Source organism: Haloarcula sediminis (genome assembly GCF_035656455.1).
Lineage (GTDB): Archaea > Halobacteriota > Halobacteria > Halobacteriales > Haloarculaceae > Haloarcula > Haloarcula sediminis.
In genome coordinates this window covers 1-57,671 of the sequence record NZ_JAYMGA010000010.1, presented here as the reverse complement: position 1 = coordinate 57,671, position 57,671 = coordinate 1, and the positions used below count along the sequence as shown (strand labels likewise).

At 55.7% G+C, this 57,671-nt stretch carries 47 protein-coding genes and 6 pseudogenes; 27 read left to right on the top strand and 26 right to left on the bottom strand.

Features of this window, described 5'->3' with window-relative positions; translation table 11 throughout:
- Positions 1 to 161 precede the first annotated feature (161 nt).
- Both VJ162_RS16010 and VJ162_RS16005 read left to right on the top strand, forming a co-directional pair.
- Positions 162 to 995 carry a hypothetical protein gene (locus VJ162_RS16010; RefSeq protein ID WP_324665733.1) on the top strand — a complete coding sequence of 278 codons (834 nt, stop codon included), beginning with the start codon at positions 162 to 164 and terminating at the stop codon, positions 993 to 995.
- Between the two features lie 2 nt (positions 996 to 997).
- Positions 998 to 2,062 (top strand): DsbA family oxidoreductase, encoded by a 1,065-nt coding sequence (locus VJ162_RS16005; protein WP_324665732.1) that lies wholly within the window; start codon positions 998 to 1,000, stop codon positions 2,060 to 2,062.
- A 72-nt stretch (positions 2,063 to 2,134) separates the two neighbouring features.
- On the opposite strand, the gene VJ162_RS16000 is transcribed toward VJ162_RS16005, so the two are convergent.
- Both VJ162_RS16000 and VJ162_RS15995 read right to left on the bottom strand, forming a co-directional pair.
- A complete protein-coding gene (locus VJ162_RS16000; RefSeq protein ID WP_324665731.1) occupies positions 2,135 to 3,745 on the bottom strand; it encodes an AAA family ATPase in 1,611 nt (536 codons plus the stop codon).
- A 64-nt stretch (positions 3,746 to 3,809) separates the two neighbouring features.
- The gene (locus tag VJ162_RS15995) at positions 3,810 to 5,306 is read right to left on the bottom strand and encodes a hypothetical protein (protein WP_324665730.1); all 1,497 of its coding nucleotides are present in this window, start codon (positions 5,304 to 5,306) and stop codon (positions 3,810 to 3,812) included.
- A gap of 582 nt (positions 5,307 to 5,888) precedes the next feature.
- Between VJ162_RS15995 and VJ162_RS15990 the strand changes: the two genes are divergently transcribed.
- The 3 genes from VJ162_RS15990 to VJ162_RS15980 all read left to right on the top strand — a co-directional run bounded on the left by VJ162_RS15990 (position 5,889) and on the right by VJ162_RS15980 (position 7,751).
- On the top strand, positions 5,889 to 7,112 hold the full coding sequence (locus VJ162_RS15990) for an IS701 family transposase (protein ID WP_324665729.1): 1,224 nt from the start codon (positions 5,889 to 5,891) through the stop codon (positions 7,110 to 7,112).
- 126 nt (positions 7,113 to 7,238) lie between these two features.
- Positions 7,239 to 7,499, top strand: coding sequence for a type II toxin-antitoxin system HicB family antitoxin (locus VJ162_RS15985; protein WP_121513016.1), 261 nt, complete (start codon positions 7,239 to 7,241; stop codon positions 7,497 to 7,499).
- Positions 7,500 to 7,751 (top strand): type II toxin-antitoxin system HicA family toxin, encoded by a 252-nt coding sequence (locus VJ162_RS15980; RefSeq protein ID WP_324665728.1) that lies wholly within the window; start codon positions 7,500 to 7,502, stop codon positions 7,749 to 7,751.
- Positions 7,752 to 7,853: 102 nt separating this feature from the next.
- On the opposite strand, the gene VJ162_RS15975 is transcribed toward VJ162_RS15980, so the two are convergent.
- From VJ162_RS15975 to VJ162_RS15955, 5 genes are all read right to left on the bottom strand, one after another.
- Entirely contained in the window at positions 7,854 to 8,672 is an 819-nt protein-coding gene (locus tag VJ162_RS15975; protein ID WP_324665727.1) for a DUF6166 domain-containing protein, read from the bottom strand.
- Positions 8,673 to 8,699: 27 nt separating this feature from the next.
- Entirely contained in the window at positions 8,700 to 9,806 is a 1,107-nt protein-coding gene (locus VJ162_RS15970) for a DNA polymerase sliding clamp (protein WP_324665725.1), read from the bottom strand.
- 205 nt (positions 9,807 to 10,011) lie between these two features.
- Positions 10,012 to 10,962, bottom strand: coding sequence for a MarR family transcriptional regulator (locus tag VJ162_RS15965; RefSeq protein WP_324665724.1), 951 nt, complete (start codon positions 10,960 to 10,962; stop codon positions 10,012 to 10,014).
- Positions 10,963 to 11,298: 336 nt separating this feature from the next.
- Complete coding sequence (locus tag VJ162_RS15960) at positions 11,299 to 12,291, bottom strand: transcription initiation factor IIB (RefSeq protein WP_324665723.1); 993 nt, start codon at positions 12,289 to 12,291, stop codon at positions 11,299 to 11,301.
- Positions 12,292 to 12,322: 31 nt separating this feature from the next.
- Positions 12,323 to 12,850: a hypothetical protein gene (locus VJ162_RS15955; protein ID WP_324665721.1), complete on the bottom strand. Its 528-nt coding sequence runs from the start codon at positions 12,848 to 12,850 to the stop codon at positions 12,323 to 12,325.
- Positions 12,851 to 12,874: 24 nt separating this feature from the next.
- Between VJ162_RS15955 and VJ162_RS15950 the strand changes: the two genes are divergently transcribed.
- Positions 12,875 to 13,156: a hypothetical protein gene (locus VJ162_RS15950; protein WP_324665719.1), complete on the top strand. Its 282-nt coding sequence runs from the start codon at positions 12,875 to 12,877 to the stop codon at positions 13,154 to 13,156.
- A gap of 516 nt (positions 13,157 to 13,672) precedes the next feature.
- Complete coding sequence (locus VJ162_RS15945; protein ID WP_324665718.1) at positions 13,673 to 13,825, top strand: DUF7837 family putative zinc-binding protein; 153 nt, start codon at positions 13,673 to 13,675, stop codon at positions 13,823 to 13,825.
- A gap of 105 nt (positions 13,826 to 13,930) precedes the next feature.
- Here VJ162_RS15945 and VJ162_RS15940 read toward each other — a convergent pair whose 3' ends face one another.
- The 3 genes from VJ162_RS15940 to VJ162_RS15930 are packed head-to-tail and all read right to left on the bottom strand — an operon-like array spanning position 13,931 to position 15,217.
- Positions 13,931 to 14,398 (bottom strand): HVO_A0114 family putative DNA-binding protein, encoded by a 468-nt coding sequence (locus tag VJ162_RS15940; RefSeq protein WP_324665717.1) that lies wholly within the window; start codon positions 14,396 to 14,398, stop codon positions 13,931 to 13,933.
- A gap of 4 nt (positions 14,399 to 14,402) precedes the next feature.
- Positions 14,403 to 14,867, bottom strand: coding sequence for a type II toxin-antitoxin system VapC family toxin (locus VJ162_RS15935; protein ID WP_324665716.1), 465 nt, complete (start codon positions 14,865 to 14,867; stop codon positions 14,403 to 14,405).
- A gap of 38 nt (positions 14,868 to 14,905) precedes the next feature.
- A complete protein-coding gene (locus tag VJ162_RS15930) occupies positions 14,906 to 15,217 on the bottom strand; it encodes a hypothetical protein (protein WP_324665714.1) in 312 nt (103 codons plus the stop codon).
- Positions 15,218 to 16,160: 943 nt separating this feature from the next.
- Between VJ162_RS15930 and VJ162_RS15925 the strand changes: the two genes are divergently transcribed.
- Positions 16,161 to 17,801, top strand: coding sequence for a single stranded DNA-binding domain-containing protein (locus tag VJ162_RS15925; RefSeq protein WP_324665713.1), 1,641 nt, complete (start codon positions 16,161 to 16,163; stop codon positions 17,799 to 17,801).
- An 834-nt stretch (positions 17,802 to 18,635) separates the two neighbouring features.
- Here the strand turns inward: VJ162_RS15925 and VJ162_RS18530 are convergent.
- The 6 genes and pseudogenes from VJ162_RS18530 to VJ162_RS15900 all read right to left on the bottom strand — a co-directional run.
- Positions 18,636 to 19,634 (bottom strand): annotated as a pseudogene (locus VJ162_RS18530) (hypothetical protein); the annotation flags it as partial.
- Between the two features lie 199 nt (positions 19,635 to 19,833).
- Positions 19,834 to 20,244: a hypothetical protein gene (locus VJ162_RS15915; protein ID WP_324665710.1), complete on the bottom strand. Its 411-nt coding sequence runs from the start codon at positions 20,242 to 20,244 to the stop codon at positions 19,834 to 19,836.
- A 223-nt stretch (positions 20,245 to 20,467) separates the two neighbouring features.
- Entirely contained in the window at positions 20,468 to 21,277 is an 810-nt protein-coding gene (locus VJ162_RS18615) for a phage NrS-1 polymerase family protein (RefSeq protein ID WP_455429322.1), read from the bottom strand.
- 258 nt (positions 21,278 to 21,535) lie between these two features.
- A pseudogene (locus VJ162_RS18610) lies at positions 21,536 to 22,156 on the bottom strand (hypothetical protein); the annotation flags it as partial.
- Positions 22,157 to 22,404: 248 nt separating this feature from the next.
- Entirely contained in the window at positions 22,405 to 26,484 is a 4,080-nt protein-coding gene (locus VJ162_RS15905; protein WP_324665707.1) for a hypothetical protein, read from the bottom strand.
- Between the two features lie 283 nt (positions 26,485 to 26,767).
- Positions 26,768 to 27,169 carry a hypothetical protein gene (locus VJ162_RS15900; RefSeq protein ID WP_324665705.1) on the bottom strand — a complete coding sequence of 134 codons (402 nt, stop codon included), beginning with the start codon at positions 27,167 to 27,169 and terminating at the stop codon, positions 26,768 to 26,770.
- Positions 27,170 to 27,447: 278 nt separating this feature from the next.
- Between VJ162_RS15900 and VJ162_RS15895 the strand changes: the two genes are divergently transcribed.
- From VJ162_RS15895 to VJ162_RS15885, 3 genes are all read left to right on the top strand, one after another.
- Complete coding sequence (locus tag VJ162_RS15895; RefSeq protein WP_147439941.1) at positions 27,448 to 27,633, top strand: hypothetical protein; 186 nt, start codon at positions 27,448 to 27,450, stop codon at positions 27,631 to 27,633.
- Positions 27,634 to 28,369: 736 nt separating this feature from the next.
- Positions 28,370 to 28,870, top strand: a complete 501-nt coding sequence (locus VJ162_RS15890; protein WP_324665703.1) for a hypothetical protein — start codon at positions 28,370 to 28,372, stop codon at positions 28,868 to 28,870.
- 276 nt (positions 28,871 to 29,146) lie between these two features.
- Positions 29,147 to 29,587 carry a hypothetical protein gene (locus tag VJ162_RS15885; RefSeq protein WP_324665702.1) on the top strand — a complete coding sequence of 147 codons (441 nt, stop codon included), beginning with the start codon at positions 29,147 to 29,149 and terminating at the stop codon, positions 29,585 to 29,587.
- A 196-nt stretch (positions 29,588 to 29,783) separates the two neighbouring features.
- Here the strand turns inward: VJ162_RS15885 and VJ162_RS15880 are convergent, their stop codons facing one another.
- The gene (locus VJ162_RS15880; RefSeq protein WP_324665701.1) at positions 29,784 to 32,057 is read right to left on the bottom strand and encodes an Ig-like domain-containing protein; all 2,274 of its coding nucleotides are present in this window, start codon (positions 32,055 to 32,057) and stop codon (positions 29,784 to 29,786) included.
- A 52-nt stretch (positions 32,058 to 32,109) separates the two neighbouring features.
- Positions 32,110 to 32,538: a hypothetical protein gene (locus VJ162_RS15875; protein ID WP_324665700.1), complete on the bottom strand. Its 429-nt coding sequence runs from the start codon at positions 32,536 to 32,538 to the stop codon at positions 32,110 to 32,112.
- 686 nt (positions 32,539 to 33,224) lie between these two features.
- Between VJ162_RS15875 and VJ162_RS15870 the strand changes: the two genes are divergently transcribed.
- The 6 genes from VJ162_RS15870 to VJ162_RS15845 all read left to right on the top strand — a co-directional run bounded on the left by VJ162_RS15870 (position 33,225) and on the right by VJ162_RS15845 (position 41,572).
- The gene (locus VJ162_RS15870; protein WP_310901724.1) at positions 33,225 to 33,401 is read left to right on the top strand and encodes a hypothetical protein; all 177 of its coding nucleotides are present in this window, start codon (positions 33,225 to 33,227) and stop codon (positions 33,399 to 33,401) included.
- Positions 33,402 to 33,863, top strand: a complete 462-nt coding sequence (locus VJ162_RS15865) for a hypothetical protein (RefSeq protein ID WP_324665699.1) — start codon at positions 33,402 to 33,404, stop codon at positions 33,861 to 33,863.
- Between the two features lie 104 nt (positions 33,864 to 33,967).
- Positions 33,968 to 35,386 carry a DUF7139 domain-containing protein gene (locus tag VJ162_RS15860; RefSeq protein WP_324665697.1) on the top strand — a complete coding sequence of 473 codons (1,419 nt, stop codon included), beginning with the start codon at positions 33,968 to 33,970 and terminating at the stop codon, positions 35,384 to 35,386.
- A 60-nt stretch (positions 35,387 to 35,446) separates the two neighbouring features.
- Entirely contained in the window at positions 35,447 to 37,825 is a 2,379-nt protein-coding gene (locus VJ162_RS15855) for a VirB4 family type IV secretion system protein (protein WP_324665696.1), read from the top strand.
- A 75-nt stretch (positions 37,826 to 37,900) separates the two neighbouring features.
- On the top strand, positions 37,901 to 39,856 hold the full coding sequence (locus VJ162_RS15850; RefSeq protein ID WP_324665695.1) for a hypothetical protein: 1,956 nt from the start codon (positions 37,901 to 37,903) through the stop codon (positions 39,854 to 39,856).
- A gap of 153 nt (positions 39,857 to 40,009) precedes the next feature.
- The gene (locus VJ162_RS15845) at positions 40,010 to 41,572 is read left to right on the top strand and encodes an AAA family ATPase (RefSeq protein WP_324665693.1); all 1,563 of its coding nucleotides are present in this window, start codon (positions 40,010 to 40,012) and stop codon (positions 41,570 to 41,572) included.
- A gap of 653 nt (positions 41,573 to 42,225) precedes the next feature.
- On the opposite strand, the gene VJ162_RS15840 is transcribed toward VJ162_RS15845, so the two are convergent.
- Complete coding sequence (locus tag VJ162_RS15840) at positions 42,226 to 43,590, bottom strand: Cdc6/Cdc18 family protein (RefSeq protein ID WP_324665692.1); 1,365 nt, start codon at positions 43,588 to 43,590, stop codon at positions 42,226 to 42,228.
- 572 nt (positions 43,591 to 44,162) lie between these two features.
- Here VJ162_RS15840 and VJ162_RS15835 point away from each other — a divergent pair.
- Positions 44,163 to 44,537, top strand: a complete 375-nt coding sequence (locus tag VJ162_RS15835) for a hypothetical protein (RefSeq protein WP_324665690.1) — start codon at positions 44,163 to 44,165, stop codon at positions 44,535 to 44,537.
- A gap of 283 nt (positions 44,538 to 44,820) precedes the next feature.
- A complete protein-coding gene (locus VJ162_RS15830) occupies positions 44,821 to 45,246 on the top strand; it encodes a TRAM domain-containing protein (RefSeq protein WP_324665687.1) in 426 nt (141 codons plus the stop codon).
- A gap of 376 nt (positions 45,247 to 45,622) precedes the next feature.
- On the opposite strand, the pseudogene VJ162_RS18525 reads toward VJ162_RS15830, so the two are convergent.
- Positions 45,623 to 45,916: pseudogene (locus VJ162_RS18525) on the bottom strand (AAA family ATPase); the annotation flags it as partial.
- Here VJ162_RS18525 and VJ162_RS15820 point away from each other — a divergent pair.
- A complete protein-coding gene (locus VJ162_RS15820) occupies positions 45,816 to 47,276 on the top strand; it encodes a DUF6498-containing protein (RefSeq protein ID WP_407066868.1) in 1,461 nt (486 codons plus the stop codon). The pseudogene VJ162_RS18525 and the gene VJ162_RS15820 sit on opposite strands and share 101 nt — an antisense overlap.
- A 218-nt stretch (positions 47,277 to 47,494) precedes the next feature.
- On the opposite strand, the pseudogene VJ162_RS15815 reads toward VJ162_RS15820, so the two are convergent.
- Positions 47,495 to 47,938 (bottom strand): annotated as a pseudogene (locus VJ162_RS15815) (hypothetical protein); the annotation flags it as partial.
- An 11-nt stretch (positions 47,939 to 47,949) separates the two neighbouring features.
- Here VJ162_RS15815 and VJ162_RS18520 point away from each other — a divergent pair.
- From VJ162_RS18520 to VJ162_RS15805, 3 genes and pseudogenes are all read left to right on the top strand, one after another.
- Positions 47,950 to 48,131 (top strand): annotated as a pseudogene (locus VJ162_RS18520) (helix-turn-helix domain-containing protein); the annotation flags it as partial.
- Positions 48,132 to 48,260: 129 nt separating this feature from the next.
- Positions 48,261 to 48,716 carry a hypothetical protein gene (locus VJ162_RS15810; protein ID WP_324665681.1) on the top strand — a complete coding sequence of 152 codons (456 nt, stop codon included), beginning with the start codon at positions 48,261 to 48,263 and terminating at the stop codon, positions 48,714 to 48,716.
- A 656-nt stretch (positions 48,717 to 49,372) separates the two neighbouring features.
- A complete protein-coding gene (locus VJ162_RS15805) occupies positions 49,373 to 49,924 on the top strand; it encodes a hypothetical protein (protein ID WP_324665679.1) in 552 nt (183 codons plus the stop codon).
- Positions 49,925 to 51,031: 1,107 nt separating this feature from the next.
- Here VJ162_RS15805 and VJ162_RS15800 read toward each other — a convergent pair.
- The 3 genes from VJ162_RS15800 to VJ162_RS15790 all read right to left on the bottom strand — a co-directional run bounded on the left by VJ162_RS15800 (position 51,032) and on the right by VJ162_RS15790 (position 53,984).
- Positions 51,032 to 51,370 (bottom strand): hypothetical protein, encoded by a 339-nt coding sequence (locus VJ162_RS15800; RefSeq protein ID WP_324665677.1) that lies wholly within the window; start codon positions 51,368 to 51,370, stop codon positions 51,032 to 51,034.
- Positions 51,371 to 51,516: 146 nt separating this feature from the next.
- Positions 51,517 to 51,870: a hypothetical protein gene (locus VJ162_RS15795; RefSeq protein WP_324665675.1), complete on the bottom strand. Its 354-nt coding sequence runs from the start codon at positions 51,868 to 51,870 to the stop codon at positions 51,517 to 51,519.
- Positions 51,871 to 53,633: 1,763 nt separating this feature from the next.
- Complete coding sequence (locus tag VJ162_RS15790; protein WP_324665673.1) at positions 53,634 to 53,984, bottom strand: hypothetical protein; 351 nt, start codon at positions 53,982 to 53,984, stop codon at positions 53,634 to 53,636.
- Between the two features lie 123 nt (positions 53,985 to 54,107).
- Here VJ162_RS15790 and VJ162_RS15785 point away from each other — a divergent pair, with 123 nt between their 5' ends.
- The 4 genes from VJ162_RS15785 to VJ162_RS15770 all read left to right on the top strand — a co-directional run bounded on the left by VJ162_RS15785 (position 54,108) and on the right by VJ162_RS15770 (position 56,751).
- Positions 54,108 to 54,245: a hypothetical protein gene (locus tag VJ162_RS15785; RefSeq protein ID WP_324665671.1), complete on the top strand. Its 138-nt coding sequence runs from the start codon at positions 54,108 to 54,110 to the stop codon at positions 54,243 to 54,245.
- Positions 54,246 to 54,338: 93 nt separating this feature from the next.
- Positions 54,339 to 55,007 carry a DUF3267 domain-containing protein gene (locus VJ162_RS15780; RefSeq protein ID WP_324665670.1) on the top strand — a complete coding sequence of 223 codons (669 nt, stop codon included), beginning with the start codon at positions 54,339 to 54,341 and terminating at the stop codon, positions 55,005 to 55,007.
- Between the two features lie 779 nt (positions 55,008 to 55,786).
- A complete protein-coding gene (locus tag VJ162_RS15775; protein ID WP_324665668.1) occupies positions 55,787 to 56,464 on the top strand; it encodes a hypothetical protein in 678 nt (225 codons plus the stop codon).
- Positions 56,465 to 56,592: 128 nt separating this feature from the next.
- Positions 56,593 to 56,751, top strand: a complete 159-nt coding sequence (locus tag VJ162_RS15770) for a hypothetical protein (RefSeq protein ID WP_324665666.1) — start codon at positions 56,593 to 56,595, stop codon at positions 56,749 to 56,751.
- Between the two features lie 582 nt (positions 56,752 to 57,333).
- On the opposite strand, the gene VJ162_RS15765 is transcribed toward VJ162_RS15770, so the two are convergent.
- Complete coding sequence (locus VJ162_RS15765) at positions 57,334 to 57,519, bottom strand: hypothetical protein (protein ID WP_324665664.1); 186 nt, start codon at positions 57,517 to 57,519, stop codon at positions 57,334 to 57,336.
- A 65-nt stretch (positions 57,520 to 57,584) separates the two neighbouring features.
- Positions 57,585 to 57,671, bottom strand: a pseudogene (locus VJ162_RS15760) (IS5/IS1182 family transposase); the annotation flags it as partial.

Genomic DNA, 57,671 nt, shown 5'->3' with positions numbered 1-57,671 from the left:
GAGTTCCTTTCGATTCTACTCCGTCTGGTCCCCGAATTTGATGGTTTTGGTGCCCCTAGAGCACCGAATTCAAACATCTCCCCGCCACTTTTATCCGAGTGGACACTCTATAATTACTCGTTCCCCGACAGAAAACGAACCGGGAACCATGAGGTGAATCAATGAGTTCGTACTCGACGTCCCCGAGCACCAGTAGAGGCCAGCAAACACGACACGATGTCGCTGCTTCTCACCTAATCCGTCAGTTCCCTGCCGGTATCATCCTCCGCTACGAGGCTGACAACGACCAGCTGGAGGAGTTTATTCTTGGGAACACACTCATCACCTACGTAATGTTCAACTTCTGTGACGCGATGGAATTTATCAATGAGCACGGGTCTCTGCACGCTTACCTATCGGACTGGCAGGTTCCGATTGTTACCGCGACCGAGAAAGACAAGATCCTCAAGAACAGGACGCGGGACGATATCCGACATCTGCTGGAGCGAATCCAACCTGCAATCTACGTCCCTGACGCCGGAAAGGTCTATGGCAACAATTTGGAGGACCAGCAGCGTGGCGGCCTACGGGAATACCGAATCCGAGTCGACTGGGTGGTCAACGAGATTGAACGGCAGGGGTGGGAAATCGAAGTCCTCCCCCTTGCCAAGGCAATGGAGCAGTGGCAGTTCAAGGAGATGCTCCCATGGTATCGGGAGCACGGATTCCAGAACTTCGCTTTCTACGCACGACAGTACTACACTCACGGGAATCGGTTCAACGCCATGAGAGAGCACACGAACAATCTCGTGGACTTGGTTGATCCCGAGAACGTATTCATGATTGCTCTCCACGGCAAAACCCACCTGCGGAAGCTCCCATCTCGGGTCAACGGCGCGAGTGGTCTCAAGCAATTCATCGACAACTGCGACTACGACAACGAACAGTTCGAGCAGTGGCGGGCTGACCTCGAAGCGAACTCTCTGAACACACGAGACGACCTCCTAGAGTACTAATAATGGGTAAGAGTCCTACTGGAACGAGCGAGAGCACTGACGATGAATCGGAAGAGGAAGAACCCGGGATCCACCCGGACCAGACGGAATTCGACGGACATGATGCTCCCAAGAACGACGATCCCAACCAAGAGGAAACCTCCACGCCGCCCGCTGGAGGCGGCGGTGGTGGTAGTGCAGGTGGTGGAGGAGGGTCTAGTGCCCCTCCTGTTACCCCCGGCGGTGAGGAGGCTCCTGAAGCAGAGGAACCCGATGATGAACCAGAAGAGGAGTCGCCCGAAGCGGACGAACCGCCAGAGCCACCCGAGGAGCGGGATCAGTCCGAGGAGACGGATGACACCGAAGACGAAGAAGAGGACGAGGAGCCAGAGGAAAACGAGGCAGAGGTAACCGTCTACACCGACCCCTGGGACGTTACAGGCTGGGGCAACGAGCCAGACCTCCGTCGCTTACAGGAGACGTTCGGAGACAAACTCACGGTCGAGTACGATGTCCTCTCGGCTCGTACGATTGAGGGGTTGGAGGGCGACACAGAGATGCCCACCGCCGGCTACCCGGACCTTCCCGAGTCCACGGCGGATTCATACCAGGCGCTCACCGCTGCTCAAGAGCAAGATCTCGCCCGCGAGTACCTCCGACGCCTCCGGATCGCAACGTTATCTGAGGGCCGTGACATCGAGAGCGAGGACATCCTTGTCGAGCTCGCCGCAGAGGTCGGACTCAACGCCGACCAACTCCGAGAGGATATGACGAACGTCAATGTCGAGGTTCCAGAACCTGTCGAGGAAACGCCCCATATGGAGGTCACGATATCCGACATCCCGCACTTCTGGACTGAGAACATCGAATTCGGTCGGGTCTTCGGACGCATGGTTGGTGAGGGTGTTCAGCCCGAGCCGACGGGAAGGACGATCCCTCAGTTCGTCGCCGAGTACGAACCGGTCACTACCGCTGAGGTGGCGGAGACCTTTGAGCTAAACCAAGACCAAGCAGTCGAGGACCTCCGGCAGCGGGATAACGTCGTGCCCCGCGACTTCGGAACCGGCACATTCTGGTTCACCGTCTAACTGCCCTCACATCCAGAGTTCGTCTGCGGTTATTTCAAAAATGTTGAGATTCGATCGTGAATTGTATCTCCGTTACAAAAAGTCGTTTAGTGTTTCGTAGGCGTCCTCCGGATACTGATTCGGCTCGGCGACCGCCCACACCTCGTTCTTGACCGCCGCCTTCGGTGAAGCACCGTCTTCAATGTGCTCACAGAGAATCGTCAGATTCCGAGTCGAGAGAGTTGGCCAGTTCTCGTTTTGCCGGGTCTGATGAGCGAACTGAACAATTTTCCTGAGCGTCCCACGGTCCACGACTTCGCGACTGGCATTCACCTGCGCGTCCAGCGTCGCGACCTCCTCGTCGACGTCTTGGATGTAGGGTTGTTCCAGCGCTCGGAACCGGCCACGAGTGGCCGAGTTCATCGGCTCGGAATCTCGGTACTCCCGGGTCGGTGGGTTCATCGTGATCACGATTCGCGCCGACGGATGAGGTTCGACCAACTCTCCGTGGGCCTTCACGAGGAGTTTACCCTCGTTGAGCAGACGATGCAACGACATCGCCGCCCCGGCTCGCATCACAGGGAACTCGTTGAGCACCAGCACCGATCCGTTCAGCAGCGCTTGCTTTGCGGGACCGTTACGAGGTACTATCAGTCCGTTCTCAGTGGGAGTGAGCGGTCCGAAGAGGTCCTCCGTATGGGTTGCTTCGTCACAGTCTACCGAGACGTAGCCACGATTCGTCCGGTGACACAGGTACTTGATCAGGTAGTTCTTCCCAGAACCTCGCGGGCCAGCAATCCGAACTGGAACCAGCCCACGAGCGAGCTTCTTGGCAAGCAGTTCGTCGAGCGGAAGTTGAAGCCGTGGTTCGGTCGGAACTGCTGGCGGGACGACGTCGCCCGCTTCGTCGACGGGTAGTGCGTCATCGCCGGCGTCTGGATGCGTCGCTGCCTTCGGTACGTCAGGGTGGTCAGGGTTATCGAGGATGTGGAGACCCGTTGGAACAGGGTCCTGTGCATTCCGCCCGATATCGGACACGTACTGTGCGTCGACGGCATCAGGGGACAAGCCATCCGTGCGGTAACGTGGTTCCCCAACGGGTTCGTTGGCAGTTGTAATGTCGAGGACTCGAGCGACACCGTGCCTCCCCGTTTCATCGAGTCGTCGGGAGTACCGAGCGTCGGCAGCTCGCGAAAGCCAAACACCAACCGGAACGTGTCGGTGAGCGGCTTGAATAATCGCCTCTGCTCGGCTCTCTGTTAGCGTGCCGGTCAGATTCGCAAGCTCAGCGACTTCGGCGTCGACTAGCTCGGTGAACGTCGTGTAGCCTGCGTCTCTGAGTGCAGTCGCAATACTCTCCGTGACGACATCGAGAACTTCGAAATCGTCACCCTCAGACGTGCCAGCGGGACCACCGAATGCTTCCGTAATCACGGGCGGTTCTGGTCCCTGTGGAGAGACGCCGACAATTGTCGTGCTCCCGCCAGACCCCCGGTCGAGCGTGAACGTTCCATCCGCTGCTCCGGCATCGATGAGGTCAGCGGCTTCCTGCTCGCCAATATCGATGTAATCACAGACACGAAGCGTAACGCGTTCGACCGGGATCGTCCCTCCTTCGCGCTTGAGGAGGCGATGCACCAGGTACGAAAGCACGACGAGCGGTTCTGGCGGGTCGACCGTTGGGTCGGGTTCTGATGAAGACATAGTACGTATGCGAGACCCGTTAGGAGCCCCGTCGCCCGCTTTCGGGCTGATAAATGCCCAGCTCTCAGGACGAGCCTTCGATGTCGTCGAGGCGGTGCTGAACCCGGTCATGGAGTCGCTGGGCGGCCCCGTCAGTGAGATTCGCTTCAGTATCTACCTCGATGCCGGGAATATCGACGACGTCTTCGAGCGCGTCACTGAGTGTCTGCTGACTGGCTGGCAGGACACGTTCCTCGGGTTCGTCGGTTTGCCGATCGTGTTCCTTCATCGCCAGTTGAATCATCATCGCTGGTTTTCGAAGGAGCTCACCAGCGACCTCAAGATACTCCTGGTGAGTATTCGATGCCCAGGAACCCTCGTATTCGTCGAGGAGTGCGATCAACAGAGAGAGCTGGAGGTTGTAAACGGTTGGTCGGGATGATGGAGATGCCAGCGTCGTGGCCCGGTCAGCAGCGGCCTCGGCATATCTGTTGGCGACGCCCCAGTAGCGGTAGCAAGCGGCCGCATCGAACGGAAGCTCGCCGAAGTCGTAGGCGATGGCCCGTGTTCTACGTATCGCCAGATCGACCTTCACCAGGCGATCGGAGATATCGTCGTAGATCGCTTTCCACCACTCGTTGATCGGAACTCTGTCGTTCGCCCGTTCGTGGTCGGCGTCGGTGGCTCGACCGTAGTGACGGCGGGTGTACCGCTTGCCTGTGTCAGGGACGATAGTCCCGGCCTCGGAGAAGTAGAGGATGGGTTTCGCCCACAGCGTCTGTGTCCCCCGGAAATCGTAGCCAGTTTCGAATCCACCGTAGACGACGAGATCTGACTCGTTCGCCCCAGAGACGGTAGTGACACCGTCAGCATCCTCCTCTATTTCGGGGTCTTCACTTGCAGTAACGGTGTGTTCGAGACCGGGACAGACGACGAACATCTTGAGGAGACCGCCCCAGTCCCGGTAGCTTGCCCAGCCGAATGCCTCAGTCTCACCGCGCTGCTGGAGTGCTCCCACGATTGGGAGATACGCCTCTTGTGGATTGATGATGGAGTACCGATCAGAGGCGATCTGCCAGCGGAACTTTACATCGAACCCGAGTGCGCAGAGCGCTTTGCGTCGTTCGTCGACGATATCCTGGTGATCGCGAACACGAACCAACGGGTCTGACGACGCGTCCGTGGCTATTTCTGAGAGTGACTGGCCAGTTGCAGTCTCTAGTGTATCGATATCCAGCCCATCGACGTTGCGGAGAGCTTCGATGTCAATGGTCCCGTCGACACCGACGAACTCGTTTGTGGCCCAGAGTTCACCCGAACTCGCTTGTGGAAGGACGCTGAGAACGTCTTTCAGGGGCTGTGGCTCCGGATCGAGACACCTCGTTTCCGGTGAAACAGCGTCTGGATACACTGCGTCGTCTGCCGGCGTCAACCCTGCAAACGCGTGCGTTGCTTCCTGGTCCAGAAGGTCGAGGATCGACGTGGATGCACCAGTTGATTGGTGGTTATCTTCCCCTGAACGGGACTTCGACGTGGAGTGCTCTCGCTCGCGGTTCGCTTCTGACTGTGTATGTGTGGACATGGCGAATTAGATGGGGAAACAGTCGAGGCTAGCCATAGTGGACACTCGACGAGTCTTCCCCTCAATCCATTGAGGAGGGTAAAATGGGGTGGCGCTGTCTCATACAGCACTACCCCGAAGCGGATGCCAATGAATCTCCTCTCGGGCCTGTTTGCTCTTCATCATCGCTGGCATGGGTGTCATTCATCGTAACTCAGGTTGAGCTGAGATAGCGCAGATTGGCAAGCTGACGAAAGCTATATTCTTGTAGGTCCAAAATTTTGACACAGATAGAACGGTGCTGACAGACATCCCTTCGATTGAGGAACTGGCTGAGATTACTGGCCAGACAGAAGAGCAGCTCCGGAAAGATCGGGAAGCATCTACCCGGATGGCCCGGTCGAGTTCTGAGGACCCTCCGCACCATGCAGACGACTAGGTTCTTTTTTAATGAGCGGCTCTGGGTCTGCAGAGAAAACAAGGCGAATTCGTCGGAACTTGACTCCGAGACGGCTCACAAACACTATCGACCAGCTCTGTTCAAATCCTAACTCAGCTTTGCACGTTGAAGTAGGAGCGTGACGTAGGCGGTAGCAAAGACGGATGATGCCGATCACCGACTTCCTGTCGTGTACGCGCGTGTTCGACGGGTTCGATTCGCTATCACCGGCACAACGCCGTCACGCGAAAACCTACGCCACCGGTCTTGTTGCGGCCAGCAACAAGACCGTGGCGGGCATCGCACGCGAAGTACTTCCAGCCAGCGGAAAACGCGCTCTCAACAAGTTCCTCACCGAGTACGACTGGGACGAGAAGCAATTCAACCACGAACGTCTTGAAGAACTCCAGAAACACGGTGAAACACGCTGGTCGAAGGATGGGTACATCATCCTCGACGACACAATCACCGAGAAAGCCGGGGACGAAGTCCCCGGCGTCGGCCGATTCTACGATCACGCGGAAAATGACACTGTCTGGGGCCAAGACCTCATCTACGCCTTCTACGCTGACGACAAAACAGCCTATCCACTCACTTTCCGCCTCTACGAACAGCAAGATGACGAGGACGATGGCCACGACACAAAATACGATCTGGCCAGAGAGATCGTTACGGAACTCGAAGAAGAGGTAGGTGTGCCTGCGGACACCTACCTCTTCGACTCGTGGTTCGCTCACGACTCCGACCTTCCCAAACAGATCGAATCTTACGGCAAGGACTGGATCGGCCCGCTCCGCAGCAATCGACAAGTGACCTACGCAGGCGAAGAACTCCGCGTCGATGCGCTTGCCGAGCGCATCGACACGGTTGAGCGCAACATCGAGGACGATACCTATCACATCTGGACGAAGAAGCTTCCCGTCTCCCAACTGGGAGACGTGAAGCTGGTCATCGCCGAGAAAGAAACCGACGAAGACGAAGAAAACCCGGTCAAGTACCTCGCCACGAACAAAATCGACGCACCGACCCAACACGTGATCCGCTCCTACGGGATGCGGTGGCGCATCGAGACGTTCTTCGAGGACTCGAAGCAGGATCTCGGCTTAGGAGACTGCGAGATGCAGACCGACGAAGGTGCCAGTCGGCACTGGCACCTTCTCATGGCTGCCTACAGTCTCGTTCGTCTTGATCCTGAGTCGAGAGCCTTGGGGACGGTTCGCTCGAAAGCGTCATCGCTTCGAGCGAACCTCGAACATTCCCTGAAAGAGGCGGTGTACAACCTTCTATCGTGGGTTCGAGACAACGATGACCGTGGCGTCGATGACCTCATGGAAGAAATCGACCACCTCTTCGTTCACTCAACTACCGAGGCTAACGTGCAAAGCTGAGATCCTAAGAGAGGTATAGGATCGAGCAGTATTTTGACCGAACGCAGGCTCTCCCGAAATCACAGTATTCCGGTTCGTAGAGCTCATCAACCGAACGCTTATTCCCTCGCTTTACCTACTCTGAATATGGCAAGTGCAACGAATGATGAGTCTCCCGAAGAAGGCGTGGAGTTTATTCACGAGGACGATGGGCAAATCACCGCTCGTGACCTCGAAACTGGCGTCGCTTCGTTCGGAGAGACCAAAACGGAGGCACTCCGTATGCTTGCGGAGGCCCTTGAGTTGCACGAGGGTGGCGGAGAACCAGTCACTGACGCCGATCTTGAAGAGTGGGGGATTGAAGACGTTGAGCTCGGGGATAAGGAGCTTCCTGAGTTTATGCAGTAGATGGTCCGGACGAACTTCTCCGGCCGTGAAATCGCATCTGTGTTAATTGACCACGGGTTCGTCCGGACAGGCCGAGTTGGCAGTCATCTTAAACTCCGCTACGAATCGCCTGATACAGACGAAGTCCGTATCGTGACGGTACCAATGAAATCAGCAGATAATATCCCAACTGGGACACTCCAGTCAATTGCCGATCAGTGTGGAGCAAACGACTTCCACTCGTGGTGCCGGTGGGTTAATCAGAATCTGTAGCTCTCAGTCCGCAGTTCGACCTAACGACTGTGTCAGAAAGACAGACGTCGAAATGGTAGGATTTCAACAGAGCCATTCATAGAAGATCGCTCCTTCCCTTGTTCAGTGTATATTTCTATTATTATTTCTCACAAGCATTTCCTGATTGTCATCGTAGTATGGGATGTACTCTTCACCACCGAACCAGCGAATGAGAGTTGGCCGAAGACTTCGAATTCTCTCCTCGGTCGATTCACCAACGTGATCGACGGTTCTGAGCGTAGTGGCATAGCAGGCCCACGCCGCGAACTCGCCCATCGTCTCGAACTCCTCAGCGATGGCCCGCTTGGCGGCAGCGGACCTCAGTCGGCCATGTGTCGAAAGCCACTGCTCCGGCAGTGATTCGGCAGCAGGATCATGCTTCCCCAATCGGATTTCCTGAAGTCGATGCAGGTTCCCTCTAGTGTTTCCCTTCTTCCAGAGGACCTCGTCGTATCGTCGGACCAGGGCAAGTTCGTCAGCGTAAGTGATCGAGTCCAGGTCGACCGTTTCGATGTCGACGTCGTCCGGTTGGGGTGCGGTGTTCTCGGGATAGTCCCTGTGAAGATACTGTTCACGGAAGCTCGACTCTCGGAAGTCTTGCAGCCGTATCGACCACTCAGCACCGCTCAGTTCCCGCCTGATGAAGTTCTCTGCGAACAGGTGATAGTCATCAATTGCGACTTCAACCCCGAAAGCGGAAGCAAGCAGGGCAATAGCGAGTTGGCAAGCACGTTCTGGTGACGCGTCCGGCCCCCAATCGAACCCGCCCGGCGACACGGTATGCACCATCAGGTGTTTGTCAAGGAGATCGTCGCCGGCGTAAACGAGACAGCCCCCAAGTGTGCGTTCTCCGCGATACCGCCGCGCTCGGTACTTCGACTGTGAGTAGCTCGTTTTCATTGTACGTGGAAAACCATCTGGGAGCAATTATGTCTCTATACGGGGAGCCAGCATCCGGGTCATCGACCCTGCATCATCGTCAAGTTCGTACGAGAGCATGATCGGGAACCCGCTCCCGAAGTCGACCGTGACGCTAGCCCCCTTCGGAATGGTTCGGACGAGCTTCTTCATGTAGTCGAGGCTGAACAGCGACGACGCATCGGCGAACGTAGCCTGGTCGAGTTCCTCCGCATCAAGCTGGAAGTCGACAGCGTCAGTATCGCCTTCTGCTTCGATTGTGAGGACCTCATCGTCGGCGTCCATCCGGAATCCGACGTGGTCGGCAACGAGGTCAGCGGCTTTGACCCCTTGCTGAAGGACGTCGCGGTCGAGCGTAGCGCTCGCTGGTAGTTTCAGCTCAGGGAGCGTCGGCTCTGCTCTGATGGTCGCTGGATCGAGACAAGCCATTCGGAACTCGATGCCGTCGACGAAAACAACCAGCTTGCGTGTCTCTCTATCGAGACGGAACTGGACCAGATCGTCTTTCTTTGCGAGGTTCACGGGATCAGCGAAGCGGTCCAGGTCAAGACCGAGGACACCTGGAGTAGCATCGTACGACTCGAATGCTGAGGCATTCAGAGTGAGATCGTCCATCGCGACGTTGGCGGGATCGACTGCACGGACGCGAATCCCGGATTCGTCGATCTTGAATCGGGCTTCGTCGACGTTCGCCCGAAGTGCTTTGAGGATAGCCTTTAGAGGACTTGCCTGGATGGTTGCTCGGAACGTCGACGGTGGCTCTGAAGCAATCTCATCCGTTGCTTCCTCCCCATCAGTATCGACATCTGCTTTTGGTTCTGCCTCTGTCTTGGGTTCGAGCTCTCGGGCTTGCTTCAGCCAGTCTACAGCCTGTTCCACGCTGACGTTTGCAAACTCCGCGATTGTCTCGGAGTCAGCGGCTTCGAGAGCCTCGATCGTTTTGATTCCCTGTTCGCGCAGACGGGTCGCTTGTTCCGTGTCGAGACCAGAGATGTCGACGAAATCTGGTAGTTGTTCGGAGGGTTCCGCGACAGTCTCTGGCTGTGCGGACGCATCTGAACGGCTGTTCTCAGTCTGTTCTTCGTCAGAACGATCTGTGGATGTTTCTATACTCATAGGGTTCTATGGCGCGATAGAGCGAAAGCACGAGTCCGACGGGCAATCGTTGAGTCAACTCGCCTTCCTCTCAGTCTCTTGAGAGAAGATAAATCTCGACTCGGGAATGCTAGCCGAGGTATAGCACAGGACGCAGCAAAACCAGCAATCAGGTATTACTGGCTTCAGACAGCAGTCGCGTTGAGCTACAGAATCCGTGGTTCACTTACGAGACACCGTACTGCTCTTTGAGGGCAATAAATTCTGATTCACTCGGGAGAACCACCGGGAGGTCGTCAGCAACCTCGAACTCTCCGTGAAGGGGTCGGTACATCGCGGCCACCGCTGTCTCCAGATCGTACCACGTTACCGTCTCTGTGAGGGCTTCCTGATCGATATCAAGTTTCTCGATCAGCAGCATCGAGTAACTGACGCGTCGCGAGCCGCTATCGAGGACGAGGGTGTGACACACGACCTCCGAGGGCGTGAGGTCTTCATCCGGAGCGTACCAGAATGCGGATTCACCGGCAAGGAAGAACTGCAAGCCGTACTCCTGGAATCGTGCGAGTCCAGTCACCCGCCACTCATCGGCCGACTCTAGTACGGTCGTATCCTCGGACGTCTGGACGCGAACGAGTGCTCGCTTCGGGTCGCACCACTCGACAGTCGCACTCGGAGCGAGTTTTCGAGCCCGCGAGCGATGTTCATGGGTAACGACTTCTCGTGCGAACGTTAGCAGTGGTGAGAGGTCTTCAACCAACGCATATTCGGGCCCAAATGGCGACAGCATCGCTCGGTGCTTGAGCGGTGACAACGCGTTGTAGACGCCCTGCCGAGTGATGTCAAGTCGATCTGCGATCTCAGTCACTCGACGTGGTTCATCCAGAAACCAGCATACCCGCAGCGTAGCTGGCGAAAGGATCTCAGTCCAATCGACGTGGCCGAGCTTCGAACGGAGGTTTCGATACGACTCAACGACTGGATGGTTCGTCACTCGGACGAGACGTCGGTTCTTCGAACCCCGGGTTTCGGTGAGCAAGCCGTCCTCGACCAACTCATCGAGGACGTCGTAGATATGGTCCTGAGAATACTCGGTTTCAGTCGCGAGTTCGTCTGGCGTTGACTCACGGCCAGCGCTAAGCGCGTCTAGCAGCGCAAGGCCGGCCTTCGTCAGCATCTTTATAAATAATATATCCAATTCGTTTAAATATGTTTTTGGATTTTTGTTTATAGACTTCCTGTGTAACGTCTACCCCGCTGCCGACGAGTTCGTGCTACATCGAAACCGGCGGAAGCCAGTCACAGGCCGGACAGAACGCTTCGTATACAGCCAGTGTTTCGTCGAACTCCCAACTTCCGTCGTCATGGAAGAGCACGCCTGCGCGAACGATAGCATGAACCGCTCCATGACCACAGTTGGGGCATTCGTCACCTGGGGCCCATCCCGCCCGCTCGAAATCAATCGTCCACTCCGCGTCAGTGACCGACGGCGACGACCGTTCACCGCAAGAAGTCATCCGTGTACCTCCGTTCCTGAGTCCGCTGGGTGTTCGAGCATCGATTGGAGTTTCTTCCATTGCTCACGGAGCGTCATAGCGGAGACATTCGCGAGGTCAGCGAGACTCGTTTGGGTGACTTTCGCGCCACCCTCCCGAGCAGCCTCATAGACGCAGGCAGCGGCAACGCCGGTTGGTCGACAGCCGTTCCCGAGACCGACTTCGGATGCTTCTCGGGCCAACTTCAGGGCGCGTTGGCGCACTTCTCGTGAGAGATCGAGGTCCGATGCGAATCGTGGGACATACTGAACGGGAGCCATCGGAACGGCCGGGAGATTGAGTTCGTGATTCATCACACTGTACGCGTTGCTAACCCGTTCTCTGGAGACAGTCGACACCTCTCCGACCTCCTCTATTGTCCGAGGGAGTCCCGAACATCGACAGGCTGCATACACCCCAGCAGCCGCCATTGCTTCGATCGAGCGACCACGGATAAGGTCTTCGTTCGCAGCAGTCCGATAGAGGGCGCACGCCTGCGTACAGATGCTCTCGGAAAGGTCGAGCGCACCGACGATCCGCCGGATTTCCGAAAGTCCATGTGCAAGGTTCTGCTCTGCCTTCCCTTCGAACTGGGCTTGGCGGTCCCATCGCCGAAGCCGGTTCAGTTTCCGACGTTTCGCGGCTGGTAGCTGCTGCCCACGTGCATCGCGATGCCGGCCGATCTCCGCAGAGATGCCCCAGTCGTGGCGGGCATTCGTCACTGGCCCACCAACGCGATGTCGCTCTTCGGTGTCGTATGGCGTCCATTCAGGACCGTAGTCGATACAGTCCCCTTCGACGACGAGCCCACACTCAGGACAGTACCTCTCAGTACCATCCCATCTAAGCTTGAGCTCAGAACACTCGGAGCATTGGTCGGTCGTAGAAGTGTGTCGTTCATGCGTCTCAACATCGTTCTTCTCAGGCTGTTCAGTGTGTTCCGTCGCGACGCTGGATGAATCTGTAGACATGGTTGATTGAAGGGAGGGCTCCGGGAGCGGACTACTCGAAGTCGGGGCCAGTCAGGTGGGGTGGCAGTTCCGGGTCGAATTCGCGGTGGAATGCACGGAGAACTCGATTCTGCCAAGCTGCGTATTCGCCAGGGGTTGCGGCTCCGAACCGTTTCACACCGAGATCGTATTTCCAAGCAAACGCTTCGAGATCGACTGCCTCGATACTCGTAATCGCGTCTGTCGTGGGATCTGGAGCAGCGGCTGCTGGAAGGGGTCGTTCCACCCACGCATCGAAGCATCCATCCACGGAGCTAATCACGAGGACACCGTCAGTTCCTCCGACGAACAGGCTGGTCGAAATCCGAGCAAGGTTTCGGTACAGATTTGACGGAACGACCAGGAGCAAGTTCTCCAGATCCACCGAGGATGGATGAGCGTCTTCTCCAGACCGACCGTCAGTTATCCATCGGTTCTTGGTGTCGAGCCAACCTCCATATCGGAGTTTGTCGAGTGCGGCATCGAGGAACGTCTGGCTCCGGTACTGGATGTACCCAGCGACTGTCGCATAGAAGCTCATCGATCCTCCACAGAGAACTCTGGAGTGAGCGAATCCGAAGCATACGACCCACGCCGATTCGTCGAAGATAAAATCTGGATCGAAGGCTCAATAGTGAACATCTGCGGGGACCACCCAGAACTCGTCCTCACCGTTGTGTTCGAGATGCTGTTCGACCGCGGACCGAGAGCGAAGACCGGCGCCGTGTCGGTCGTAGATCCAAACGGAGGGGCCAACGAACTGACCGAGCCGATAACAATCAAACCGAGTGAGATCGACGTCGTCCATTACGGACTCAGAGTCGAGGGACTCGAGCTTCACTCGTAGTTTGTCGAGTGTCTCACGGAACCACGCTTCTTGTGCTTCGACAGCGTCTTCGAGGAATTGCCTTCCCGTCTCCGACTGCAGGGACAGGGCTGGCTCGAGGCCGCCGTAGCGAGGGTGGTCTCGATACCGAGCCGTCGATTCATCAAGCGTTTTGTAGTAGTCGAACGCCGTCGACGCTCCGTCACCGATTCCAATTAATCGGTCGAGTGCGTACTGAGCTGTACTAACCGCCTCCGAGCCATCGACTGCAGGGACGAGTACTCTTATGAGCATATGCATTTTCTATTCCTCACCCCTTTCAGGGTCGATAAATCAGGCCCTTAGACCCTATTCCGAAGATTCAGGAGAGAGAGTTCGGTTGCGGAATAAAAGTCGTTCGACCTATCTTAGTTGAAGCTAAGATAGTTCAACCTAACCAAAAGTGCAAGTCACACACTCTCGGACAAGTCTTACAATATCAGGGCCCACAGTATCGTATGGACGGAACATGTCACACGCTCCGTCCACTCCCTTTGCATGACACCTGACGATGACGTTCTGGGTCGGTGTCCGGACTGCGCGACGAAAATAACACGGGCTTGGATACTCATCGAGTACGAGAACACCGAGGGCCAGACAGGTGTGTGGGCAGAGTGTCCGGAGTGTGACGACGTCGTCGAACCCCAGTAAACAGTCGCTTTTCAATCTTGCAGCATCGCAGCCATTCGGCCAGCTTCTTCGGCTTCCTCACTTCGAGACATATCGTACCGGGAGAGTGCTTCTTCGACTGCCTCGTCAAGCGTCATATCTCCCCTCCGATGCTGTAATCACTGTGTCCCCAGATTCAGGTTCGAACGAGAGCGTGATGAGGAGTTCGTCGAACCAGACGACCGGGCGCTTGCTCTGTCCTTCTTCCTCGAAGAAGATGATTCCCAGCTGAGCAAGTCGACTAAGTTCCTCGTGGACATTCTTTACGTCACGGTCCACAACCCGGGCAGTCTCGTTGATGCTGGATGGTTCCTCCCGGCGAATAGCCTCGAAGAGTTCGAGGACTCGCGGTGTCAGCGTCTCCATGAGATCGTCGTAGCTGGTGAACGACAGCGTCGGCAATTCGTCCACTGAATCACCGTGTTCCAGTGACTCGACGTCGTCAGTGACGTCGTCGTAGAACTCGTCGGACGATTTGACTGTCACGACAACGGTCGACGCAGCCCGAAGCTGTTCGCGCTCCACGGGATGCAGCGGTGGCATTGATTCGTTCATGCCATCACTCGTGTCTTTGATAGGGTAGCGTTGTCACGTCGAAGGCGTCGTAATGTCGGTCGTATGTGAGGATGTGATCAATCTCTAACTCGGCCATGTGTGACGCGACGATGAAATCAGTCAGGGAAGCATCGAGGTCGGTCCACTCAATAAACGTGTCCGTCGCATCACTGAATACCTCCGGAGTAACTGATTCGAGTCGATAGAGATCACTCTTATCGAGCGTCGTCAGAAACGTCGCGGCGTTTCGCATCGACGCCTGTTTTTTGAGGCGGGTCGCAGCCTCGTCGACGATATGGTCGTTCACGACCAGTCGTCGATAGGGGAGATCGCCGTCGCGGACAAAATCCATGAATGCACGTGAGACGGGATGCATCTGATCCTGCGGATTGAACAGCGCATAGAGGAACTTCGGGCCACAGACGACTTGGTGCCGAATCGAACCCGGTCGAAAGTGTTCAGCGGTCACCGTCCCAATCGGTGTCTCAACTGGTTCTGTCATCAGAGTTAGGAGTTTGAGGAGGGGTCCTCAGCGAGAGCGAACGATTCATCGTTGCCGTGCCACTCCTCAACGAGATCGTCTTCTTCTCTGGCGTCTGTCTGTGCTGTCCCTGAGAGCGACGAACTATCGAGCTCATCGAGAACTGTAAAGGCTGCATCGTTCGGATCGGCCTGTTGCTGGCGTTCGACCCACTCAATCAATGCCTCGTGACTGGCTTCTTTGAGCGACAGACCGTGTTCCTCAGCGAACTCTCGAAATCGCTCGTACTCCTCCTCGTTCAACTCGGTTTGGACGTGTTTGGTATCGTTGCTACTCATCCTGACCCTCCTGATATTGTGTGGATGTAGCGTCTCATGTAGTATAAGATGTTCGCATGTGGCAGTTCATGAATAGGGCTCGACCAAGTACCCTTCACAGTGTGAAAAACGGTATCGAACTCAGTCGAAAACCGAGCCTCGAAGTTTGAGGCGGCGTAGCCTTCGATCAACACATACAGAGATTGATTTGGTGGTGTTCATACAAAAACTCGATCAGTACGTTACGCTGACGATTGACCATCCAGTCGGTATCCGCATCATCTACTCGTCGCCAGGCTCGAATTCGACACGGTCGCGTGAAAGTAGCGGGTCTTCGCCATCTCGAAGTGGGGGCTCACCGAGCGTTTCTGGAGCGAGACCAGACCCGCTCAGGAACGCTTCGAGCGAACTCGTCTGAGTATCTTCGTCGCCAGTCATCGAATATGGCTCGTGCTATCCCGTAGTAGCTGGTTCCACATTAATGGATTTGCCCTGGGATTCGATTCTAATCTCGGAGAGTGTTACCCCACAGATTACGACATCGAGTGGTTTGTGGGGTAACAAGGGAGGTAGCTCGAAGGACGCAGATACGTCGTGTAAACGGAGATCTGAGTGTGGGAAAAGTGTGGGGATTCCTTAGAAAACACCGATATCAACAGCTCAATCGGCGATATATCTATGCTCCGCTACGCAGTGTAGAGTGTGAGGCTGACTAGAGCCTCACTGCGCAATTGGAAGAATTGCAATGAACAGTAGCAACACAGCAGATAAGAACCTATCGGCGACGATAGAGGCGACGAAGCAGACGAACGAACAACATGGGACCGCAACGACGCGTACTGAAGACGGTCACTCTCCGTACTTCCGGGCTTACCGGGAAGACCAAGAGCAGCGCCGTTCCGCCACTGAACCCACGACGAGGACTCGCCTGGTCGCAAGACTGGCAGGACTTCTCTGGGCGCTCATGGACGCCCCATCCAACGCTGACTCCCGAATCGACCCCGAGGTCGCGATGGAACAGCGCGGAGATGGTGACGTCTACACGGAGCGGACGGCAGCGAAGACTGACTTCGGGACGCGTGCTGAACCCGTCGATGGACTGTACGGGTACACGTCTGATGGCGACCCCATCGTCCCAGAACGAGGACAGCTCATGAGAGCCCGAACGAACGCGAACGGCCAGCCCGCTGACGCGCTCATCGAGCCCGATTCAGCAGGCGATCTCGCATCGTGGAACCCTGGTAACGCCAGCTCGAAATTCGTCGATCCGACCGGCGAACAAGTCGTTGGTGTTGCCAGTGGCCTCGACGAATCCGCCGGCCGCACGACTGCACACACGCCGTCGACACCCACTTCGAAGGCTGTCGACCGCCGGATGCAAGCGTACGACCGACCGGACGACGCAGAAACCCACGACCACGCTGAGCGGATGGAGACAACCACGGGACTCGACACCGCCGATCTGGAGGTCTTGCTCCCCGGTGGCGAATACGTCCGTCTCGGTGACCTGGTCACGGAGCCCGAGCAGTTCGCAGGCACCTCTTTGGAGTCTATCGAGCGATCACTCGCATTGGAGGCCGAGAAACGCAAAGTCACGGATGGCATCTGCCGCCCTGGCGAGCTGAGCGACGACGTCGAGCTAGTCGGTCACGCGAAGTGGCTGAACAACCGCTTCGACGAACTCGCTGCGACCCGGCCCACTGCGGCTGAACTCGCCGAGTCCCGAGAGAAACGAGCGAAGCAGGCCCACAAGGACCGCCTTCGCCCGTTGCTCGAGCTGGATCCCGACGAACACGAGGAAGTCTGTGCGATGGCGCACCGACTCCTGAGTGACGACTTCGAGAAGGTCTACGAGGTGCGCAAGAGTCCGCTGACGCTCGCACTCGCGCTTGCGAAGCGTGTCAACCGCGGCGTCGAGCCGACGAATGCGCTGCTCAGACAGGCCGAAGACGAAGCGAACGATCCCCAGAACGTCCAGAAGATCGGCAACGTCCGATATATGTCGACTGCACAGACGAAGGGACGGTTCTCCACGCAGGGTCGTGTTTCGATCCTCTTCGAGAACACTCACCCCGGAATCAAGCAGGCCGGCGTACTTCAGGACGAGACCGGGACGATACGGTTTGCAATTTGGGCGAAAAGCGAGTGGGATGAGACACGACCAACGCCAGATCCAACGGATTTCGGCGGTCGAACGCTCATCCGCTCACACCGCTTCCCCGAACTACACGTCGGAGACGTTGTCCGTGTTGAGAATGTCATTAAAGGGTGGTACGGCAATGAAGCCACCTTCGAGACTCGTCGAGACAGCGAATTCACGATTCTCGAACGCGCAAGTGACGAATCGGAACGTGACGAACCGTCATCCAATGCTGCGACGGCCCGAAAGTCACGACAGCACCGGCACCATCAGCGAACTGGCCCAAAGACGATTGGCAAACCAGTGCCGAAGAATCCCATTGCGTACTGGCGGGGTTCTGAGAGCTGGGTGTTCCCGGTGACGGACTGGACACCTGACTGGTGGCTCGCACAGGAAAACGTTGAGAGCGTTGGAACGTCTGATGCGGAGACGATGACTGGCAGGAAGGTAACGACTGAACCGTAACGAACTGTAGCAACCAGAGTCCCCTACGGACTCAGAAATCTAACCCCTCTTTCCGAACACCTGAACGGGAGCAAATGTAGACAAGTAGTTACCCCACGTAAACAGATAAACTCTAATTCTGTGGGGTAACGGTAGAGTTGGTAGCACGCTTTCCTGTCTTATCTAGATGGACTCCTCAGGGACGAGCATAGACTGAGTTCATAAAGAGCCTCATGTATCAGAGAGGGAATAGAAGAAGCAGATTCTGAACGGCCGCGTCTACATTTCGCTGTCGTGAGAGTTGCCATCCTCAATAGCGACGACGGCCTCTCGGAGATCACTGATGCTTTCACCGTATTCGTCCTGTGCCTGAGCACCGAACGGGGCCTCCCCTGCCTCGAACGCCTCGATCCGACCACTGGTCTGAGCCGCCGCTTCAGCGACCCACGCTTCCCGAGTCGACTCATCAACCTCGGTTATCGACTCTGGCTCGATGGCGACGTTGACCCGATCTCCCGACTCGTAGGTCCGAATCTTGCCGACGATCGCGACGTAGGTGGGAGTCTCCGCTGCTCGGAGCGCTGCCATCGCTTCGGGCTGGTACTGGCCGGCGTAGACGTAGACGGGGTAACTAGCTGCGAACACTTTCCCCTGCCAGTACTCCGAATCGTTTCCGACATCAGCCGTCTCAGTAAGCGTCCCGACGACGAACACCCGGTTGATGCCGATCCCAGTTGGCGTCAGGCCGTACACAGGAGCGCGCTCTTCGTCGGATTCTTGGAACGTGTGCGTAGTCGCGTTGAGCTCATCAGCCAAGAGCCGCGTAGCTGGCTGGCGCTGGGTGAGCGCGGGTTCGACTGCATCTGAATCCAGCCCAGCCGACACAGCGTCGGTCTCTTCAGCCTCGTCGACGAGGAAGTACGTCCCGAAGACGCTACCAGTGAGTCGGAACCGGCGACCCAGGAGCTGCTCGCTGATCTCGTCGGCAACGACATCAGTCGAGAGTGCGTCCATCGCCATCGTCGTCGCATCGTCCAACGAGATGCCGGTGACCGCTTCCGTCGCTACCTCGTTGAACAGCACGCTGACCGACCGCTCACCGTCGTCGAGGATCGCCTTGATTCGGAGATCGAAGTCGCCGTCTCGCTGCCCGTGTTCGGCACACCGACCGTTCCGGAGAACGCGAGTGCAGTCATCCTGTCCACAACGCTTGATGAGGCCCGAACCTTCCTGGACGTCAACGATGCTCCCGACGAGTTCGGTCGTGCCGTCGCTGACCTCGACGGACTGGTCTGTCTCGCTGATCGAGGTGGCTGAGTTGCAACTCACCGAGAACCGGCCCTGGTACTCGTCGGTGACGACGCTCTCGAATTTGTAGGTGCCACCCTCTTCGAGTTCCGGCAGGTCGGCACTGGCCCACGCGACGAACTTGAGTCGGCCGGACTCGTCACCCAGCAGTCCGACCTGAGCTATCTTTTCGCTCCGGGGTTCCCACAGTTCGACGACTTCGGCGACGACGTCGACCCACTTGTCGGCCTCATCGATGCTGTTGAGCATCGTCCGAGTGGCCTTCTTGGGACGGCCGCCGTAGCCCGCCAGTTTGGCGAGGTCGTCGGTGAGGTCGTCCCGGTCGAGGTTGGCATCGGTGCAGGCCTTCCGAACGACGGTTCGAACAGCCTCGTCCACCGGAACTCGGTAGGCGCACATCCGCTCCAGTTGGTCCTCGATATCGCGCTGGTCGAGGACGAACGTCGGGTCACTTCCGCCGGCGACTCGGGATTCGTCGAACGCCGCAAATGCGTCGCTGATGGTCTGGATACGATCCTGCAGGTCAGGGGCAACAGTACTGGACATCGTTGTTCTCCGAGGAGGAACTGGAGTAAGCGTTCGAGACACACTGATTCGCTGTCAGGGTGTCTTTTCGTCGCTCTCTCTGATTCTCCTCATCCCCTTGGGTATGATAAATCCCAGAATCAGTCGCCAACAGGCCACGAAATCTGAGAGCAGTCTGGGAGAATCAGTTCCATCGATTTTCTTCGGCGTGCTCGCTCACTCACCCGTCCCGGCGGTAAAATGTGTACTCCTCGCGATCGATGACCGCCGAGGGATCGACGCCGGTTCCATCGACGGCGTCGATGAATTGCTTTGGGTAAATCCTCACTACCCCCGCCGGATCTGCGCCGGCTTCCTCGAGCATCTCCAAAGCGGTCGCGTTGTCAGTCACGGTTGGCTGCTCGCCCTCCAGCCTTTGCACGTCGGCCACGCTGTCTCCGACATCCATCTGGTCATCTAACGCAGGTTCAATCACCTGCTTACGTGCTTCTTCAGCCATGTTCTCCAGACTGATCAGCGCGTTCCGCATCTTTGCAAGCGCGTTGGCGTTGGTCGTGTCTATGCCGCGATCAGCCACGGCCTCGGCGTAGCGGGCCGCATCTTGGAGCGTCCCAGGGTCCGGGCGTACCATCGTATCTGGACCGTTAGGGGAAGTCCAGTGTATAGCTTTCTGCAATCTTGGCCATTAAATAGTCCATTTGGCCTCTTCTCGAGAGATGCCTTTGTCGACGTAACGCTCAATGACTCGGGCACGTGTCTGACGTTCCCCGAACTACTGTGAGGGGATATGCAGCCATACCATGTGTGATGCCATCTGTACAATCCGGTGAGTGCAATTCAACTATCATGGTGTCTCAAGATAGTCGCCGGCGAAGGCGGTCGAGTAGTCTGCTTGAGGATGGTTTCTCCTCTTCTGAGGCCCCACCAACCTCTTCACGAGACGGGAGGCCGTCATCGCCAGCCGGATTCTCCCCGTCGTCCTTCCCCCGGCCATTCGAATGTAGCTCGGCACTGTCGTTGGATTCACTGTCACCATTTCGTCCAGTCGAGGACTGGTGTATTGGGTTACTTCGACTCCCGTTGCTGGTGACAGTGTCTGGGCCCCTCATTTCTCCGAGGAGAGTCTTCTCGCTGGCAGGGTCAATCCCGAGAACTGTCCGATACTGATGAAGACAAGCCTCTAATTCTGCAATCCGCTCACGCTTCTCGTCAAGTTCACGCTGCTGACGTTGTACCTTTGCGGCTAAACGACGAGCGTCGTCAAAGGCGTTAGTATCCACGGGATCAGAACCAGCGTCATGAGCTGGCTCCTCCGAGAGTGCCGTCTCACCCAGATTTTCGTCTCGGTCGTCGGGTATTGAACGCTCATGGTCCGTTGGCGGTGTGTAGTAGTCATCAATAGTCAGGAGCGTCCGGGCGATACAGACGTCCCCATAGGTCGCGCCGTTCGCGAAGTGGACTCGATCCCACTTGCCCCGGTAGAGGCCGGAATCGCGGAACAAGCGATCCATCCGTTCGGGATCGCCACCGGTCCAAAACCCCAGGTAGAAACACAGTCCCATGTCTGCCTCCGACTGTGACGGATATCGGCTCTCGGGCGAGGCCCAGAGTTCCCTGTCTCCATCGTAGAGTGCTGCGATGGTGTCGCCACTTTTCGAGGCCATCGCCTGCTCCAAGAGTGCGTCATCATCGAGGTCAACACCTGGACCGGCGATTTCGTCGAGTGTAGTGGGAGGATCATCGGGAAGGACATCTACGCTGGAACTGTGCAGGGCGACTTCGAGCGCCGGATCTTCTATGTCCGGGAAATCGAGGCCATAGCGAGCATACAGACTCGACTTCGAACCGAGAGCTTGTGGTTTCCCGTCACCGAGTTCTTTATTGGGTCCATCGCCAGTAGATTCTCCACCTTGTGCCTCGTTTCCAGTCTCCGCTGCCGCGTCGACTGCCTGGTCAAGGTCAACTGCCTCAGTATCCGAATCGGGTGATGTCTGAACGTATTCGTAGTGAACACCGAGCAATGCGTCTTGCCGGCGAGCAATCGTCTCAGGCGTCCCGTCGACATGGTTGGTCGTGACGGTGAAGAACCGAGCCTCGTCGTACATCTCGACGTCACCACGCCGATTACGACCCGCCGGAAGTTCTCCTTCGAGGAGGACGTGAACACCGCGTCCAGATGGAGAGACCTCAGTATAGGAATCAAGCCGCTCGACGATGTCACGGGCCCAGTCAGTGAGGTCGCCGGTAGCAGGATCACGGCAGTCATCCAGGTCAACGCCGACGATAGATATCTTGGGGGTGAAGACGAATCCAATCCCATCCGTATCGACACGGTCGCTCTGATGGAACTCGAGCGCACTCTGGCGATCACGCCACGTTGCGGGGTCTGTCGCACTGGCGTTCGATGTCCCGCTGGTGTGGTAGGGCTTGATCGGAACCTTTGTCGGCTTTCCATCACGTTCGACCTCCTGCCAACAGATCCATTGCTCACACTCGGCCAATCTATCTGGAATCAAACGCTCGTCGATTTCACTGCTGGACATGGATGGAACGGGGAACTGCTTCTGTCGTATTCACGGCCGATTCGGTATCGCGATAAATCTCAGTGCGGCGCTGTGCGCTCTGTGCCCCCTCCGAAACGAGCCCGTGCGCCCAAAACCGTATGACTGCGCGCTGCTCGTGCGGACCTGCGTTCCCTCTCCTTCCAAGACCTATTCTAGGTGTTTCGTCGATAGACGCAGGAAAGCAGGAGGTCGCTTTAGAGACTCTATAGAGCGCCCGGTGCGCCCAACTAGTGACGCAGATCATGGCCCTCTGAGTCCTCCTCAGCTTGGTCGACTGATTCGATGATATTGCGACCGCCGACGAATCGCCATTCGCGGGGATTGTCGAACGCCTCCTCGGAGAGACGTGCATAGTTTTTGGTAGTTTTGTGAGGGACGTTCTCAAGGCGTCCAGCATCGGCCAGTGCTCTGATGATTTCGTGGGCGACGTCCGTATGCGGGACTACCCACATCTTCCTGACCCCTTCGAACGATGCGAGATCGTCGTAGTGTTTGACCATCAATTCCGGACGGATATTCGTCACCACCTCAGCTATCACCGCAAGCGTTCGGCTTCCGTCGTCACGCGGAAGGAATGCGGCGACGTCGAAGACCATCCCGCCGGCCATCGGCTCGTAGTAAGTTTCGACGAGAAGTCCCCGATTTCGCAGGTGGCGGGCGATGTACTCGACGTAGACCTTGTGAGCCGTTTTCTCGAAGAGGTCTCCGTTGTTCCGGCCCGCGTAAATCTTCCTGCTGACTGCGGCCTGTCCCGCTGGAGGCACGTAGTAATACTTCCGACCGTACACACGCTGGATTTCGAGGAGTCCGTCTTCCACCAACTGCTCTTCGTCAACCTCTCCCTCTATCGCATCCCGGATGGCCGTCATCGACTGCGTCAGATCGTACCCGTCCAGTTCGCCGTTGATCCCTGCGATCACGTCTCGAAGGAACTGCCGTGCTGTGTCTGTCAGGTCACTTGTCCGGTCAAGATTCTTCGCAGGCCCCGGTGTCGCTGGAAGATCAGAGACGTGGTGTGTGGCATCTGCGGTAGGGCCCTCCGTTCCGGAGGTGTCCCTCTCCTTCGACTCATCCAAGTGATCCTGTGATGGCGAGCCGGTTCCGAGAACGGTTCCGAACTCGTTGGAAGCCCCACCAATAGCAGAGTCGGGATGGAGCTCCACCTGAGAGTCGTGTTCATCCGAGTTCCGGGGCTCGTCTATTTCTTCGGAGTCTGGCCTGTCGGGATTCTGGTCTCCGTCCGGACGCCTCGGAGGTCGTTCAGTCGTCGCGCTGTTCATCGGCCCGGTTCCATAGCGGGCTGCACGCTGGGCGGCATCCGGCGGGCTGTTGACGCCTGGGACGAGACAATACGTGAATCGAGTACGTGACCACTGGAGTTCGTCTGCCTCCTGGAAAGTCATCTCTGCCGTCGGAGTGTACGTGCCCGCATCGACCGACTCCTCTCCATCGGTGTGTCCGTCCGGGACGGGTAGCGGCTTGAGTGTCACCAGTTCCGGCGTGTCGGTCATAAAGCCGGTGTCGGGTAGCTGTGCGAGCCACTCACCGCGAGGGAGTGACGCAATCCGATTCGAGAGGGCGACAGCATCGAGTTCTTCGTGGAACAGCGTCGTCGCCAGCTCATCGTCGATTGCGAGCTTGCCGATGAGCTTGGTGTTGATGTTGCGGAGAATTTCCTTGTAGGCCCGCGTATCGAGTGCGTCACGTTTGACCTGCTCCGGGAAGTGAACGATAAGCTCGAACGCGAGAGCGAACTCACGAGCGTCAGGAATCATCTCGTCACGGACGAGACTGGACTGCATAATCGGTGCGGCCTCGTCGATGATCAGGTTCACACAGTAGCCGTCGGCAGGTCTGAGGACAGTCCGGTTCCATCGCTTCCGGAGTCGCACCCACGACCAGAGGTAATCCAGCATCAGCACCGTGAAGACGTTGCTCGACGCGGGTCGGAACTCACCGGTATCGATCAGCACGACCGACTTCGAGTCGAGGAGCCCATCGAGGTCAAGCAGCATCTGCTCGTCAGCATACCGCTGGGCTTCGCCGTCCCATTCGGGAACGAAGTTTAGCATCCGCCAGATGAAGTCCCGCTCTTTCAGCTTCGTGATGCGGTTGAGAACGGCATCGATAGACGTGGCGAACCGGCGTTCCTCGGCACTGAAGTGGCGCGTGAGCGTCGCGTGAAGCTCTGGATCGCTGACCTCTGGAACTTTCTGGTCGGTCTGCATCTTCGTAGCTGCATCGAGGAGGTCGCTGATGGCGTATGCGTCTTGGCCGTACACCGGGTCGAACAACGCACTAATGAGGTTGCTAAGAATCTCCTGTGCGACGAATGCCTGGTTGTGTTGTTCGTCACCAAGGACGTACTCCAGCAGTTCATTGTAGCGGTCGATTTTCTCCTGAACAGCTGCCTCACGGCTCATGCCGGCCGCAATCTGGGGCCGGATGTCGAAGAACGGGAACGCGGGCAGTTCGCCGTTCGGCCCTGGAACCGGGAGATGGACGATGTCGTCAAGATCGCCAAACTGCCGGAAGTGCGCTCGTTTGTACTCTGTCGCCATGCTGCCGCCCTTCTTGTCGAAGATGAATGTCGGCCCGTCGAGTTGGTCGTACGCGCTGAGACCGTCGTTGATCATCGCGGTCGTCTTCCCGCCACCCGTCGTCGACGCTCTGAGTACGTGATGGGTGAGTTGCTCCGCAGTGAGACTGATGGGGATGTTGTCGCGGTCGGGCGATGCCGTTTCAGCCTCGCCGATGCACATCCCAGAGTCGAATTCCGCAAGCAACTCTTCGTCGGTCGCGGTGAGCGGCGAGCGAGCGTCTGGAGCGCCACCAGACGCACCACGGCTCGCCTTCGGCAGCGCGCCCGTGCTGGGTACAGTTACGAAGTTCGCGAGTTCGTCCGGGCTAGCCACGATGATCGGGTTCTTGCTCTGGAAGCGCTCTCGAATACTCGTCGTACTCAGTCGCGACCGGCAAAAGACATCGAACTCACCCCCGACGTGGCCGATATTCGCCCCCTCGACGCCGTAGTACGGACCACTGAGAGCGGTGAATGCTCCTGTGATGCCGTTCACAATGCTCGGTTCGCCGGCCGCTCGTAGGGAGACGTCGAACGTCACGGTCGGCTGTTTCAGGTCGATCTGTCCCATGCGGCTGTGTCGGGTTGATTGTCCGTCCCCGCCGCCGGAGATGGTGCCACCGATCTGCTCGGGCGTATCGGGCCGGTGACGCTGCCGTCGCTCTTCTTCCGATGTGCCAAGGAGCATCGCGGCTGCCTCCTGCTTGAACGAACTCAAGACACCAGTCGTCCCCATCTTGAGATTCCGTTTCTGGACCTCTGCTTCCTTCGTCCAGTCACGACGAGGTGTGAAGACGGCCTGGAAGACAAACGGTTCGTCCGTCTCCGTGGCTTGTTCGAGGAGGACACTCAGCGGTGACCGGAACGAATCCTCGATATCGACTGAGATCTCGCTGAATTGCGAGAGCAACGTCATCCAGTCGTTGTTCTTCGTCTCAACGCCCTCCCAGCGAACCATCGCCGGCGGCGTCGGGTCGCCATTCGCGCCACGTCGAGATTCGTCGCCAGTATCTTCAGCTGTGTCGAGAAGGTCTGGTTCGAAGCCGTCCAGTTCAACGAGTTCGTCGATACCGTCGAATGCGGCCAGATCCGCGAGCGTCGCACCAGCGGGCTCGACGTCGTCGACGAAGATGTCGGTCGTGGCGAACGGGACGATTTCGAAGTGGAAGCTCTCGGGATACATCGCCCGAACGTTCGCTGCAAGGTGTTCGAGTGCCTCGACCTCGTAAGGCCGAACGCCGAGGTAGAAGTCGAAACGACGGGTATCTGCTGGCTTGTGAATCAGGAACTCGAACGTCCGCTGCGTGCTCACGAACGAGAGCCGGCGTTCGAGATGGAACGGCATCTCTCGGCCACTGCCAGCTCGATAGAGGCCATAGAGTCCCTTGACGACGTGGTCTGGCGTTACCTGCTCACGAGCCGGAGTGATTTTGATATACGGGCGGAACCCATCATCGTCAGCGTTGTCGGATAAGTCACCAGAACCAGGCCCGTCCAAATCACCGTCCGATTGGGTTGGTTCATTGACCGGGGAAGTGGTTGAGTGACTCTCGTCGGCTCCACCACTGGCGTCTCGATCATCCCCGTCTGGGCCGACGTTGTCACTCGTCCGACCGTGGATACGTGTCGAAACCGCGTTCTGGATCTCGGAGTCATCGATATCTGGTAGCCGTGGTTCATGCTCTCCAGAGCCAGATCGACGGTACGGTCCCGATTCGTTTGTCATGAGGACCACCACTCCGGGGGAATCAGCGACCACGGTTGAGGGAATTCTTGCGCAGCGAGTAGCTGGCTGAGGCGGCGATACAGCGGATTGTGGGTTAGTGTGTACATGTTTGGAAAGAGGGTCACGGTAGAAATGGTGAGCAATGCTGTGGAGCGACCAGCCGGGAAGCAGTTCCACCGACTAGGTAAAGTGCACGTCTCGGCGGGTGGAATACACCGCAACGGCGGTATGAAATCCGGTCACGAGGCGCCTCGAAAGGAATCACGTTCTGGGACCGTCGGACTCACCCTGCGATGAATTCGAGGAGGGAAATGAGTGCGCCGAGGCCGAAGTACGCGATGACCATTGCACCGCCGCCAAGCGTCAGCTTCATTCCCGTCTCGGAGCGCTGGGAGTTCGTCCGAGCAGTGAGCCAGACGATGATTCCAAGTACCAGTACAGTGAGGCCAGCGTACTGGAGCGTCGTGTAGACAACGTCGTAGAGATTAGTAAGAATCGTCTCCCAGCCAGCGACAGAACCACCGGACCCACCGGTGGGGCCTGTCGATTGTGCGGCTGCTGGGCTGACGAAGAACATCAGCGAGAGGAAGGCGGTGACGAGAAGGCTCTCGAATTCACGGACTCGCCGGAAACGGCGGATACTATTCGAATCGGTGTCGGGGTCTGTAGTGTGCTGGGTCGTCATTGCACACCGGGCGTAAGCTGGAAGTTATAATATTTGTTTCAGGAATGCGGCTTTCGCAATCTTACAGCGGCCGCAAGGTTGCGGCGGGCGCACAGGTGCGCAGATTTTCGGCAATATATGCGCTCTATGAGGGTATTGAGGGGAAACAGTTATGCTTGGTACACACCCACACAGATTGAGCAAGTAGTTGCGGTCCCGATCTGTAGTCGAACAAGAGTGACCACCATGCCGTATACCACTAAAAGGGGTAGGCTGAACAGCCAGCGGGGACAGTCGCGATGAGCCGATACTCGATTCCTGTGAAAGAAGGAACGCGCGACCGCCTTCGGGCGTACAGCAACCGAAACCTCCTCGACCGACAGTCCTACGACCAAGCAGTGAACGAACTGCTCGATGAGATAGAGTTCGCCTCGGCTGAAGAACTCAACGCGCAGTACAGAACGTTCGAACGAGGTCGCGTCTAGCTCCTCATTCTGCCATCGACAGAGTGGGGGACAGCCGTCATCGGCCGATACGCGACTTACATCCCGAATTTTGGGGTTTCGCAGAAGACACCACAGAATAGTTTTCAGAGTGTTGATTTACTCCCCATGTCCGGACAGTACAGACGAAATATGGCCCCTCGGGGTCAGGAGAGGCCACTTGGTTGCCTCTGACAATTCAATGGACACACTGGGTTGGGAGCTGTTCGAGTGAAAGGTAGTGTGTCCACATGACCCTGTCTGGTCAACCCATATAACTGCCAGCTATCCTGCAAGTCAAGTGGAACTGAATGGTTTTACTATTTCTACCCAATGCTGGCAGAAGAGCAACTGAACTAACGTACCCGTCTATCGGGTAAATCGACGGCAAGGTCACGAAATTGAGACCGTTGGCGAGGGCTACGCTAGTTGTGAGGATCAGCGGCAAACAGACACTGTTCAGCAATCCCGGAATCGGGATGCCAACATTTCAGAACGCCGTGGACTTACCGCACCCTCCTAAGGCCTTCAGTAGTCCACTCTGGTTGGTTTTATACTGATTAGTGTACACATCTGCCGCATTGGGATTCTACTCCTCGGATGTATTTATCAGTATCTGTTTTATGAATTTTGAATGGCACGACCTGCATTGAAATGCAGATGTCCCTACAATCGTGTGGAGTGCGGAATACGCACATTCTGAGTGTTTTTGCTTTCCAGTAACTGAATAGGAGGAACAATGCCGTCTGTCTCTGAGGTCATTGACCCCGCGTTTCGGCTGTTCACTGTCGCAGAGGTGACGGCCAGATATCTGGCGATGATTTTCCTCGTCGTCGGAATCATCGGCTTCTTCACCACGAAATCGGACTCACGTCTGTCAATCCGCTATCGGGGAATGATGATCGGAGCCGCCGCCGCTCTCGTTGCAATCCTCGGTATCAACGCGTTCTATGATCTCGTAGCCTTCATCATGGGAGAGACTGGGTTTCTCCCACCGGCTTGGCCTTACGGGGCGAGCGAGACTTCTGGACTGCTCCCAATAGCCCAGGCAGCGTCAGGAATCCTATCTTATCTGGGTCTGGCTTGCTTTTCGCTAGGGGCTGCACTCTGGGCTGGTGGCTCACGTCACAGTCGAACCTGTGCTCGCGGGTACCGCGGTGTAACATGGGGTCTTGTGATGATTGGCATCTCAATGGGAGGAACACTATTCTCTGTCTTTGCAGGCATCTACGGGATCTGATTGTTCGATAGAAGGGTCTATCACAGAACGATTCAGACAGATAGTTTCTGCCGAACTACAACGAATTAGCCGTTCGGTAGGCCTGCTCATTGAGCGCCAGCTCCTCTGGCAGATACAGAGAGTGTTGAAAACAGGGCGCATATACAGCACTCTTAGCCGTGGTCAGCAAGCCAGTAGAAATGCTCCATTTTCTCTACACGGAGGTGGAAATAGAACTCACTCCAAAACTTTAAGTGAATTAAGAATGAAGTGTGTATTGAGGTGCAAACGCATAAAATGCCAGATATAAGATTCAGCGTTAACGATGAGCAGTATCAGGAGCTAACTGAAATCAAAGAAAAGCATGGGTTGGAATGGAAAGGACTCATGCTGTTCGGTGCAGACGAACTTAGCGACGAAATTGAGGTTAATACCCCAGAGTCCCCACGATTCCTAGGACTAACGTACAATAAAGAGGACGACCAGCGCGTCTTTCCAGACCCAGAGGATGACCGACTCGGAGCGTTCAAAGGTGGATGGACAAAAGCCGCAAACGGCGAGACGTTCGGAGACTCAACGTATGAGTCGTTGTCATGGCATAACCTCGGTTGGCGGCTTGGGAGGTTGTTCGATTCTAATTCAGGCCACGACGCTTCTGGGGAATTAAAGCGCGAACTCTACCTGTGGTGCGTTGAGCACCAACTTGAGGCGGCCAAAGAGACTCCTGAAACCGAATAAAATCGGTTTTCCGTAGCTCAGGCTTCCCCCCGTGCTGAAGCTCTGTATCTCGCACGGCGTTCCTGACAGTTGTCGGGTAAGTCAGCGGGTTGGCTGATATGTGAGTTCACTGTATTGACCGAGGGGCTGATCCACGTGTCAGTGTAATCGAACCGCCCCATACATCCTAAAAGAATCCCAGTTCATTGAAAGATGGTCAAGCGGGTTTCTCACGCATGAATCGCATCCAGAACAGCGCGAAGATTCCGAGGACGAGCCATTCTATGAAGACGACCGTATTCGAAATCGCCGCATCGAGATAGCCGAAGAGGTCGGTACTCCCTGCAACGAATGACGCGGGCGAGACGCCATATGAGCGAGCCTCCAGATAGTACTGGGAACGAGACTCGCGCCAGTTATCGCCCGCAAAGTGAGCACGAACCAGTGTTCCTGAGATAGGGGCTGTTGCCCGTCCGTTCGCATCCGTCGTCACGTTTTGTACGCTGGCTCCATCGAGACTCAGCAGTCGGTTCGGGATTGGGTTCCCAGCAGAATCGGAGAGGAACATCTCGGCCGTCCCGGCACTGTGATTCATTGTAATCGTAAGTTGTGACTCCTGATAGCGAACGACACTCACAGAGGTATCGACGGGAAGCCCCCAGACATCGCCCGCCTGAGCACTTACCGTCTCGCCCATCGTGCGGTCCGTGCTTTTCAGGATACCTGCGTACTGGTCGTAGAGGTAGGTCGGTTCCGTATTCTCGGGGGCAACGATAGTACTCGGTAGCGACGCTGACGGAACAGATCGGTTCTGAGCGGCGTATGTCGTCTCCCACCAGATACGCTGGTCTGCAGATTGTTCAGCGAGAACGCCTACGCTCGCAGGACTCATCCGATATCGAAGCATCGCCGGGTACGCCCCGTCGTATGAGTGTGAGGCATCGACCTGGGTCGTCCCACTTCGGGTTCGCTCTTCGACGTGCGTATTCCGAGCGACGGAGTAGAATCGCCACGGCGCCGTAACGTACATCGTTTTCTCGCCGATCTGGGTTTCGATATCCTCCCAGGCAGCTGCGCCGGCCGCGAGACCCTGCTCGCCGCTCCAGTTCACTGCGACAATATCTCGACCCGGTCGGTCGTACACCTGGACGTCGATAGAGAGGTCGTCGCTGTTGACCGTTTCAATGGGGACAGAGTATTCGAGTTCGACCACCCGATTGACCGTCCGTCGCGTGTCCCACTCGGAGCACTCCGAGCTAGATACGCCATAGTGAGTTTCCATCTCAACCTCGATTCGAAGAGTGGCAGTGAGGTCGTAGGTTCCTGGCGGGAGGTGGCGAGGTCGAGAGGTTGTGTAATTCATCGTCGTCCACATTCCCGGCTGGCTTCTGTCCAGACTGTTATTACCCGCTGACACGTTCACAACCGACGCGTTCGAGTCGATAATCCGGTAATTGGCCCAGCGATTCAACGACGCGGTGCCGTTGGAGGTAGCCGTCGTGTTCCCCTCCTCGGTTCGACGAGTGACGGTGCAGCTTCCGCTCTCGCTGTAATCAGCTGGCGCCTCTACGCGGTAATCCCACGGAATATACGTAGTGAATTGTTGGCTCTGGGTGACGTACCGACCGTCGTGCCAGACACCCGGGATAACGTCGATGTTGCCGACATACGCATCACGGACAAGCGAATGAGAGCCCGACTGCCACTGGAGGTCAACGTCCGCGCCGTCGGTGGTTGGGAATACCTCAACGCCGTTCTGTGTAGGCACGACAGAGGTACTTCGCGCTGCAGAGTCACTGGGTGCCAGTTCGGAGTGTTGAAGCAGCGACTCGATGATCTGGATTTTGCGGTCGATGACAGTACTGTAGTACGAGGAGAGAACGAGCGCCTCGTCTGGATTTGTGACGGTGAGTTCGCCGTCGACTCGTTCGATATCAGCGTTGTACACCGGATTCCACCAGCCGTTCGGGTGTCGGACTTCGACGGTGTACTGGCCGTCGGTACTCGTCGCTCGACTCGGGTCAGCAGTATAGATCGGGAGAATGCGGAACTCTCCGCCCCACCAATCTCGAAGGGGCGTCCACTGGTCCCGGTAGGGGACTTGGACAAATCCGCTGAGGCCGGATTGGTACATATCGGACTCGTTCGCGATAAGCAGTGCATCGCGTGATTGGATGTTCGAGTCCCAGAGTTGGACCGGTTGGGTACCTACGGTCCGATTGACTTCGCTGATTGTTCCGTTCTCGCCGTATTCGTAGACCTGAACGACACTGGATCCCCGACCAGGGTCGGGGTCGTTACTCGCCAATACCCGAAACGTGTCGTCGTAGTCCCTTTCGACACCGGGTTCTGGACTGGGGATGAGCAGATCGCCTGCCGCTGCTCCAATGAGCGCACTGAAGACTAAGAGCAAAGTGATGACGGCGACGACGAGCCGTTTCTTCGCGAAGTTCCCGACAGAATAGATTAAAAGCTGCCTCAGTCGTTTCATATCACGGGCTACTTGACGTAGTTTCGAGTCGGACGAACGGCCCTCACGAGAGTTACCCGAGGACATACTGTAAGAGGTCCACAAACGTCCGGAAGGCGGTCCCGACGACGAACAGCCCGCCGCCAGACATCGCGATTCGTCGACCCCACGCACGGCGATAGAGGCTGTGGCTCCCGAGCCAGGCCATCAGACCTAGTACTAGCAGGACGAGTCCGGCGTAGACGAATACTGTCGCTGTCCACGGCGGGAAATCCAGCATCGAGCTGAAATCGACGACTGCTAATATTGTCTCCGGGCTCGACAGCTGGAATGCGGAGAGATACAGCCAACCGAGGTCTGCGAATGAGCCTAAAACATCACCAGCGATGTGGAATCGTTCCAGTGGGATTGTCAGTGGTCCCGTAACCGGGAGCATCAAATCAGGAAGGTCGCTAGCGAACGGCAGCAAGAGGTGAAAGGGGGAAGGTGTAGGCAGAGTCATCGCTATCGAGGAGGCTGTACCGTGAGAAAAGTCCTCCAAGAATGCGGAAATCGCATGCTTGCTCCTGGCGCAACAGTGCGCCGTCCGCAGGAATACGTCATACGCATTCCTGAAATAAACAAATGGGTGCCTCACCGATGGCTGGTGTGATGCACTACCAAACAGTACCCACAACTGGGGCAGTCCTATCGCTTCCATCCGGAACGCTGCTACCAGTCATGACTGCTATCGAACTATCGCTCCTGAGTGCCGACTCGCTAGTCGAGTGTGCCAGCTGAGGGTGGTGAGTCGAGAATGCCTGAAATCGAGATTCGGTTCAGAAACGAGACCGAGTACCACCGACTCAGATCGATCCGAGACAAGTACGGCGTGCAGTGGCGTGGGATGCTAATGCAAGGGGCCAAGCGTCTCGAAGGGCGAGAGAACTGGTTCACCGCTCGAAATCGAGGCGATGCTGCGACAGCATCTTCTCAAGCCTCCACGACCGATCGGTCACACCAGCACGACAGTCAAAGAAGCGAGGAACTCCCTGAATCTGGCAGACACGAAAGTCCAGATAGCTCTGCTGGGGATCAAAATGGGGCTGCCTCACTGTTCGATTCACGGGGGGCGCTGCGAACGCTCAACAACGGAGCCGACCACGAACGCTCATCCGTGGATGAATTCAGTCCAGTTGAGGTCGAGCGATGACGTCGACGAGGATTATCATCAAGGACGACGAGCAGTTCGCCCAGTTAGACGCGGTTCGCGAACATCACGGCGTCAACTGGCGTGGGATGTTGATCAAGGGAGCCGAGCGATTAGAAGACGGCGGCGTGCTTCCGACCGAAGAGCAAGCCTGTGACGACGCGGAGGGTGATTAGATGCCCGACCCTGTGCCAGTCGCGAGCAATCTTCTGGAGTCGAAGTTCCTCGGGTTCTCGATTACACGCCTCGCAGAATCGCTGGCAATCCCGTTAGCGCCGTGTGCCGTCCTATACACGGTTGGCTTCCCGCTGTTGTTCACCTTCCCGCTGTTCGTCATCGGTATCGGGATCGGCGGGTTGATCTTCGTGAAGACGCCGCCCGGCCAGCGACCGCTTCGGTACGCCCATGCTGTGTTCCGTTTCAAGACTGGATCGAACGTCTACGTCTGGCGCCACCCTGACCCGGAACATGGCGATCTCGGTATTGGAGAGACCCAAGACGACTGGCTCACCCAACCGCGACCGCCGGGATGGGCAGATCACGCAGCGAGTGGCAGTGGAACAGATCTCGCCTACCAAGGCGTCCTTGACGCAACGCGACCAGATCTCGACAGTCCGGCGACGGGAGACGACCGATGAATCTACAGAGTAGCGCAGGTGGTAGCGAGCAGTCCACGCTCGATCTGCTCAACTTCGAGAACGTCCGAGATGGCGGGGTCATCGAGACGCCGACAGCGTACACGATGCTCGTCGAAATCGAGCCCCGCGAGTGGCTGACCCTCTCGGAAGAGCGACGGACCAGCCTCTATATCTCCTACATGACGTTCCTGCGGGGATTGCAGTTCCCGACGCAGTTCCTCACGCTGACAACCCGATTCGACGGGGACCACTACCTCGAACGTTTCATTGGGCCGCAGGCGCTGGGCGCGCCGACGGGACAACCGACAGCCATCCCTGCAGAGGACGGCGGAGAGCTATCCGACGACATCGTCGAGGCTCACGCCACTGACGGGGGCATCGCTGCGACGGGCACGACGCCTCAGCCAGACATCGATCACGTCGCTGACTCGACGCTCCTCGAATACGGGCGCGTGGCTCACGCGGAGTGGCTCGACCGAACGATTGCGCTCGCGAATGTCAGAGATCGTCGATTCTTCGTTGCCGTCGCGGTCATGAAAGAAGAGGACGACGAGGGGGGTCGCTTCGACGCGATTGCGGATGCACTCCCATTCGGTGGTGGTGCGAAGAGCGTCGACGACGAAGACCAATATTTGGACGAGGTCTGGGCTCGCGTACAGCGAGTCGCTTCACAGCTCCCCCGGACTCGCGTCGAAACCTCGATTCTCGATAATCGAGCGGATGTTCTTGATGTCCTCTATCAGGTCTATCGTGGACAAGAGCCCCCGATCTCCTTCGAGCATAGCGTCTTCACCCAGCCCGATGAGAAGACGCTGAGTGATCCAGCGACTGGCGAACAGTTGGATCTCGAAGAAGCGTTTGACAGCGCTGATCGAGAAGCGACACTGCTTGAACCAGACGAGAACCCCGAGCCGCGCCCGGAGACGACAGGTGACCTCCCATATGAGGGACGGGTCCAGACAGAGTACGTCGAACAGGTCGACAACTCGCGAATTCTCGCCTGGTACGCGAGAGCTGTCGGTCCCATCGGTCGCGGAACGAACTATCACTCTCCGCTATCGGTGTACGCTGGTGTCGGGCTGTTCACTGCGAGCCTCCTATTCGCAGTGACAGCACTCGGAGTATTCCTCGGGAGCGGACAACCTGGATCTGAGTCCTACTGGGCCGTCCGCGAGGCCTCCTTCGGTCTCGCAGCGGGAAGCCTTCCGACCTTCCTGCTGAGCCTTGCTGTCCTACTTCCATCGAGCCAGCGAGCGACCATTGTTGGATTCGTCGGCGTCGGTGTGACCGCTGTTGCAGTTTACCTGTTCAGTCAGGCGTACCCCTTCCAGTGGGATAGTACGCCGACGGCGTCGACGGCGTTCGTAATCGAGGTCTATGCAGTTGGGTTACTACTCCTCGTCGTCGGTGTTGCGCTCGCTGTGCGCGGTCGCAGAAGCGTTCTCGAACACTTCGAGGAGCTGGATGAGACAATAGACGACAGTCGAGAAAACGAATCTCCGACGGAGGAGGCAGATGTCTGAGCTACCCGGGCTTCACCGGGAGGCGGTTACTCTGGCTCAACCGGAGCCGGAGGGTAAGAGATGATCAATCGAATCACGCAAGCGTTCAGTAACGATTCACCGGAAGACGGTGACGAACGGCTCCCGATAGATGGCCTGTCGGGTGAAGGAACACAACACGCCCTCGACTACCTGAATCTCCTCGGCAAGGAGACGACGACCGAGAACATCGAGTGGGCGGCCTATCAGCTACAGGCCGACGATGTCGACCTCGCGACGCCGATGGAGACGATGAAAGAGCGTGGCGAACTCGACAAGCGACTCATCGCACCGCGAGTCGTGCAGGACTATCCAGAGTTCCAAATCCGTGATGACCGAATCTCACAGATTCTGACGGTCACCTCGTTCCCCCGAAAGGTGGGACTGGGATGGCTCGTCCCACTCACGCTCGCAGATGTCGATCTGCGACTCTCTTTGCACGTTCGGCCACGGGCCGCAAAGGACGTTCGTCGGCAACTCCAGAAACGATACACGCAGGCCGTTACTTCGGTCGCGGTTAAGCAGAAACGCGGCCGGACGGATACCTATCAGGACGAACTCGAACGACAGGACCTCGAACGGCTCCTGCAGAGTACCATCCGAGGGACGACCAAGCTCTACGATGTCTCGATCTATCTCGAACTCGTCGCAGATACCCAAGACGAACTGGACGAGATGCTCGACCGCGTCGAAGCCATCCTCGCCGAACAGGACGTCGACCTCAGTCCGGTGAAACACCAACAATTGGATGCGATGGGCTCCGTCGCACCACTCGCCACCGACACGATCAACAACAGCCATCCGATCCAGCTCGAAGCGCTGGGGACGTTCTTCAACCTAGTCGAACCGTCCATCTACGATCCAGAGGGGGTCCTGTTCGGGTTCGACGATACGAAGCGCCCGGTCATCCTCGACCGCTACGCTCTGTCGGGGCACTCAATGGCAATTTCGGGTAAGACCGGGTCGGGTAAAAGCTACTTCCGGAAGATGGAGATCTACCGTCGCTTGCTCGGCGATCCGAACGTCCAGTGTATCCTGTTCGACCCCGCCGGCGACGACTACCCACGCTTCGCTCAGTCACTGGGCGGCGAGGTAATCCGTTTCGGTGGGAACTACACGGTGAATCCACTGGACATCTCATCGCCTGCTGAGGCCGAATACGAGGGCGGAGAGGACACGTATGCCCTCACGATTCGGTCTGTCATCGAGATGTTGAACACGCACCTCGAACAGCGTGACGGGATGTCTGCCGGTGAAGAGGGCATCCTGATTCAGGCAGCCCACTACGCCTATCTCTCGAAGGGCATCATCCTCGGAGAGTTCGACACGTACGGCAACGAGTCACCAGTCATCGACGACCTGATTCGGGGCGTGAACGTCATCGCGACCGGCGGTATCGAAGCCGCAACCCAAGCCGGTGTCATCGACGACGAAGAGGTCGAACACTTCCGAGCCCTCGGTGTGTTCGACGACGAACTCGAGGAGGAATCCGTCAGTAATACGGCTGCGAAGGGTGTCCCGTTCTCAGACACGATCGTCTCCCCGACCGAACACCACGTCGCGCTTGCGACCTCACTCCAACCGAAGTTCGAGTCGTTCAAACCCGGCGGTATCAACCACAATCTGAACGGTCAGACGAACCTCGACCTCTCCTCACGGCTGGTCGTGATGGATATGAGTTCGTTCGCCGACACAGGCGAGATGCCGCTCATCCTGCACGCGATGCTCTCGTGGGCGTACCTCGAGGCCAAGCGTTCCCCGTACAAGGTAGACGTGACCTTTGACGAGGCACACTACCTTCTGGGACGACCAGCTGCACGAGACCTGATCAACCTCTACATCCGACACGCGCGCCACTACGAGGCTGGACTAACGCTGATGAGCCAGACAGCCCACGAGTTCGTTCGGACGCCTGAGCGCCGCGAGGTGTACGAGAACTGCGACGTGAAGTGTCTGTTCTACGCTGAATCCGTCTCCGAGGAGACCGCCGAGTATTATGGACTGTCTGCCGACGAGATTCGCTTCATCCAGACAGCGGCCCGTGGACAGGACTCCGACTACTCGGAGTGTCTGCTCGCGACGAGTGTTCACGGTCGACGGCGGCTCGAAATTCGGAGCGGACCGTTCGAACACACGGTCCTCGACGATGCGCTCGACCCGTGGGACTGGCTCGCGGGCGTCAAGGGCGTCGACATCGCCGAGGGGGAGGGCCATGCCCGAAACGTCGAGCTTCACGACGACCTCGATATGACCGACCTTCCACACGTGATGAATCGGGATATGGACCTTCAGATGGCGATGGAAGCGGACTACAAGGAGGAACTGACAGTGGAAATGGAACCCGAGGTCGGTGACTCTGATAGCCAATACCCTGAAAAACCGAAAGACGCAGGTGATGACGATATGGCGTCGGAGGCGTGATGAACCAGATACACCGACAGTGGACGGGAGCGCGCCTGTCAACCGGAAATACACTGGCTCCAAAGGAGGAGTACAATGGCTGATGTGCTGGATTTGGGCTGGCTGCCCGACGCGATCGTCCGAGCGGTCGTCGAGTTCTTCCACACGAGTTTGCTGAACACGCTCAATGCCATGTTCGACTACGGTATGATTCCGCTGTTGAATATAGATCCAGCAATCATGACGAGTGAGGCAGTTACGGGCGCTTGGGATAGTGTCTTTGAACTCTCGATAGCGCTGCTGCCGATTCTTATCGCCGCTGGGTTGATTGCGATGCCGTTCAGTCAAGACTCGGAAGCGTCCCTCTGGAACATGGTTGCCCGCTTAGTCGCGGTGCTGTTTTTCATCGCAATCTCACAGCCACTGTTTGGATTCCTCATCGAGGCATCGAACGTCATCACTGATGCACTCGCCCCGGACTCATTTCTGCTTAGCTTCAACGCAGATGTCGGAGGAGAATGGGGATCGACGTTCGGGATGGGTGTCGAAACGATGGCACTACTGGCAGCTGTCCCGCTGATGTTCATCGGGACGATTGTCGCCTCCCTGCTACTGGTACTTCGGCAGTTCATCATCGTTACAGTTGCTGTGGGAGCACCCTTTTTCGCCGTCCTCTGGTATGCTAACTGGGGCCCGATGAGAGCTGTGAGTGGCTTTGCTTCGACGTGGCTCCGCATGGGTGTCTACGCGTTGCTGGTGGGACCGATAATCGCACTCGTAATGCGCGTATTCAACGTGATTGCAACAGGTGGATTGGCTCCGAGCGGAGACCTTGCTGAGTTCTATGTCTCGGCAGCACTCGCATTGATTTTCCCGGTTATTCTGTTCGTCGTGATCTGGAAGACAATCGGCTGGGCCGGCCAGCCACTCGGTATTGACGCCGCGTTCACGATGACAGTGGCCGCCGCAATCGCAGCCACTGGCGTCGGAACAGTTGCTGTCGGTGCCGGCGCTGGTTCAGCGGCTGTTAGCAGTGCCTCCAGTTCTGGAACTGGAGCGGCGAGTGGTGGTAGTAGTGGCGGCGGTGCCGGTACTGCCAGCAGCAGTGGTACTGCGTCTGATCCATCCGCCTCGACCGGGAACTCTACCATCGGTGGCACAATGCGAAGTAGTATCTCGGATGCATTAGGGACGCGAGAATCGGCTGTCGAGGAAAGTGTCGATTCCGCACCCGGATTCATATCTAAAGGGAAGGGATCCGTCGCCGGGATGATTTCTGGTGCCCCGGGCCTGAACGCAGCACGTTCACACGCGAAGCACGCTGGTTCAGCCGCGAAGAAACTGGGTTCGAAGGCGAAGAGTAGTGGACTGGGTGGCGCTCGGAGAGCAATTGGGTCGGAGAGTATTGATAATCATCGGAGAGCAATCAATCAGAATCTTGCTGCCGCCGACGAAGCAGATGCGAACCGCGACTTCCTGACTGAGGCGTACCAAAACGGTGAATTCGATATCGCTGAGGCATCCAGTCGGGGAATTCTCACGGGAGCTGAAGAGCCAGCAAAAGGTGTCTCAACTCTGACCCCAGATTCGGAAGGGAAAGTGATCTACGAGGCTACATCTGGCGGGGAAGTTACGATTGATCTTAACGACAGAGCTCAAAGATTCGGTCAACAGGCTGTGACACTGAGAGATGATGCCTCTAAGTCGGCTAAGAGTGTAAAACAGATTAGGACCGCACAGGCTGCGGCAAAGGCTCCAGGACGAACTGCGATCACGACCGGGCGAGCAACCAAAGAAGTCGGGAAGACAGGACTCAAGGCTGGAAAGGTCGGTGGAATCGTCTTTGCAGGAGCGATGACTCAAACCCCCTACGCAGCGTACAATATGGGAAAGCGTGGCGGTACTCATCTCATCGGTCCTGGAAACGACAAACTGGCTGATTCAGCAGACGAAGACGACATTGACTGGGCAACCCAAAGAGAGGGATCGATCCAGGCTTCTGACCCCCCATGGGAGAATGACGATGGAGGTGAGCAATCAGAGACGCTATGAGAGCATATCTAGAGCTACGGTGTTTCGATCTTGGTTCTCCCCTACAGAGCAAGACGTTATAGCGTAGTAACGGCATAGAGTGTGTGTAGAAACCCGTGAGCGCGTCGTTCGATGAATGCGCTCAACGTACATATCTATAATCCCCATGAGCCGATGAAACTCCTCAACACCGTACTTTCCGTCATCATCTTCCTCAGTATATTCGTCACTGTTGAGTACGTGACCTACCGATTCATGGAGCGAGATCACGAGAAACGGAGCATTTACCGGCTGTTCTTTATTATCGGCTGGTCGGCGTTAGCGCTTATTCACATGTGGGTAGTCGCTCCTTGGCTCAATCTTCCACCGACCGCTGTAATTGCACTCGGGCTCGGGATTATAATCGTCTTTATTGCAGGCGGAATTGGCCTGCCTGTGTTCAAATCAGTGGATGCCATCGGACTTTACCCATTCGCAATGGTCTATCAGATGTTCGCGATACTGTTGCTCTTTGTCGAGGCAGTTTCGTGGGCCACCTCCTCTCTCCCAGTTCCAGAGTTTGGCTACCTCACAGCTATCGTTCCAACAGACGCTCGGATCCAGGCGGCTCTCGGCTTCGTTGTTGCCGCCTCGATTGTCTCAGTGATATACTACAATCCGCGTGGAAAAAACGGATACCACTATGCTATGGGCCGTCATATAACACCGAGCGTCGATTACGAAAAGTTCAGACAAATCCATCAAGAGAATGAGACCGCTCAGGATGAAGGTGGCTCATCGAATGCTACGGGTTCAGACGAGAGTCAGCACCACTCTCACCCCTCCAAAGCACCAGCGAGAGCAGCTAACTACGAAGCTTTCGAGTACGACTGGGCGAACTCAGAAATTGGCTTCGACGACGTCGGGGGCTACTACGAAGTCAAGCAGCGACTCACAGATGAGGTACTCCAGCCGATTCAGGCAGCAATTCAAGGTGATGAACGCTTCGACCGTTTCGGAATCGAGCCGTCAAGAGGGATTCTCCTTCATGGACCACCAGGAACGGGGAAAACACTATTTGCTAGAGCGCTAGCTGGAGAGCTTGCTGTCCCATTTGTGGAGTTGGGCCCTGCTGACATCACGAGTAAGTGGATCAACGAGGGCCCGCAACGAGTTCGCCAATTGTTCGAAGAAGCTGAGTCGGTTGGTCCATGCGTGATCTTCCTCGACGAGGCCGAACATCTCCTCGGCGGTCGCGAGGTCGGCGCCGGCGGAGCACACGCTGAAGACCGGAAGATTACGAGCGAACTCCTGGTTCACCTCACTGCAGATGATCGAACAGCCATTGTTGTCGGAGCGACGAATCGCCCCGAAGACATCGACCCAGCGATTCTTCGACCAGGACGATTAGCCACGCATATCGAGATTGGTCTTCCCGAAGAGGAGAGTCGTCACGCGATTTTTCAGTCGAAACTGCAGGGGGTTCCGCACGAACTCACGGGTGATGGTTTTGCAGATCTCGCAAGGCGGAGTCGCGGTCTCAGTGGTGCAGATATCGAAGAAGTAGTCACGAAAGCGAAGCGGAATGCGGCGACGCGAGATGCCGACAGGATTTCTCTAAGAGACTTCCCAAGCGTCGAGGACCACAATGTGACCAGTGGGTCATCCTCCTCTAACCGAACTCCCGATGTCCGTTCTGGCGATACCGACTGGACTGGCTCTGCTTCAGACGACGATTCTGCCGTCGGGTTCCAGTGAGATTTAGTCAAGGAAAACAGAGATCCATTGCGGTTAGTTACCCCACAAAACCGAGCAGAGATTGATAAGTGGGGTAACTTAGATAACAGATCACCGATGAAGATCCGATCAACCATGAGGACACCCCGTTTGCAAGATGAGGATGTTAGATACTACACAGTACACACCCCCCCATTTGCAAGTTGAGTCTGTTGATCAGTATATAGTAGGGGGTCCGTTTGCAAACTGAGCGGATATATAAGATCGTTGAATCTCAAAGTCCCCACTCACCCCATCTGCAACTTGAGCTACCACGTAATCGCGAGATCGGCCGTAACCCCATTTGCAAATTGAGCGATTGGTGATTTTCATTAGAGGCCGAAGTACCGATCCACCCCGTCTGCAACTTGAGCTGCCAACCGATTTCTGCAATCAGCTACACACCCGATGTGCAAATTGATCATAGCAGTGCTCACGGTGAGCATCAAAGTACCCACCCACCCCGTTTGCAAGTTGAGTGATTAGAAGATGAAAGTTGATTTTCGAGTGGTGTGAGTGGCTTCTCAGCTAGAGGTGTTTCCGATCACACCCCGTTTGCAAATTGAGCCGGTCAGTGATATTTGAGACAGAGAATGGATGAGGCATTGAGATAGAAGAGAAACGCGAAACCGGTTTCAGAAGTTTTTGAGATTTGTTTGAACAACAGATTTCAGTAGTTCCTCATCTTCCAAGACGTTCGCAAACCGTTTGTCCTTGTCAGCGAGCGTCTCAACCATTGCCTCCGCAGAGAGGTTATGGAAAATATATTCAGCGAAGACACCCATCTCGTTGCCACGGCCTTTTCGATTGAGCTCAATGACCTCGTAGGTGTCGAGTTCACGCATCCACCGCAGGAAACTGTGTTTCGAGCGCTGTTCGATGTTTTCGTGGTCAGTGATCCAGTTGTACAACGTGTGCGCCACAGTTGCTGGCGCCGACATTTCGGTGAGATAGTCAGACCGTCCAAGTTCGGTCTGTCCGTAGAGATTCACTACGGCCGCAGCAAAGAGTGACACCTGCTTCTGGAAGGAGACGTTCTCAATGACATCAACGACATAGTTCTTTTCGACCTGGTTTTTCGCTTCCTCGACGTGGGATTTGTGAACAGTCTGCATCTCGCGGCGGTTCGCAATGTTCCCTGCTTCTCGGAGCAAATCGATTGCAAATCGGGCATCGCCTTCTCCCTGGGCGGCAACCGCTGCGACATATGGTATGACATCATCATCGAGAGCATCCTCGTAGAAGGCGTCGCGGCGGTGGCTGAGAATTTCTCGGAGTTCGTTGGCGTTGTAATCTGCGAAGGAAACTTCAGTAGGATTGAACGTGCTATCCGTCCGTGAATTAAGGCCACTCATGAGGCTATTCGGACTATTGGTGGTCACAATGAGCGTAAATGAGCTGTCCATCTTCCCGATACGCTTGGCACGAGACAATTTGTAGAGAATATCGGAGAAGGCAGGAGGTTCGTCTTTATTGCGGCTGTCGCCAACAAGGAGATCCAGTTCGTCAAGGATGACGATGCCAAAATCGAGATACTCGTCGACAATGTCGAACAGACGGTCGTAGCGTGAACTCGTCGAGACACCTGTCTTGGAAGTGTACTCCAGGTCAAGCTCACGCTCGAAAGCGTGAGTGATTTGATGGATAGCTTCGTGCTCGGATTTTTTGTGTTTACCGTTTACCTCGACGAATTCCATCTGAACATCGCGAGAGGCTCCGATTTTAATTGCCTTCGTCGCAACAGTCCCTGCGATGAGTGTCTTGCCGGTTCCAGACGGGCCTCGCAACAACATATCTTCAGGTTGGTCACCGTGGAGTGCTGGCTTGATGATGTTGATGACCCTATTAAGTTGTTCGTCACGGCCGACGATGCGGTCCTCGTCGACGATCGTGTCCGGCTCGATGAGATCCTTGTTGTTGAAGACAGTATTATACTCACTTGTGAGTTGGTCCGTTATCGACAACGGACGCTCGCTCTGTTCTCCAAGTTCCTCTACCATGTTACTATCCGGTAATGGCGCATATTGCAAGAAGCTTTCCCACCATGTGCAAGTAGAGTGTGCGTACAAGATGAGACTTTAATCTGTCCAATCCCCCCCCCCTTTTGCAACTTGAGCTAGTGAGCAGTTGCGAGGGATACAGCGAGGCCGCAAGTGAGGTATTTTGGCACTTAGAGAGTATTAGAGCAGTGAAAACAGGAGGTGCAGATGCATACCGATACAGTAAACAGAACTAGAGAGGGTCTCTAAAAACAACAATTTGTTTGTTGTTTGTGATATTATTTCTGAGGACTACGGACCTATTTAAGTTTAGTATATTTAAATCTTTTCCAAATTAAGAACGATACTAACATCAGCTAGTAAAGCCCTTCAACTTCCTAAATTCGCTGTATGAGCCGGATTGTGTCTCTATACTCCATTTCTTCTTCTCACTCTCTCACCCTAGCTCAAGTTGCAAAAGGGGAGGGGGAGCCATTGATATTCTCCACTGTGAGTCGCAAGAGTGGCTGTACAACGAGAGTGAGTCAAAGTTACCCCACAAATTCAAAGTATGTTCGCCTCGTGGGGTAACTATGGAAGAGAGACCCCCGACTCCGGATCTTCCAAAGTATCTTCGCGAGCCACTCGAGAAACAGTCCCCGGAACGGCTGGAAACGGTAGCGGCTTACGCAAGTGACCTTGCCGAGTGGAAACGAGGACAGCGAGAGGCAGAGCTGGAACAACGTCGAACTGAGGAAGAAGTAGATGAAGAGGAGCTTGAAGAGCTTAGTGAACGAGATATCTCGACCGATCCCGAGGACTATAGCGATGTTCCGGGTGGAGCCTACATCACGGTGAAGACCACGAAGAAGACAAATGACGCAAATTATAGATATTACTACTGGCAATGGAGAGAGGGCGACTCCTGGAAGAATGAATATATTGCTCCGGTCAATCCGAGAGAGTAGTGTTCTTACAGAAAGTTCATTCCACAGATCCGCACGAACGACAGAGTAGACCAGATTCGAGTCATATCTGGATGCCTCTAAGGCTCGGTTCCAACTCCCGAACTGCTCTACATAGATCCTCGTCCGTCGGGCAGGTCGGACAATGAGTTTGCCCCGTCCGAAATGTCTAACCGCAGTGGCGACACCCGTATCGCGTGCCCGGGTCTTTTTCAGAAAGCCCTTCTCGACAAATCTCGAACCGTAGAGTCAAGTATACCGAAGAAAGAAATTATAGAACCTACGTATGGATATTCCGACTGAACTATTTACTCTCTTTTCGGCTCAGATTGAGCAGCACGATGGGAACTTCGTTATTGAGGTTCCGAGAGGCGAAGTCGATACTGGCGATGTCCAAGGCTGTGAAACCTATCGCGTAGCGTTACTACCGGGACTGGCCAACGGCGATCGTGACGATGCTACCGTGTCAGATTCGGACAGTCGTCCAGCCCAGTCGGACCCGCCGGTTGAAGAGGGTGAACGACGGACTGTCGAGATTGAGAGTATTGGTGACCAGGGCGACGGTATTACTCGGGTCGAGCGTGGATTCGTCGTCATTGTGAGTGACACTTCTCTCGGTGAAGAAGTGACCGTTGAGATCACGAATGTTAGAGAAAACGTCGCGTTCGCGGATGTAGTAGACCGCCCGGGCGACATTGAGAAAAAGGGCTAACGGCGCTCACTCTACGCAAACAGCTTTCTCCGTCAGAAGAGCCAGTCGCTTTTTCGCACTGATTACGGCGATAATCACGATCAGGAATTCTATTCCAACTGAGAGCTGCCACCTCTGATTGGCTTGGGCCCGCAAGCATAATACGACGATACGGACCGAAAAGACAGAATCCAGAGAATTGATTTCAGCACTGTTGGGATGAATCAGCTGATCAGTGTGCGTGCGAACGGACCTTTTTCCGCCTCGGGTTTCCTCGCTCACTTCGTTCGCTGTGGGAACCACTCGGCGCAAAAATCTACGCTAAAAAGGCTGAACCTCGGCCTTCGGCCTCGGTTCAGTGAATCACGCTCACTCTGTTCGCGCGAATGCTCGCTGGTCACTGCTTCACCTGTACTGACCACTTCGAAGTTGCGCCAACTATTCTATGACACGCTGGCACAGGTTGCGTTTGTGCCTGACGTAATCGTTCAGAGACAGAAGCTGGTGTGTTATCGAGTTTTGCAGCAACGTCTTCGAGAGAAGCTTGTCGTGGGATATCAAAATAGCCCAACTCGTACGTATCGCCGTCTATGGTGACCTGGCTCTCCTCTACCGCCTCCAATAGCGCCGACTGGGTCTTCGGCGGCGTGCGGTTTATCTCGTCGGCCAGCACGATGTTGGTGAAGATGGGGACCTGGTTGATCTCCTTGAAAGCAAGAGACGGACAACTACTTGTTCTAGTCAACCACCACATTCGGTGGATGGTCTCCTTCCGAAACGTACAGCAGGATATCCCTCCATTCGAGACGGTCACCCTCATCGTCGCAAACGTGCTTCCACTCGTTGGCGTCGTCGCTCTTGAGTGGGATCTCACCGCACTTGTCTTTCTCTACTGGTTCGAACTCGGGATCCTCTCGTTTTGGGCACTGCTTAAAGCGCTGTTTGCCGGTCGTCCTTCGGAATTCGATTCCGATCCGCTGATTGCCGGCGCGCTGACGAGCAAGCGGATTTCAATTCCAATCCCGTTCACCGACCTCGGGATTCAGCTCTCGACACTACCTGTCCTCGCTGTTGCCACCCCTATTCTCACACTCATATGGTTCTTTGCAGGTGTCACGACTGTAGGCGTGATCGGCCCGGAAACACCCGATCCAAATGCACTAATGATGGTGACGCTCTCTGCTTTCGGCATCTTTCTCAGCGAGGGTGCCTCGACGCTTATCGATTATTTCCACCGGCAAGGATACCGCGAGATCAGCGCCCAGACAGCGATTCAGGGGATTTTCATGCGTGGAGCAGTAACCGGCATCGGGGGCTTGTTCACGGCGACATTCGTCGGACTCGTCGCGGACTCGGTTTCATCCGACGATCCGATCACGGCAGTCGATCCAACGGTCATCGGTCTTCCAATTTTGGTCGGGATCGTCCTTGTGAAGTTCAGTTTCGACCTCGGGGGACTATACCATGACCGACTCGCTGCCTTCGACGAGGCATCGTCCTTCGAGCTCGGGTGGGCATACGAGCCACCGGTCGACGAACCAATCGAACCGATGACCACGATAGGTGATCGACTACGACCGTCCGTCGCGGGCAGATTGCTCGGCGGGCTGTCGGTCTCGAACGTCCGACGTCATCCGGCTGCGGTGGTCATCGGCGGGTTCATCCTGCTCATCGCGCTCCTCTTCGCGATGGGACGCGTCTGGAACATTGTTCTCGCCGTTGTCGTGGGAAGTTTCGCCGTTCCGGCGGGATTACTCACGATCGACTACGGGTTGCGATACGGCGGCATCGAGTATCGGGTCTCCGGGGACGCACACGATATCGTCGCCTATGATCGGCTATTTCGGACGCGAGTGTGGAAAATCGAGCTGCGGGGCGAAACCAGATTACGCGTCGAACGTAATCGAATCCACCGGTGGCTCGATACCTCAACAGTCGTTATCGAGGGGTCCGATCGGGTGCTCAGGCTTCCACACGTGCGTGATCCTAAGCCGCTTCTTGACGTGTTCGATCGGAGTACCAGCAGTGCCTTACGGGAAAAACAATTATAGGCGATAGTCATAACGATGAGAACGACACTCGGTAAGTACCACCCCAGAACGTCTCATATCAGGCCGAGCAATTCCAGGCTACGTCGATGCCCTTATCCAACTTTCCTCGATTCTCGTCGTCTCCGTCCGATGGCTCAGGATCGGTATCGTCTATCATATCCTCAACTCAACTTCCACCGGGGAAGTAACCGCGGTGCCGCGGCGTATGGAATTTCTGCTTACTGGTTTTCGAGGGCGTTAAGGACGCAGGCAGCGGCGATCACCGCTTCTTTTGGGACGTTGCTGGCATCGTCGATACTGACCGTGTAGGTATCCCGAAGTGAAAACTGACCCTCAACATCGCCTACATGGTTGCTGTCAGCGTCGAATATCTCGTATTTGTTCGGGATGAGGTTCGCAACAGAGATGAGGTGACGGAGCGCCGAGAAGAGCTTGTTCTTCGACCGAATGGTCGCTAGCGGCTCTCCAGTGTTCGGGTCTCGAATCGTCCAGTTCTCCACGAACAGTGAGAAGTCTTCGTCGAGGACGACGACGTCCTCACCGTTGCCCGCATCCGTGATGGCGTAGTTCCCTGCGATATCCATGATGCCGCCCGCTTTCACTGTGAACGCGTCCTCGTCGTCGCCAGTGACGAACGGGAACTCCTCTTTCATCTTGAACATCGATCAAGCCCTTGACAGAACGACAACAGACTGTACTTCGGACCGCGTACCTCACGGATTCCTTCGAATCTCCCGATGGCAGCACAGCAGAAGAAGTCGCCGCCTCTCTCGACATACCGGATCAACGCTCCTTCACCACCTGCGAGCAGGACAGCGAAAGCTACTCGACGCCTGTCTCGACGACAATACGTGACCCTCCGAGAAGCGTTGACTGTGACTGCTTCGATCCGATTTAGACTAGATGAGTCTGAACCGTCGATTCGTGCTTCAGGTAGAGAAACACAGACTAGACTAATATGTTCCCAAAGACGCAAGGGTGAGTATGGTCTTAGCGGAACTGGGTGTTGTTGCTGGTTTCGCAGTTATTACTCTCGTGTTCTGGTCGCCGCTTTTAGCTATCACACGTCTCCGTGAGCTGTTTCGCTGGCCGACTAGCTGGCTCGTCGTGAACTATCTGTTCATCGGCGGCGGGATAATCGCAGTACAGTCCCTCTCATATTTCGTCATTATGCTCCTCACTGCAGGGACTGGTGCGGTCACGGGAAGCGACGCAGCTGGTATCGTTGGCGGTGTCGTCGTTTCCAATCTCTTTCTCCCAAGTGTCATCTCGCTTGTTGCACTCCGAATTCTGCCCAAGCGTGGCTATTGGACGCCCATCGGCGACGGATTGAACGGCCACGTCGCCATCGGAATCGGAGTCATTTGGTATGGGGTTATCACGTCCATTGGATTTGTTCTCATCGGACTTGCGCTTATGTTTGCGAATCTGCCAATGTGACGCCGTCTTCGTGATGTCGATACCATTTCGAAAAGAGAGTTAACTATGCTACAGTAGCAAACCTCGCCACTATCGGTATAATCAATGGTTCGCTCCTTCTTAGGGCTGTACTGCATCAACCAAACATGGCTCAGTGGATATTGACTATTCCCATACCAGAGGGTACAAAGAACCCACCTACCGGACAGGGGAGAGTAGATACAAGTTGAATCTAACATACAATCCACTCGCGTTCTCCCAGAATATATATCACTCACCCCTACTGAACCATGGAGTAGTGTCCGTACTACAACCCCTCCCTTTAGAGCAGAGTTTGAGACGGGTGTCACGAGTCGTTGTAAGCACTGTCGCTGTCTTTCTGACATTTCGTCTTACTGATGGCTTCGTACTAGGACTCGGGGTGGCATTTGTGCTGGCAATGCTACTGGATATTCCATGGTGGCTCCACAAGCGCTACGCCACGCAAAATGAGTGATACACACGCAGATCGACTGCTAGAGGTTCCTGCCACATAATCCCAGTAAAAGCTGCGGGCAAAGTACCTAGTGCGGATCATCTACTTACCTTGGAGTTCGGGCTCTCTTTAGACCTCAATCGCTATCGGGTTGGTAGAGTCGGAACTATTTTCAGCAATTGTTTGCTACCTGCCCAGTACCGTGGAATGGCCGCCTTGGGAACCGCTGGACACGTCACAACTTGTGGCTGGCGTGCTGATTTCGATCCTCATCATGGGGATGTTCCTCCGGACGGTTATCGACGCCACTTCGTTCACCGAGATGCTTCAGGCGGTCGGCGGAGTGGCAGTTCTGTGTCTGCTGTTTGGCTACCGAATTGTGAGTCCGAACCTTCAGAATCCGAAATCTGGCGCGTTACTATTCTTCGTCGGCGCAGTTACTGCGGGAATACTTGTCGTGCTTACAGAAAACCCGTTTTCGAACGAATTGCTCGCTACGTTTGGGGTACTCATCCTATATGCAAGTGTACTCCTCGTGTCGCCGTATTTTGACTTTTCGACAAGAGCTATGGGTGGGGTAGCTATTCTTGTCGGTGGTAGTTTCATTGCCCTTGAGTGGCTCGTGTTTCGTGTTGGGAGCGGCGCTGAAATCGACACGTATATTTCGGGAGTTCTACTGTCAGTGCTCGGTGTGGTAATGGTCGCTCGGCCAGATGCATTCGATAACGTAGCTGAGAAGACAAGCGAGTGGTGAGCAATACAAACAGCTGTGGCTCTGTGAAGTCCTATAGCATGCTGGGATTGTCACCCTCTACGGTCAGTATAGAAGAACGCCGTATTACCTAGTACTGCTTATTCCGAATTGCTACATTGAGTGATCTCGGTGCCTGAGAAGCACGTGCTGATTGGTTCATAGCTTTTCGCCGCCCCGATATAACATAAAAAAACCACAGGTAGGGTAACTGGGACAGAAAACAATCGTCTCGGTTAATTATCCTGGAAAATGACATAGGGATGATATGAGTTTGTTCAGTCGCCTCAAAATTGGATTCGGAATGGCTCGCCGAAGTGGCCGCGTACTCAGAGCTCACCCGAAACTGCTCTTGTTCCCACTTATCGGTGGTTTCTCCGGTATTGCGTTCATTGCAACGCTGTTCGGAAGCTTGTACTTCGCGGATTCAGCTCTCCAGAATCCCGGACTCGTGCTATACGGGTCGTTATTTGTCGCGTATCTCGTCGAAACGTTCGTAGCATCGTTTTTTACAGCAGCTCTCGTCGCAGCGACACGCACCGTCTTCCACGGCGAGGACCCGTCAATTCGTGGGGCACTTGCTGTTGCGTGGAACCGGAAATTACTCCTATTAGTTTAGTCGATCATCGCAGCAATCATCGGCGTTGTCATTCGACTCATCGAATCTGAGGACAACATCGCAGCACAGGTTGTCGCTGGAATATTTGCGGTCGCGTGGAGCGTAATGACCTACTTCGTTGTCCCCGTAATCGTCTTCCGTGACCCGTCGATTAGGGAGATGCTCTCGGAGAGCGCGAACACATTCAAAGAAACGTGAGGTGAATCTATCGGCGCCATGGGAACGATTGATGTTGTCTCGTTACTGTTAGCGCTTGTCGGCGTCGGACTCGGCGCGCTCACGTTCGTCATCACTGCTGGCCTAGGACCAGTCCGGTTGCTCGCAACCGTACTGATTGGTGGTTCCGCGTTTCTCTTCGGGCTCCTGGTCGGAAAAGCCCTCAGCGGCGTCGCTAAGACCGCGCTCTACGTCTATGCGACCGAGAGCACCGCGCCAGAGTTCTTTGAGGACATGGACCTTTGCCACTCCATACAGTTCGTCACCACGGGGAGCTACTCGTCTGTCTGGCCGCCGACCTCTGCGGTGACCAGTGCAATCCCGAAGACGAATAGCCCGTAACCCGCGATTCCCGCCGCAAACGACTGCTGGAACAGGCCGATCGTACTTCCTGCGCCGATGCCCCCGCCGAGCATCCCAACCTTCCGTGATGTGCCCTCGCCGGACATGGTTCGGATCGTTTCGACGTTGTCGAGCACAAACGCCGTCGTCGTCCCGTATATGAGCGGAGTCATCGCCACGAGACTGAGGTTCCCGTCGTCGACGACGACTGTCAGTGCCATCACTCCGAGACCGACAACTGCCGAGAGGACGTACCGAATGGACCGTCGCATAGCGGCGTGTCGTCCACGCTTCACTTCACTGTCTGGGGTTATATCTTGTACGCCATTCCTATCAGATTTTGAGGGTTAGTTTCGAAAACTTGCTATCACCTGCCTCACGCACAATCTCGACCAATCACTCTACTCAGAGCGTGAGTTCATCGGCCAAGTATAACGAAACACCCGTAGAGCACGAATAGTGCTCCAATGAGCAGCCCGCCACCGAACGTCCCAATAGTTGGTGAAGCAATGATGCCGAATGCGACGACCCCACCACCAAGGAGTAGCCAAAACAGTCCACTCCAGCGATGATTGAGGCGCTTGAACCATGGCGAAATACGGGGGGAGAACAACTGCGCAAACCCAACAAGAGCGAGGGCGATGCCCGCAATGACCCCGTCGGTGTTGACAGGATCGCCTGTGAATACGAACACGCCTATGCAGAGCACTGCGACCAGTAGCGTACTGGCTCCAGCCCATATTCCACCAAACTCTTCATCGGTGTCATTCATTGGTAGAGATCGTCCGGTAATCAGAAAGCACTCCTATCCACAATTTCACCCTTTGGATGGCAATGGATAGAAGTGAATTGATCCAAACTCTCACGCTCTGGTTCGCCGTTTTGATTTTCATTCAGACAGCCCCTGGAACTTCTGACAGTCAAGTATTAGACGTAATCGGAATTGTCGCAATTTTGCTAATGTATCTTCTTCCGTTGTGGATTCTCATTGAACTTGTCTCAGACTTCGTTGTGGATCAGTAAATCGGTGAGAAGGGTATTCAGTTCGCACGCTATCAGATAGTGGTTACAGAACACAGATCAAGCACACATCGCTCAGTACAGATTCACATATAGCAAACTCTTCGGTCACGTTTTGTTTATCCTCCCAGTTGAATCGGCCATGAGTAAGTCCTCAAGCACAGACTCTACCGACGCTAGTGGCTCGATACTCCGCTCGTTTCCCTCACGTGATCCAATTGGGATTGTTCTGGTTGTCACGGGGGCATACGGTTCATTGGTACTTTCTAGTTACTTATCGATGGTATTGGCAGGGATGAACGGGGTTGGCGCAATTCTAATTTTCACCTCAGACTCGACGACCTCGACAAATACAGCGGGATATTTCTTCGCAGTTGTCTCGTGGGGACTAATGGCATTGAATGGGATGACAACCCGCGTCGCAATTCCAACACTGTTCACTGCCTTCTGGTTTGGGTTCCAGACAGAGCGAAAAATCTGGGCCGAGCGGATCACCGCTTGAGAACCTACACCTTCCTCGGGTGGATACGCACGCGAATAACTCAGATTTATACAGAAGGAATTCGATGGTCTGGGTGGGTACTGTGACAAAACTCTACCGACGCATAGACGCATGGACAAGGAATCTCTCGCGCGGAGGATATGCAGCGTTGGTAGGGATTCTCACCGGTGTCGCTGTCCTCATATTTAGCCTCCTGCTAAATGATTGGCTGCCCTTTCAAGCAGCATTGATGACTCTCACGATGGCTACCGTCTATTACATACTCGACCCGAATAGCCGAGTTGAGTAGGAGTCATCAGGGGGGTGTCGGGCTCGCATCCCCTGACTGAACGGTAAACCCTTCATCTATACTGAGCAGAAGGCTGTCAGGGCGGTATTTTCTTACGAATGGCCACTTGATATCACGCAATAATGGTTGGGCTGGGGACTCTGATTATACTACTCACAGTCTTCGCTGTGATGACTCTGACTCTCGGTCTGCTACTCCGGTTGCTGAAAGACGCTGATGGACTCTGAGCAATTGACTGACTGAATGTTTTATCTGTACCTTCCGACGAAGGCCACAGCAATCCCGATGGCAATGATGAAAACAGATGGAAGCACTACTACGGAGAACGACTGAGTTGTCGCTACTGCGCCGCAAAGGCTCCCAATTCCGATCAGAACGACACCAACAGATTCCAGCTGACTCATTGATGCGGATTGCTGTAGTTAGTTCACAACCGACGAGCGATTTCGTATGCGATTGATGTTGGGAGAAGGATAGCGAATATGACCAGAGTGATTTCCTCTATGGTTAGACCAGATTGTGTAAGACTACTGTAAAATAGAGTGAGCCAGTGGCGATGACGCTAACAATAGCCGCAACGGATCGGGGGTCAGCCCATGAGGACGGGAACTCAGAGTCAGACATCTACCATTATTACTCCTATCGATCTGAAAAGTTCTTCTTCTGTACTGAGTGGTCAGTCAGCGAGAGACGCTCGCGAAGTTGCATGTGCGTTTTGAAGGCCTCATCCAGAATGTGTGGAGCTGTTTTTGTTACGAAATTCAGCAACCAATCCGCCGATCCCACAGAGGACAAACAGACCAGCGAGAAGGTACCACTCACCGTCAAGATACTGTAGTGTACCGATTGCGATAAAACCGCCATACATGAGTGGCTGATAGAGTGGGTGGCTTCGAACATCCTTCACCGCCGCTGCGAGTAGCATCGGAACGACGATTATCCAGAGGACAATGGAATAGAGTGTTGGTGGCCCGGCATAGACGAACTCAAAATAGGTGGCTGCGCCGACCAGTAGCAACATAAACAGCAGGGCTCTTGGACGGATTCGATTCTGGAGGGTTTGGAGGGAACTCATCTAAATAGATTATTTCTCCAGTATCATATACTCTCTATGCTACTCTTCTACCGACCATGTTTTCTCGTGACGCGATACTCCCTGACCCCATATAATTAACAGATAGATGAGTCAACTACGACTATGGCATCAGCCGGTACCAGTGACCCGGAAGTGGTGCTTGCGGACCTCGAACTGACGCGCGGGCTCACCATCCAAATGACCGCGCTTAGCACCCTCGGGCTGGTCGTCGCCGCAACCGTATTTGGCGGCCTCTACTAGGTTGTTACTGGCCAGCCGGCGTCTTTCCAGTTCGCGCCCGGCGTCGCCTGGTGGACCAACGCGCTGGACGTCCTCGTCATACTGGTGCTCGGGATGGTCGTTCTCGTTCCGCACGAGTGGCTGCACGGACTCGTTATCCGGTACTATGGTGGCGAGGCGAGGTATGGCGTCGGCATCGCACACTTTATTCTGCCGTACGCATACGCCACGACTGACCACGAGTTCACGCGCAACCAGTTCATCGTCCTATTGTTGACACCACTGGTCGTGATGACTGCCGTCGGCGTTCCGCTGATGCTGGTCTTCGAGTGGGGGTGGCTCATCGTTCCGCTGGCAGCCAACGCCGCTGGCGCAATCGCGGACCTCTGGATGACGATGACGCTACTCAGTTTCCCTGCGGATGTCCGTCTTGAGGATCATCCCAACGGCGTCCGCATCCTCGGCCATGAAAGCGACCGGCCACACGGAATCTCTGTGACTGGTGTCGTCTGGGACGCTCTCTCTGGTGCCGCCGTCACGGCCATAGGCGTGTTCATCCTCCTCGCAGCGGGTGGTCCGCTGGCCCTCGACGCCCTTGGCGTTGATTCCCTCACAATCGGCACACCAGACACGGTCACGTTTCTGTTCTCGTTCTCGTCAACCCCAACCGAGATTTCGATGGTCGTCGGCCCCGCCGTACTCGGCATCGGCGCTGTCGTCGGACTGGTGTACGCGTTCGTTCGAAGCTATCGGCGTGCAAAACCCGCAGTCAGTGAGAAATGACTTATAGATTGAATGAACATCTGAAAATCATGCGCTCTACAATAAATAAACGCGTATTCAGTGAGCCGGACGGCCGTCGCATTTCGCTTTTCTATTTTTGCATAGCACTCGCCTTCCTGAGCATGTACGTCTATTTCGGATGGATTCTCAGTAGCGAAGATTCATTCTTTTTTCCACTCCTAATGGGTGTCGGATTCGCATTGCAGGGCATCGCTGAGTCACGTCCGAAGCGCCGGCGACAGACAGCCGGTGTACTTCGTCTCACGGCGATACTCGTGTATCTGTGTGGCCTCGTCGCTATCGTCTACGTTCCCAGGTTCTTATTCGGGTGACCGTCGAAATTGCCCTCGTGATAGTCTTCAGGAAGGTTACATACCAATGAAACGAATGTCCGTTGATCGGTCCCTTCCACTCGCTACTGTGTTCGGACTCCTCGTTGAATATCTCGTCTACCAGTTCTTGCTCTCGGATTGGCATCTCGCGCTAGTCATCGCCACAATTTACGCCGGCGCAGCGTACTTCTATTTCGCATTCGATATCGCTCTATTTGGGTCACATGTGGAGTTCAAGGCTCGATCTGACAAGATCGGTTATGCAATCGGGTTGTTCGGGGTGAGTGTGAGTCCCTTAGCGCTCGGTGCATACAACGGATCACAAGAGTCGGCTGTCTTCGGAATCGTCGTCTGGATCATTGGGATGATTGCTTTCTCGTTTTGGCGACGACAGCTGCACATCGTGAAACCACTATGTGAGGTGGACAGCGCGTTTCACCAGAGCTAATGACCTACGAAGAGCGGATCTCTACGATGCCCTCCACGGATACTATTGAGCGTCCACGAGAAGCCCTGAGCGTCGCCGGACGATACCTCAGACGCGAGCGCCTCGTCAGTGCACTTGTCGTAACACTCGTCGTGTCGCTGTTCCTTGGGACGTACGTTACGACATCACTCTTCCCAGCGGTTATCGTCGCCGCAGTATTGGTCGTCGTTGCACGTGCTCCGATACTGCAGTCTACGGGAACAGTGCAGCTGCGAACTGATGACGATTCCGAGACTGTTCTCAATGCGCTCACGGGGCCGACACCGCCGGTGCTCGCACTTCAATGGGGAGTCGCTGACGAAGTCACCATAGGAGATGGGGCACCGTCATATCCGACCTCGTATCTGTTCGGATTGCGCTCTGTCAAACCGACTGTTCGTACTCAGGTGGAAACGTCCCCGAACGGGGAGCACCGAGTCGAGATAGCAATTACGGTGAACGACAACCCCTGGGCGACGTACATCGCAACAATCCGTGATGCTGACGACCAGACCATCGTCGATGTCGAGTATACGTCTAACCGACGTTTCGGTCTTCGGCGCGTACCACAGCAGCTACTCGCAGAACGGTACCGCGATGCTGCGCTCATGGCTCAGGGATATACAGTGGTTGAGCGCGATGCACACTTCGGGCTCTGAGTGACGCAAGCCATCAGCTCCCCACTCTATTGACGTTCAGACAGAACACCGTACGGAACAAGCGTCGCCGTAGACTGCGAATCTATCGTTCCGAAGAGTCTATTATCCGACCAATCAGACTTGTAGACATGGACACCAGCCCCTCCAGCGAGAGCATATTCGGTATGCTCGTGTACTTCCTCTTTTTACTCCTAGCAGTGTTCCTCGGCCCACTCGAAGCGGTACTGGGTTTGGCACTTTATTGGCTACTCGGAGACGATGAGGAACAGAGACAGACACCCAGTTGAGCAGCGTTACCCGTTCCGCTAGTTCTGGATATATACTGACCGCTTGATGACATTCTTAAAAAGCAACTATGACAGGCTAACCAGACCTGAGGAGACCCACGCAAATACCAAGTTACGGGACGTTCTATTGTCTCTTGAACGTGTACCTGAGTAGGTCCACTGTCTTCGGTTCTGTAATCCTTGTTGCCCTCATCGCAGGCGGAGCTTTGGTTGTCGCTCAGTTCCCAACGCTGTCGGTCGGGAACGTAGCCATCCAGACGCCCGTAGTGGTCGGTCTGATCAGTGGGCTTCTCCTCGTCCCATCGGTCGTCTCTCAGTATCGGTCCGGAGAAAATCGTGAGTCGATACGGTGGACACTATTCGCAGTTGGAATTCCGCTCTCACTCACACAACGCTCACCGTTTGATTGGGTTGGCGTTCTGGCCATTTTACTGAGTCTCGTTGTGGCGTGGGAAATTGACCGGCGTATCTTCCGTCTCACGTCTCAATAGGTCTGTAAACTGTATCTATCGAAACTATTCGTCACACCGAAGCGTTTTCCACCAGCCGATTTGGAGTGAAACAGTCGCTCAGTAGGTGTGCCTATCTCTCAGAAGTGACGAACAGGACAACGAGTGCCAGTCCAAAAGATGTCGCCGACAGCGGCTTCCAGTTTCCCGTCTTTCCAACGTGGTAAGTGGCCACACAGACTGCTAAAATTCCCACCAGAGACACAGTTACTTCGACTTTCTCGTCGACGACGAGCTTCGGTACTGGGGCCTCACTCATGAGCGCAATTCATAACAGATTAAATTATAACTGGGCTCTGTAGTTTCGATACACTGCGCTGGATTTCACGGGTATCGGACGCTCCGGCGAAGGTTGTAGACGGTGGCTTTGAGGATGATTTCACGGAATTCGAGCCACCAGCTTCGCGCACG

Bases quoted from the DNA above. Each gene is read 5' to 3' on its own strand.
- VJ162_RS15995 (WP_324665730.1), bottom strand. From the start codon at position 5,306: ATGTCCACACATACACAGTCAGAAGCGAACCGCGAGCGAGAGCACTCC.
- VJ162_RS16000 (WP_324665731.1), bottom strand. From the start codon at position 3,745: ATGTCTTCATCAGAACCCGACCCAACGGTCGACCCGCCAGAACCGCTC.
- VJ162_RS15930 (WP_324665714.1), bottom strand. From the start codon at position 15,217: ATGAGTAGCAACGATACCAAACACGTCCAAACCGAGTTGAACGAGGAG.
- VJ162_RS15770 (WP_324665666.1), top strand. From the start codon at position 56,593: ATGGACACCAGCCCCTCCAGCGAGAGCATATTCGGTATGCTCGTGTAC.
- VJ162_RS15790 (WP_324665673.1), bottom strand. From the start codon at position 53,984: ATGAGTTCCCTCCAAACCCTCCAGAATCGAATCCGTCCAAGAGCCCTG.
- VJ162_RS15810 (WP_324665681.1), top strand. From the start codon at position 48,261: ATGGTCTTAGCGGAACTGGGTGTTGTTGCTGGTTTCGCAGTTATTACT.
- VJ162_RS15830 (WP_324665687.1), top strand. From the start codon at position 44,821: ATGGATATTCCGACTGAACTATTTACTCTCTTTTCGGCTCAGATTGAG.
- VJ162_RS15785 (WP_324665671.1), top strand. From the start codon at position 54,108: ATGGCATCAGCCGGTACCAGTGACCCGGAAGTGGTGCTTGCGGACCTC.
- VJ162_RS15940 (WP_324665717.1), bottom strand. From the start codon at position 14,398: ATGAACGAATCAATGCCACCGCTGCATCCCGTGGAGCGCGAACAGCTT.
- VJ162_RS15845 (WP_324665693.1), top strand. From the start codon at position 40,010: ATGAAACTCCTCAACACCGTACTTTCCGTCATCATCTTCCTCAGTATA.
- VJ162_RS15975 (WP_324665727.1), bottom strand. From the start codon at position 8,672: ATGAAAACGAGCTACTCACAGTCGAAGTACCGAGCGCGGCGGTATCGC.
- VJ162_RS15765 (WP_324665664.1), bottom strand. From the start codon at position 57,519: ATGAGTGAGGCCCCAGTACCGAAGCTCGTCGTCGACGAGAAAGTCGAA.
- VJ162_RS15890 (WP_324665703.1), top strand. From the start codon at position 28,370: ATGCCGTCTGTCTCTGAGGTCATTGACCCCGCGTTTCGGCTGTTCACT.
- VJ162_RS15980 (WP_324665728.1), top strand. From the start codon at position 7,500: ATGGTCCGGACGAACTTCTCCGGCCGTGAAATCGCATCTGTGTTAATT.
- VJ162_RS15880 (WP_324665701.1), bottom strand. From the start codon at position 32,057: ATGAAACGACTGAGGCAGCTTTTAATCTATTCTGTCGGGAACTTCGCG.
- VJ162_RS15965 (WP_324665724.1), bottom strand. From the start codon at position 10,962: ATGCTGACGAAGGCCGGCCTTGCGCTGCTAGACGCGCTTAGCGCTGGC.
- VJ162_RS15945 (WP_324665718.1), top strand. From the start codon at position 13,673: ATGACACCTGACGATGACGTTCTGGGTCGGTGTCCGGACTGCGCGACG.
- VJ162_RS15870 (WP_310901724.1), top strand. From the start codon at position 33,225: ATGACGTCGACGAGGATTATCATCAAGGACGACGAGCAGTTCGCCCAG.
- VJ162_RS15865 (WP_324665699.1), top strand. From the start codon at position 33,402: ATGCCCGACCCTGTGCCAGTCGCGAGCAATCTTCTGGAGTCGAAGTTC.
- VJ162_RS15875 (WP_324665700.1), bottom strand. From the start codon at position 32,538: ATGACTCTGCCTACACCTTCCCCCTTTCACCTCTTGCTGCCGTTCGCT.
- VJ162_RS16005 (WP_324665732.1), top strand. From the start codon at position 998: ATGGGTAAGAGTCCTACTGGAACGAGCGAGAGCACTGACGATGAATCG.
- VJ162_RS15970 (WP_324665725.1), bottom strand. From the start codon at position 9,806: ATGAGTATAGAAACATCCACAGATCGTTCTGACGAAGAACAGACTGAG.
- VJ162_RS15960 (WP_324665723.1), bottom strand. From the start codon at position 12,291: ATGTCTACAGATTCATCCAGCGTCGCGACGGAACACACTGAACAGCCT.
- VJ162_RS15895 (WP_147439941.1), top strand. From the start codon at position 27,448: ATGAGCCGATACTCGATTCCTGTGAAAGAAGGAACGCGCGACCGCCTT.
- VJ162_RS15780 (WP_324665670.1), top strand. From the start codon at position 54,339: ATGGTCGTTCTCGTTCCGCACGAGTGGCTGCACGGACTCGTTATCCGG.
- VJ162_RS15905 (WP_324665707.1), bottom strand. From the start codon at position 26,484: ATGACAAACGAATCGGGACCGTACCGTCGATCTGGCTCTGGAGAGCAT.
- VJ162_RS15915 (WP_324665710.1), bottom strand. From the start codon at position 20,244: ATGGTACGCCCGGACCCTGGGACGCTCCAAGATGCGGCCCGCTACGCC.
- VJ162_RS15955 (WP_324665721.1), bottom strand. From the start codon at position 12,850: ATGAGCTTCTATGCGACAGTCGCTGGGTACATCCAGTACCGGAGCCAG.
- VJ162_RS15860 (WP_324665697.1), top strand. From the start codon at position 33,968: ATGCTCGTCGAAATCGAGCCCCGCGAGTGGCTGACCCTCTCGGAAGAG.
- VJ162_RS15885 (WP_324665702.1), top strand. From the start codon at position 29,147: ATGCCAGATATAAGATTCAGCGTTAACGATGAGCAGTATCAGGAGCTA.
- VJ162_RS16010 (WP_324665733.1), top strand. From the start codon at position 162: ATGAGTTCGTACTCGACGTCCCCGAGCACCAGTAGAGGCCAGCAAACA.
- VJ162_RS15795 (WP_324665675.1), bottom strand. From the start codon at position 51,870: ATGAATGACACCGATGAAGAGTTTGGTGGAATATGGGCTGGAGCCAGT.
- VJ162_RS15925 (WP_324665713.1), top strand. From the start codon at position 16,161: ATGGACGCCCCATCCAACGCTGACTCCCGAATCGACCCCGAGGTCGCG.
- VJ162_RS15985 (WP_121513016.1), top strand. From the start codon at position 7,239: ATGGCAAGTGCAACGAATGATGAGTCTCCCGAAGAAGGCGTGGAGTTT.
- VJ162_RS15850 (WP_324665695.1), top strand. From the start codon at position 37,901: ATGGCTGATGTGCTGGATTTGGGCTGGCTGCCCGACGCGATCGTCCGA.
- VJ162_RS18615 (WP_455429322.1), bottom strand. From the start codon at position 21,277: ATGGCCTCGAAAAGTGGCGACACCATCGCAGCACTCTACGATGGAGAC.
- VJ162_RS15855 (WP_324665696.1), top strand. From the start codon at position 35,447: ATGATCAATCGAATCACGCAAGCGTTCAGTAACGATTCACCGGAAGAC.
- VJ162_RS15840 (WP_324665692.1), bottom strand. From the start codon at position 43,590: ATGGTAGAGGAACTTGGAGAACAGAGCGAGCGTCCGTTGTCGATAACG.
- VJ162_RS15820 (WP_407066868.1), top strand. From the start codon at position 45,816: ATGGTGACCTGGCTCTCCTCTACCGCCTCCAATAGCGCCGACTGGGTC.
- VJ162_RS15990 (WP_324665729.1), top strand. From the start codon at position 5,889: ATGATGCCGATCACCGACTTCCTGTCGTGTACGCGCGTGTTCGACGGG.
- VJ162_RS15775 (WP_324665668.1), top strand. From the start codon at position 55,787: ATGACCTACGAAGAGCGGATCTCTACGATGCCCTCCACGGATACTATT.
- VJ162_RS15835 (WP_324665690.1), top strand. From the start codon at position 44,163: ATGGAAGAGAGACCCCCGACTCCGGATCTTCCAAAGTATCTTCGCGAG.
- VJ162_RS15900 (WP_324665705.1), bottom strand. From the start codon at position 27,169: ATGACGACCCAGCACACTACAGACCCCGACACCGATTCGAATAGTATC.
- VJ162_RS15800 (WP_324665677.1), bottom strand. From the start codon at position 51,370: ATGCGACGGTCCATTCGGTACGTCCTCTCGGCAGTTGTCGGTCTCGGA.